Genomic DNA, 55,721 nt, shown 5'->3' on the forward strand with positions numbered 1-55,721 from the left:
GGTTACATTCCGAACCCGGAAGCTAAGCCTTACAGCGCCGATGGTACTGCAGGGGGGACCCTGTGGGAGAGTAGGACGCCGCCGAACAATTTTTGAGAAAACCCCCGTGCCATTGGCGCGGGGGTTTTCTGTTTTTCCGGGTCGTTTAGGGTCGGGGCATGCGTTATGACCTAGTCATCTTCGACAACGACGGTGTCCTCGTCGACAGCGAGCCCATCTCGAACCGGCTCCTGGCCGGCTATCTGACCGAGCTCGGGCACCCGACGTCGTACGAGGACTCCATTCGGGACTACATGGGCTCCGCGATGCATCGGATCCACGACCTTGTCCGGGAGCGTACGGGCAGGCGGCTTCCCGAGGACTTCGACGACGTCTTCCATGGGCGGGTGTTCGCGGCCTTTGAGCGGGAGCTGGAACCGGTGGCCGGGGCCGTGGGGGTGTTGGAGAAGCTGGCCGCGGACGGGGTGCCGTACTGTGTCGCCTCCTCCGGGAGCCATGAGCGGATTCGGGTGGGGCATCGGAAGACCGGGCTGGACCGGTGGTTCGAGGAGGGGCGGATCTTCAGTTCGCAGGATGTGGGGCGGGGGAAGCCGGCGCCGGACCTGTTCCTGTACGCGGCCGAGCGGATGGGGAGGGCGCCCGAGCGGTGTGTCGTCATCGAGGACAGTCCGCTGGGAGTGCGGGCGGCCGTGTCGGCCGAGATGGATGTGTACGGGTTCACTGCCATGACTCCTGCCGAGCGGCTGGTGGGTGCCACTCAACTCTTCTCGGACATGGGCGAGTTGGCTGACCTGCTGATCTGACCTTCGCCGTGCCGTGCGCCGCTCGTTCCAGAGGGCGTTTTGGTGTCGCCGACGCCCGGTGGCAAGTAAAGCTGAGGGAAACTCATCTTTGGCTGGATCTACCCACGAGTACGCCGGGGCCCTACGCTCGCCGCCATGACTGATGTGCTGCGGCGCGGTAGGGCCTCGCTGGCGTTCAGCTTCTTCGCGCAGGGTGTCGCCTTCGCCCTGCTCGTGACGCGGATCCCGGCCATCCAGGACCGATACGGGGTCTCCGACGCGTTGCTGCCCGCGTTTCTCGCGGCCGTGCCGATCCTGGCCGGGGTCGGGAGCGTGAGTACCGAGCAGTTGGTGAAGCGAATACCGCCCAGCCGCGTGCTCCGCTGGTCCCAACCCGTCGTGCTCCTGGCGCTGCTCGGGGTGGGGGTGGGGGAGTCGATGCTCCAGCTGGGCGTGTCGCTCGCCGCCTTCGGGCTCGCCGTGGGGGCGCTGGACGCGTCGATGAACATGCTCGGGGTGAGTCTGCAGCGGGCGTACCGGCGCAGCATCATGCTCAGTTTCCATGCCGTGTACAGCCTGGGCGGGATTCTGGGGGCCTCGCTCGCCTGGGCGGGGGCGCACTGGCATCTCGCGTTGTGGGTGTCGTATCTGCCGGTGGTGCTGGTGTTGTTGCCGGCCGCGCTGGTGGGGAGTCGCTGGTACGTCGACGGGGGTGGGGACGCCGATGTCGTGGAGGAGAAGGGCGAGGGTGGGGCCCTCGCCTTCAAGCTGCTCCTGCCGCTGTGTCTGGTGATGTGTTTCGCGTACATCGGGGATTCGACCGTCTCCAACTGGAGCGCGAAGTACCTGCAGGACGTGCTGGGAAGCAGTGAGCAGCTGGCGACCGTGCCGTACAACGTGTACATGGTGACCACGCTGGTCGGGCGGGCGCTCGGGGACCTCGGGGTACGGCGGTTCGGGGCGGTCGCGGTCGTGCGGGCGGGGGCGTTGCTGGCGGCGGTCGGGTTCGGGGTGGTGGCGGTGGCGCCCGGGCCGTGGGTCGGGATGCTCGGGTTCACGCTGCTGGGGCTCGGGTTGTGTGTGCTGGTGCCGCAGACCTTCGCGGCGGCGGGGCGGTTGTTCCCGGGGGCGTCCGATGCGGCTGTGGCTCGGCTCAATGTCTTCAACTACGTCGGGTTCCTGGTCGGGTCGCCGTTGGTCGGGGCGTTGGGGGACGCCTGGACCTATCGCGGGGCCATGCTCGTGCCGATGGTGTTGGTGCTGGTGACGCTCGTGTACGCCCGGTCGTTCGCCGCTCAACCGGACCGATACGGTGGCGGGCATGAGCGGCCGCGCACAGCTGATGTGGGACGAGGCAGTAACGGGCTATGACTTCGGTCCGGATCATCCGATGGATCCGGTCCGGCTGGACCTGACCTGGAGGCTTGTCCAGGCCTTCGGGCTTGATCGGGAGATGTCGGTCGTGGCCGCCAAGCCGGCCGGGGAGTCGACGCTGCGGCTGGTCCACCGGGAGGACTACATCGAGGCCGTCAAGGCGGCCTCGGTGGATCCAGGGGCGGCTGACGGGTCGTACGGGCTGGGGACCATGGACGATCCGGCGTTCGCCGGGATGCATGAGGTGTCCGCGCTGATCGCGGGGCAGTCGGTGGGTGCCGCGGAGGCCGTGTGGCGGGGTGACGCGCTGCACGCGGTGAACTTCGCGGGTGGGTTGCATCATGCGATGCCGGGGGCTGCGTCGGGGTTCTGCATCTACAACGACGCGTCGCTTGCCGTTGCCCGGTTGCTGGAGCTTGGTGCCGAGCGGGTCGCCTATGTGGATGTGGACGTGCACCACGGGGACGGGGTGCAGGCGGCGTTCTGGGAGGATCCGCGGGTTCTGACGATTTCGCTGCACGAGCATCCTCGTACGTTGTTTCCGCAGACCGGGTGGCCGGAGGAGACGGGGGCGGAGAGCGCGGAGGGGGCGGCGGTGAATGTCGCGCTGCCGGCGGGGACCGGGGACGCGGGGTGGTTGCGGGCGTTCCATGCGGTGGTGCCTGAGGTGATCGCCGACTTTCGGCCGCAGGTGCTGGTGACCCAGCATGGGGCCGATACGCATTTCGAGGATCCGTTGGCTCATCTGGCCGTGTCTCTTGATGCGCAGCGGGCTGTGCAGGTGGCATGTCATGACCTGGCGCACGAGTACGCCGACGGGCGATGGGTCGCGTTGGGTGGGGGCGGGTACGCGGTGGTGGATGTGGTGCCGCGGTCGTGGACCCATCTGGTGGCGATCGCGGCGGGGCGGGCGGTGGAGCCTACGGCGGTGATTCCTGAGGGGTGGCGGCAGGAGGTGTTCGCTCGGACGCGGCAGTTGGGGCCGGGGCGGATGACTGATGGGCGGTGGCCTGTGGGGTGGGCCTCGTGGGAGGCGGGGTACGACCCTGCGGATCGGTTGGATCAGGCGGTTCTGGCGGCTCGGCGGGCGGTGTTTCCCTTGCGGGGGTTGTTGGCATAGGGGGGTGGGGTTGGCGGGGGGTGTCTTCTCGCCCCCGCCGCCCCTACCCGTCCCATCCCCAGGGGCGCTGCCCCTTCGACCCCGCCAGGGGCTGGCTGCGCCCCTGGACCCGGGTGGGGTGGGCTGTCGGTGGGGCTGGGCCCTGGATCCCCGGCGGGGCTGCGAGGCCGACTCGGGTGCGGGTGGGGCTCGGCCCTCGGCGGGGTTGCCTTCCTGGCCTCCCCGCCGGCTCGGGCTTGTGCGCTTGGCGCTGGGCTCCTCTCACCCCTTGCAGGGCGCCGTCCTGCGCGTCGGCGGGGGCCGCGTTCTCTGCGTCCTCTCGGGCTTGGCCTCCGTGCCTGCGGAGGGGACCGCGCGCGTGGGCCCTTGGGCCCAAGGGTTCTGGCGTGGTCCCTCGTCATGTTTTTCCGCGGTCCTGCAAGAGGGCCGTTGGTCCAGGCCGGCATGACTGTCCCCCTGTCGGAGGATGACCTGGGGGTGGCGTCACCGGGCGCGAGAAGGGCCGTTGGAGACGCTGGGGAGAGCCCCCGCGAGGGTTCCCGCCTCCGTATCCCCCTGGCCCGGATCTGCCGCGTCAGGCTGCGCCCCGCCAGTCGCACCCCCTCCGCGGCCGCCCCAGGCCCGTACCCCCTGCGAGGTCCTGCCCCCGGCTGTGACCGTGCCCCGCTCACCCCCCTTCTCTCCCCCGAAGTCCCTCTGCCATTTGACCGAAGCGCCTACCTCGCCAACGGGTCGGGGTGGGTGGGGGTTAGGCCGACTGTGCGGTGTTTGGGGGTTCGTGTCGCAGGGGCAGGGGATTTCCGTCAGCATCGCAGCGTGTTGAGCGTCGGGGCGCTGCGTGCCCATCTGCTTGCTGCGGGGTTGGCCGGGACGGTGGCGACCTCGCGGGAGGAGAGTCTGCGGAGTTATCGGTTGTTCGCTGCTCGGGATCCTCGGGTGCTGATCGGGCTTGATCCTCAGTGGTCCTGGGGGCAGCGAGATTTGATCGGATTGATGGCGGACAAGTGTGGCGTTTCGGGCGACCCTCGGCATGTCGAAGGCCATGATGTGATCGATCCGGATCGAACGCTGGCCGCCCTGGACGCCTTCGCCGAGCGGATCGAGGCGGCCGCCCGGCGTGGCGCCACGGTCCTCCTCGGGACCGGGCACCCCCATCGACTGCTCGGTTTCTACGCCGCCTTGGCGGACGCGTTGTCGGCGGCGGGGTGTGCCGTCCTCACCCCGGCGCAGGGTCACTCTGTCGACATAACGACCCGGTTCGGTCTACGCACGTACAACCTTGACTACGTACGAGGAGTCGCGCTGGTGCGGGAACCGAGCGCGCCGAGCTCCGGTGGTGCGACCGGCGCACACACGCACTCGCCGCTCCCGGTTCGGGTCGCGCTGGCCGCGGCCGCGGACGCCGGCGGGCCTCTTCCCGAGCTCGTCATCGGAGACCACGGATGGGTCTGCGGAGCAGGTCAGCTGGGGTGTGAGGCCATTGGGCTGGCGGATACGAACGACCCCGCGCTCTTCGTGGGGGAGGCGGAGGGGGCCGTGTCCGTCGTCGTTCCACTTGATGACGCTGTGCGGTCTGATTACTACCGGCCGCTGACCCGCTACGTACTCAATCGAGCGTGTCTGTCACAGTAGGCCGCCGATGGGTGCACCTCTTCCCCACTTGCATCACCCGCCCCTACATTGGGGAGTGAGCACGCAGCGACGAAGAGTCACCGGAAGGGGAAGCCGGTGGCCGTCGAGTGCGGAAGGTTCAGGTGTGTCATGGCTGCTGAGCAGAGGCCTCTGAGCGAGGTTCAGTTCCTTACCGTGGCGGAAGTCGCCTCGGTGATGCGAGTGTCGAAGATGACCGTGTACCGCTTGGTGCACAGCGGTCATCTGCCCGCGATCAGGGTGGGGCGGTCCTTCCGTGTCCCCGAGAACGCGGTTCACGAATACCTCCGCGAGAGCTATGTGGGGGTGGAAACCGCCTGACGACGGTGGCCGGGGGGATCCTCAGGGCAAGGTCAGGGATCGCCCCGGCACCTCGATTACAACCTCAGCGCTCGGGCGGGTAGGCTAGCCCCTCGTAGGTCGTATGGGCCCATGGCGCCCAGCACCGAGTGATGAGAAGTGAGCGAGGGTAGTCGTGGGCTCTGTTATTAAGAAGCGGCGCAAGCGGATGGCCAAGAAGAAGCACCGCAAGCTGCTCAAGCGCACGCGCGTTCAGCGTCGCAACAAGAAGTAAGCGACACCGCGAGAGCGCGTTTGTGGCCCCCCACCCATGATGGTGGGGGGCCACACGCGTGTCCGGGTACACGCGTCCGGGGTTCGGGTCGTCACTCGGGGGCTTGATGTCGTCACTTCTTGCAGTGGGCAGTCATCACAGCGCAACATCAACCCGCTAGGTTGGCCGGACACGGGGAACGCGGCAGGCTACGAGTGCCGGATGGGCTGGAAGGAAGGCGCTGATCTTGGGCAAGGTCGTGCTCGTGACCGGAGTGGCCCGTCAACTGGGGGGCCGTTTCGTACGACGCATTCAGCGTGACCCGCAGGTGGACCGGGTGATCGCCGTGGACGCGGTTCCGCCCGAGCACCACCTGGGCGGCGCGGACTTCATCCAGGCCGACATCCGGCAGCCCGGGATAGCGCGTGTGCTCGCCGAGACGGCCGCCGACACGGTCGTCCACATGGACGTCACCGGCACCGCGCTCGGCAGCGGCAGCCGGACCTCCGTCAAGGAGACCAACGTCATCGGCACCATGCAGCTGCTGGGCGCGTGTCAGAAGTCGCCGACCGTGAAGCGGCTCGTGGTCAAGTCCAGTACGAACGTGTACGGATCCGCGCCGCGCGATCCCGCCGTCTTCACCGAGACCACCCCGCCGAAGTCGCTGCCCAGTGGCGGGTTCGCCAAGGACGCGGTGGAGGTCGAGGGGTATGTGCGCGGGTTCGCCCGGCGGCGGCCGGACGTCGCCGTGTGCGTGCTGCGCTTCGCCAACATCCTCGGCCCGACGGCGGAGACACCGCTCGCCGCGTACTTCTCGCTGCCGATCCTGCCGACCGTGCTGGGCTACGACCCCCGGCTGCAGTTCGTGCACGAGGACGACGTGATCGAGGTGCTGCGGATCGCCTCGCACGAACCGGCGCGGGGCACGCTCAACAGCGGGACCTTCAACATCGCCGGGGACGGCGTGCTGCTGCTGTCGCAGTGCTCGCGGCGACTGGGCCGGCCCACGGTGCCGCTGCTGCTTCCCGCGGTCACCTGGGCCGGATCCCTGGTGCGTACGCTGGGCATGACGGACTTCTCGCCCGAACAGATCCGGCTGCTCACCCACGGCCGGGTCGTGTCGACGACCCAGATGCGTGAGACGCTCGGATTCAAGCCGAAGTACACGACGGCGGAGACGTTCGCGGAGTTCGCGCGCAGTCGCGGACCGGGGCTTTTGCCGCCGGAGGCCCTTGCGGGGGCCGTCGACCGGATCGCCGCGCTGCCGCTGGCGGGCAGCGGCCACCCCCCGACGCAGAGCGCCAACTGAGGAGCGCATCAACGATGGCGGACGCCAAGGTCATTCCGTTCGACGACGACCGGTCCCGCGGGAGCGCCGTGCAGCGCCCGCCGCGGCGCCGGAGCGCGGGCAGCCGGCGCAAGGGCACGGAATCGGCGCAGGTCCGTGAGGTCCAGCCCCTGCCCAGCAGGGCGCCCGCGCAGGATGATGTTCTTGTGACCCGTGAGGAACAGCTGCCCCAGCAGCCGCCGGAGGAGAGTGCGCACGGCGGCCTCGAACGCCGTGTCGCGGGCGGCCTCGCCTTCCTGCGCCGCCGCCTCACCGGTGACTACGAGGTCGACGACTTCGGCTACGACGAGGACTTGACCGACCAGGTCCTGATGTCCCTGCTGCGCCCGGTGTACGAGAAGTACTTCCGGGTCGAGGTGAAGGGCGTCGAGAACATCCCGGCCGAGGGCGGGGCGCTGATCGTCGCCAACCACTCCGGGACGCTGCCGCTGGACGGCCTGATGATGCAGGTGGCCGTCCACGACCATCATCCCGCCAACCGTCATCTGCGGCTCCTGGCGGCGGACCTGGTGTTCATGCTGCCGGTGGTCAACGAGCTGGCCCGCAAGCTCGGCCACACGCTGGCCTGTGCGGAGGACGCCGAACGGCTGCTGGCCCAGGGCGAGGTGGTCGGAGTGATGCCGGAGGGCTTCAAGGGCATCGGCAAGCCCTTCAGCGAGCGTTACAAGCTCCAGCGGTTCGGCCGTGGCGGCTTCGTCTCGACGGCGCTGCGCCAGGGCACCCCGATCATCCCGTGCTCGATCGTCGGGGCCGAGGAGATCTACCCGATGATCGGCAACGCCAAGACCCTCGCCAGGGTCCTCGGCTTCCCGTACTTCCCGCTCACGCCGACCTTCCCGTGGCTCGGCCCGCTGGGCGGGATCCCGCTGCCGACCAAGTGGACCATCCAGTTCGGGGAGCCGATCCCGACGGACGGCTATCCGCCGGAGGCCGCCGAGGACCCGATGCTGATGTTCAACCTGACCGACCAGGTCCGCGAACAGATCCAGCACACGCTCTACAAGCTGCTGGTGCAGCGTCGGTCGGTCTTCTTCTGAGAGACCTGACGGAAGCCCGTGTACGACGACGAGGGCGCCCCTCCTGAGAGGGGCGCCCCGTCGTCGTACGGACTCTTACTCGTCCTCCGAGTCGATGCCCAGGCCGGGCAGCAGGCCGGGGAGGAGCGGCGGGACGGTGACGTCGGGCTGGGTGGTCGGCGTCGTGGTGGGCGGGGAGGTGCTGCCGGTGTCCTCGGGCGGGTCGAGGAGGCCGCCGGTGTTGCCGCCCAGGAGGCCGTCGTCCTCGGTGCCGGAGCCGGCCGACTTGCTGGGGCTGTTGCTGCCGGTCCCGCTGCCGTCGGAGGAGCCGCCGTCGCCGGTACTGGGCGCCGACGAACGGCCCGAACCGGTCGAGGTGTCGGAGGATGCCGGCCCGGAGTCCTGCCGCTGACCGCTGCCGCCGCCCGGAGCCGGGGGTTTCGGGAGGAGGGACTGGAGCGGGGCGACCTCTTCGTCTATGGCGTCGAAGACCGACGACACCTGCTGGCTGACGTCACCGAGCTGGACGGGCAGCCGGTCGCGGAGCGCGCCCCAGGCCTCCCGGTGCGAGCGCGAGAAGGTGTCCAGGGCCTGGATGGGGCCGAGGGAGTCCGGGTCGCGTTCGTACGCCGCCGTGAGTAGCCGGTGGCCCTCGGAGGCGTCGTGGGTCATGCCGGACAGGGCGCGGCGGACCTCGCCGAGGGACTCGTGGTCGAGCGGGCCGCCGCGGTCGCGTTCCATCAGCCGGCGGGCCTCGCTGAGGCGGGTGGAGGCCTGGTCGAGGTAGGCCACGCCGCGCTCGTCGTCCCCGTCGGACATGTAGGTGAGTTTGAAGTCCTCGATGCCTCGCTTGAGGCCGTAGAGGGAGTCGCCGGGCAGGGCGTCCGAGCTCGCCGCGGCGACTCCGCCGAACGCGCCGGCGGCGACACCGACGCTGAGTCCGCCCGCGGCGAGGCCCTTGGTGAGCCGGGAACGCGGTCGGAGCTTGCCCAGGGGGCTCGCCCGGTGGGCGCCCCGGGACCGGGAGCGCTGCTCCGGCACCGAACGGTCTGTCTCGCCTCCCGCGGTGCCCTCCAGCAGCATGGCCTCCATCGCGGCCACGAGCTGGGCCCGCTGGACGACCTTGACCGCGGGGTCCAGCTGCGGCTTGGGCAGCTCGCCGAGACCGGTGGCGAGGGCCGTGAGGCGGCCCTGCTCGGTCTGTTCCGCAGCAGTCGGGGACGGCGGTGGTCCGTCGGACTGCTCGGCCGCCGTGCCCTGGCCGGACTGCTCCTCCAGGGCCTGGGCGAAGGCGTTCGCCCGCCGGTGCGCCGATACGTTCGCGATCACTGGCGGCACCTCCTCTCGTCAAGACGGTCGACTCCCCAGGGGGTCCTGAGGGTTGCACGCCCTGACCACAAGCACTCGATCGAGTGATCGAAGTCGGCCAGGGAGTGACCACAGGGAGCCTGCATCCCGCACAACGAGCGGCGCGGCACTTGGGTTACGGACGACGGACGAGCGGATCGGGAAGTCAACGGACTTTCACTGACTGCGAGTTGGGTATTACCGAGTGTGTTCTGTCAGCGGGCGTCTTCCGGGAGGAGCCGGGCCAGCGTGCGTACGGCGCGGTACTGGAGGGTCTTGATGGCACCCTCGTTCTTGCCCATCACGCGGGCGGTCTCGGCGACGGAGAGCCCCTGGAGGAAGCGGAGTGTCACGCACTCCTGCTGCTGGGGGTTGAGCCGTTTTACGGCATCGAGGAGGGCGGCGTTCGAAAGCGACTCCAGGACGGAGTCCTCGGGGGAGCGCTCGACCTCGTTGGCGTCGAGCATCTCGCCGGTGGTGACTTCCAGCCGGAAACGGCTCGACTTGAAGTGGTCGGCCACCAGGTTGCGGGCGATCGTGACGAGCCACGCGCCGAAGTCGCGGCCCTGCCAGGTGAACGTGCCGATCCGGCGCAGTGCGCGCAGGAACGTCTCGCTGGTGAGATCCTCAGCGGTGGCCTTGCCTCCCACTCGGTAGTAGATGTACCGGTACACGGTGTCGCTGTACTGGTCGTAGAGACGGCCGAAGGCATCGGCCTCGCCGGCCTGAGCGCGCTCCACAAGATCCATCATGCGGGCGCTGTCGCTGTCCGCGGCGGGACGGCGGCTGGTTGTGGCACCGGTCGAACGCCCTCGTCTTCCGACGGCGGCGCTGCCGTCGGCGAGCGCGTAGCACGGGCCGACGGGGGTGGTGGCAACGGCGAGGGCAGGGACGGCGTACGCGGTGGGGACGAAGCCGCGCAACAGGTCTTGGACCGTTGCGCGCAGCGTAGCCAGGCCCGAGGCGTCAACCCCGACGTGTGGGTACACGGGACTCCCAGAGGCAGAGCTTCCATCACGTGCAGTGCGGGACCATTCACCCGTCGTAGCGACGGAAGGGGTACCGGATTGCGTTTGAGGAGAATAACGCTTAGTGCAGGCGCTGCTACACGCAGTTGCTCAAATCACCGATTACGTCGCTTCTGTAACCGAATGACGCCCGATCAAGTACCGGTCAGTGATCGGTTGTTGATCGAAAAGGGTTGTGTTCCGTCTGGGTCCGGGGCGTGTTGTGGCCGTGTGCAGCCAACGGGACTGGACAGCGGGGTAACGGGGTACGACCCCGGGATTGGCCGGGCGCGCCGGGCGTGACCTGTTGTGACGCCCGGTGTCAGCGACGCCGCTTGTGCAGGGCGATCGCCGCCGCCGTGCCGCCGGCCACCGCGCCCACGCCCGCGGCCGCCGGGATGCCGACCTTCGCCGCCTTGCGCCCGGTGCGGTAGTCGCGCAGACGCCACTCGAGCCGGCGGGCGTGCTTGCGCAGCTTGCTGTCCGGGTTGATGGCGTAGGGGTGGCCGACCAGCGAGAGCATCGGGATGTCGTTGTGCGAGTCGCTGTAGGCGGCGCAGCGGGTCAGGTCCAGGGCCTCCGCCGCGGCCAGCGCGCGGACCGCCTCCGCCTTCGCCGGGCCGTGCAGGGGTTCGCCGACCAGCTTGCCCGTGTAGACGCCGTCGACGGACTCGGCGACCGTGCCGAGCGCGCCGGTCAGGCCGAGGCGGCGGGCGATGACCTGGGCGATCTCCACCGGGGCGGCTGTGACCAGCCACACCTTCTGGCCCGCGTCCAGGTGCGCCTGGGCCAGGGCCCGGGTGCCGGGCCAGATGCGCTCGGCCATGTACTCGTCGTAGATCTCCTCGCCGATCGACATCAGCTCGGAGACGCGGTGGCCCTGGACGATCGACAGCGCCGAGTCGCGGGCCTCCTGCATGTGTTCCGGGTCCTCGACGCCGGCCAGCCGGAACCACGCCTGCTGCCAGGCGAACTTGGCGAGGTCGCGGGTCTCGAAGAACTTCCGCTTGTACAGCCCCCGCCCGAAGTGGAACAGGGCGGCGCCCTGCATGACGGTGTTGTCCAGGTCGAAGAAGGCGGCGGCATGCGCGTCGCCGTGCACCGGGAACGCCGGTTCCTCACCGGCGGTCTCCTGCGTGGACTTGCGCGCGGCCTCCGCCGAGGCCTCGCCTGCCAACACGCTCCGCGCCGTGGCGGAGCGCCTACGGGGAGTGAGCCATCCGAGAGCGGCCATGGCGTGAGCATAGCCAGTCTGTTCGGTGGTTCCGGAGTCGCGAGGTTCGGAGGGTGTGAACTCTCGGCGACCGAGTCGTTAAAGAGTCGGCCCGACGGCGTGAGAATGGCCGACATGACTCCCCTCTTTCGGCGCAACGCCCCGAGGCCCCCACAGGACCGGCTCGTCACTCTCGTCCGCAAACCAGGGTGTCATCTGTGTGATGACGCACAGATCGTGGTCGAGAAGGTGTGTGCCGATCTCGGCGTCCCCTGGGAGCGGAAGGACATCACCCAGGATCCCCAACTCCACGACCAGTACTGGGAACAGATCCCCGTCGTGCTCGTCGACGGAGCGCAGCACACCTTCTGGCGGGTGGACGAGGGCCGCCTCCGCAAGGCACTGACCGAGTAGTCCAACTGGTCCGGAACGTCGCTTAGGATCGAAGGCGACGTGGTCTCGGGGGCGGGAATCGTAGAGGAGCGTGTGCGGTTTTGCCCCCAAGAGAAGAGGAACGGTGGTGGGCGTGCGCCGGTTCCGTACAGGTGCGCCGGGGGCGCGTGACCCCGGTCACGTTGGCCGGGCAAATCGGACACCATCTTTGTGCACGCGTTCACAAAGACATAGCCTGCTTTCGACGGGGCGGTCTGGGAACGTGTGACCGCCTGCAGCCCCGCTCTACCCGCAGGAGCACCGTGGCAACTGGCCGATCTCACCGACCGGCGACCCGTAGCCGAGGGATTCCCGAGGCCACCGTCGCCCGCCTTCCGCTGTACCTCCGCGCCCTGACCGCACTGTCGGAGCGCTCGGTGCCCACGGTCTCCTCCGAGGAGCTCGCGGCCGCCGCGGGGGTCAACTCCGCGAAGCTGCGCAAGGACTTCTCTTACCTGGGCTCGTACGGAACGCGTGGTGTGGGCTACGACGTCGAGTACCTCGTCTACCAGATCTCCCGTGAGCTGGGCCTGACCCAGGACTGGCCGGTAGTGATCGTCGGTATCGGTAACCTCGGCGCCGCCCTCGCCAACTACGGCGGCTTCGCCTCGCGTGGATTCCGGGTCGCCGCGCTCATAGACGCCGACCCCGCGATGGCCGGAAAGCCGGTGGCCGGGATCCCCGTCCAGCACACCGACGAGCTGGAACGGATCATCGACGACAGCGGCGTGTCCATCGGGGTCATCGCCACGCCCGCCGGTGCCGCCCAGCAGGTCTGCGACCGGCTCGTGGCCGCCGGGGTGACCTCCATCCTGAACTTCGCGCCGACCGTGCTGTCCGTGCCGGAGGGCGTCGACGTGCGCAAGGTCGACCTCTCCATCGAGCTGCAGATCCTCGCCTTCCACGAGCAGCGCAAGGCCGGCGAGGAGGCCGCCGCCCTTGCCGACGGCGCGGTGCCGCACGCCGTCGCCCGCAAGCAGTCCGCCGACAAGGGCCCAGACGGGGACGTCCCCGCCGTGATGCCGGCATGAGTCTTCTTGTTGTCGGGCTGAGCCACCGCAGCGCCCCCGTCAGCGTGCTCGAGCGGGCCGCGCTGAACGCGGACGCGCAGTTCAAGCTGCTCCAGGACACCGTCGCGGCGGAGCCCGCCACCGAGGCCGCGGTGCTCGCGACGTGCAACCGCATCGAGCTGTACGCCGACGTGGACAAGTTCCACGCCGGTGTCGCCGAGCTGTCCACGCTGCTCGCCCAGCACAGCGGAGTGGGGCTGGAGGAGCTCACCCCGTACCTGTACGTGCACTACGAGGACCGGGCCGTCCACCATCTCTTCTCGGTGGCCTGCGGGCTGGACTCGATGGTCGTCGGCGAGGGGCAGGTCCTCGGCCAGATAAAGGACTCCCTCGCCAAGGCGCAGGACGTCCACTCCGCCGGGCGGCTGCTGAACGACCTCTTCCAGCAGGCCCTGCGCGTCGGCAAGCGCGCCCACTCCGAGACCGGCATCGACCGGGCCGGGCAGTCCCTGGTCACCTTCGGCCTGGAGCAACTGTCCGCCGGCAGCGCCGTCGAGCAGTGGGCCCGCGGCAAGAAGGCCCTGGTCATCGGCGCCGGCTCGATGTCCTCGCTGGCCGCGGCCACGCTCGCGCGTGCCGGTGTCGCCGAGATCGTCGTCGCCAACCGCACCCCCGACCGCGCCGAGCGGCTGGTCCAGATCCTGACCGAGGGCGACGACACGGACGTGCTGGCCCGCGCGGTACCGATGGAATCGGTGCCGGTCGAGCTGACACGTGCCGATCTTGCCGTCTCCTGCACGGGGGCGACGGGCCTGGTGCTGACGGCCGAGGCGGTCGCGGCGGCGGTCGAGGGCCGTTCGGGAGCGACCGCCGCGGAGAGCGGGACCGTTTCCCCCGCACTGTCCGACGCCGGTCGTACGGCCGTGGCGGAGGCCGGGCCCGGCGAGCTGCCGCCCACCAGCCTGGGCGCCGAGGACGGCTGTCCGCTCGACCTGCCGGCCGCGCAGGCGGCCACCGCCGGGTTCTCCGTACTCGGAGAGGCCGCCGTGGCCGGGATGGCCGCCGCCGACCTGGAACAGCACGCCGCCTGGGTGGACAACGGAACCCAGCGCCAGCAGACCTCCGCCCCCGCGGGTGCCGTCACCGTGCTCGACCCGGCCGAGGAGGCGGACACCATCGCCGCGCTGGCCGTCGCCGCGGCCACCGTCGGCCGGGTGCCCGAGCGGCGCAGGCCCGAGCCCGTCGCCGGGATCCCGCGGCCCGAGCCGACCCTGTTCCTCCTCGACCTGGCCATGCCCCGCGACATCGACGCGGCCGTGCACCGGCTGGTCGGGGTGCGGCTCGTGGACATAGAGTCGCTGGCCGACGCCTCGGCCGACGCTCCGATGGCGGCCGACGTCGACCAGGTCCGCCGTATCGTCGCCGACGAGGTCGCGGCCTTCGGGGCGGCGCTGCGGGCCGCGCACATCACGCCCACCGTGGTCGCGCTGCGGACGATGGCCGCCGACGTGGTCGCCGGCGAGATCGCCCGGCTCGACGGGCGGCTGCCCGGACTCGACGACAAGCACCGCGCCGAGATCACCCAGACCGTGAAGCGCGTCGTCGACAAGCTGTTGCACGCGCCGACCGTACGGGTCAAGCAGCTCGCGGCCGAGCCCGGCGGCGCCGGGTACGCGGACGCGCTGCGGACCCTGTTCGACCTCGATCCCGAGACGGTGGCCGCCGTCTCCCGGGCCGACGGCGCCGACGACGAACCTGAGAACAGCAAGAACCGAGGGCCGGCATGAGTAGCAAGGCATTGAGGCTCGGGACCAGGCGGAGCAAACTCGCCATGGCCCAGTCCGGGCAGGTCGCGGACGCCGTGAGCCAGGTGACCGGACGGCCCGTCGAGCTCGTCGAGATCACCACCTACGGCGACACCTCCCGCGAGCAGCTCGCACAGATCGGCGGCACGGGCGTCTTCGTGACCGCGCTGCGGGAAGCGCTGCTGAAGGGGGAGGTCGACTTCGCGGTTCATTCGCTGAAGGACCTGCCCACCGGGCAGCCCGACCAGCTGGCGCTGGCCGCCGTACCGCAGCGCGAGGACCCGCGGGACGTGATCGTCGCCCGGGACGCGCTCAAGTTCACCGACCTGCCGCGCGGCGCGCGCATCGGTACGGGTTCGCCCCGGCGGATGGCCCAGCTGAACGCGTACGCACGCGGCCACGGGCTGGACATCGAGACGGTTCCGATCCGGGGCAACGTCGATACCCGCATCGGGTTCGTGCGCGACGGCGAGCTCGATGCGGTGGTGCTGGCCGCGGCCGGCCTCAATCGCATCGGCCGCGGTGACGAAGTGACCGACTTCCTGTCGGTCGACACGGTTTTGCCCGCCCCCGGCCAGGGGGCACTCGCGATCGAGTGTGCCGCAGACAACGCGGACCTGATCGCCGCGCTCGGTGAGCTCGACGACCCGTTCACGCGGGTCGCCGTGACTGCCGAACGGTCCCTGCTCGCCGCCCTGGAAGCCGGTTGCAGTGCCCCTGTGGGCGCGCTGGCCGACTTGCTGGCCGACGGGCAGATTGTCAAGGAAATGCGCCTGCGCGCAGTCGTCGGTACCACCGACGGCACGCGGATGGTGCAGCTGTCCACCACCGGTCCCGTGCCCGAGACGTATGACCGGGCAATGGCGCTCGGTCGCGAGCTCGCTGCCGAGATGCTTGCCCAGGGCGCGGCCGGTCTGATGGGGGAGCGAGCACAGTGAGCCCCACCACCCTTCCCGCCGCCGGTCTGGAACACGGGCACGTCACCTTCCTTGGTGCCGGACCCGGGGATCCGGGACTGCTGACTCTTCGAGCCGTCGAGGCGCTGGCGCACGCGGACGTTCTCGTCGCCGGGCACGAAGTGCTCGACGTCGTACGTACGCACGCCAGGTCCGACGTGGCCGTCGTCGACACGGATTCGGACCCCTCCGGGGATCCGTCCTCCGGCCCGACTCCGGGTACAGGCGCGCCTCAGCTAAAGGTTGTTGACGGTGCGTCGACAACCGTGAGTGTCCCCGTCGTGCGGGATGCCGCACATCTTGTCATGGAGGCCGCGCGGGGCGGCAGGCGGGTCGTACGTGCGGTGTCCGGGGATCCCGGGCTCGACGCGTACGCCGCCGAGGAGATGCTGGCGTGCGCCGCCGCGGGGGTGCCTTTCGAGGTCGTCCCCGGGGTCGCCGCAGCCGTCGGCGTGCCCGCCTACGCCGGGGTACCGCTGCGGGACGCCGAAGGCGCGGACGTCCGGTTCGTCGACGCGCGGACCGCTTCCGACCGGTGCTGGACGGAGGTGGGGGCGTCGGACGGGACGGTCGTGGTGTCGACGACCCTCGACTCCGTGGCCGCCGCGGCCGGTGAGCTGGTTTCCGCGGGGCGCAAGCCCGATACGCCGCTGACCGTCACCGTCGCCGGTACCACTACTCGGCAGCGGACCTGGTGCGCGACTCTGGGCACCATCGCCCAGACGCTGAAGCAGGCCAAGGTGCTGCCGTCCCCGGACGGTGCGCGGCCGGTCATAGCCGTGGTCGGTGAGCGATCCGCCGCGGCTCAGCGTGAGCAGCTCTCGTGGTTCGAGTCCAAGCCGCTGTTCGGCTGGAGGGTGCTCGTACCGCGGACCAAGGAGCAGTCGGCTTCGCTCTCCGACCAGCTGCGGTCCTACGGGGCCGTACCGCACGAGGTGCCGACGATCGCCGTCGAGCCGCCGCGGACGCCGCAGCAGATGGAGCGGGCGGTCAAGGGGCTGGTGACCGGGCGGTACGAGTGGATCGCCTTCACGAGCGTGAACGCCGTGAAGGCCGTTCGGGAGAAGTTCGAGGAGTACGGGCTCGACGCACGCGCCTTCGCCGGCATCAAGGTCGCCGCGGTGGGGGAGCAGACCGCCAAGGCGCTCATCGCCTTCGGTGTGAAGCCCGATCTTGTGCCGAGCGGGGAGCAGTCCGCGGCCGGGTTGCTGGAGGACTGGCCTCCTTACGACCCGGTTTTCGACCCGATCGACCGGGTGTTCCTGCCGCGTGCCGACATCGCCACCGAGACGCTGGTGGCGGGGCTGATCGAGCTCGGGTGGGAGGTCGACGACGTCACCGCCTACCGGACCGTGCGGGCGTCGCCGCCGCCGGCCGAGACCCGGGAGGCGATCAAGGGCGGGGGCTTCGACGCGGTGCTGTTCACCTCGTCGAGCACGGTGCGCAACCTTGTGGGCATCGCCGGCAAGCCGCACAACGTGACCGTCATCGCCTGTATCGGGCCCGCCACGGCCAAGACCGCCGAGGAGCACGGGCTTCGGGTGGACGTCATGGCTCCCGAGCCGTCCGTGCACAAGCTGGCCGAGGCTCTCGCCGACTTCGGGTTGCGGCGGAGGGCTGCCGCGCTGGAGGCCGGGGACGCGGTCACTCGGCCGAGTGAGCGGCGGCCGGGGGCTCGGCGGAGGCGTACTACTACCTGATCCTGGGCTGGCTGGCTGGCTGGCTGGCTGGCTGGGCTGGTCTGGGCTGGTCTGGGCTCGGGTGCGCTGGTTTTGTCAGGCCGGGGTCACCGCGTGGCCGTAGCGCAGGAGGTTGTCCGGGTCGTAGGTCGACTTGGCCTGCTGCAGGTGGGCGTAGACCTCCGGGGTCCAGGCCCGGGCCCGGTCCGCTTCGTCGCCCGGGGTGCCGTGGATGTTGACCATCGTGCGGCCCGTGCCGTACGGGGCCATCGCGGTCTGCAGGGCTGTCGTGGCCTGCTCCACGGCCTCGGCGGCCGGCGGGGCGGCCAGGACCGCCACCGTTTCCAGGAAGTACTCCGCGTCGCGGGCGCAGATCGCGTCCTCGACCGCCGGCGGGTCGGACAGGGCTCCGCCCATGTGGCGGATCTCCACCAGGAGGAGCGGGCAGTCGGGGTTGTCCGGGCCCACCTGGTCCAGGAACGTGCGGATGGCGTCCGGGGTCAGGTCGCGGAGCAGGGCGCAGGATTCGCGGGCGGGGAGCGGGTCCTGCGGCTCCATGTAGATGCGGTCCACCGCCGCGTGGTCCATCTCCTCCACCATGTCGACCGCCACGGGGGCGGCCTCGCGGATCGGGGCCAGGAGGCGTTCGCCCTCCGCCGGGTCGCCCGTCCACGCGATCGCCACCCTTGCCCAGAAGCCGCCGCGCAGTGGTTCGGGGATCTGGGGGATCGGGGGGAGACGCAGGAGGCTGAACGCGCTGCACATCTCGTTCGGCACGGTGCGTGTCCAGTCCGCCCATGCCCGGAGGAGGGGCTCGGTGTGCTCGCCGGGGCAGTAGATGCCGCCGCCGAGGATGCGGGCGAGGGGGAGCAGGCCGAAGGTCAGCTGCGTGACGATGCCTACGTTGCCCTTGCCGCCGCGCAGGGCCCAGAAGAGCTCGGGTTCGGTGCTCCGGTTCACCTCGCGGAGGGCGCCGTCGGGGGTCACGACCTGGAACGAGTGGACCAGGTCGGCCGCGTAGCCGTAGGTGCGGCCGAGGACGGGGAGGCCGCCGCCGAGGGTGTAGCCGACGACGCCCGCGTCCGTGGAGGTGCCGGTCAGGGGGGCGAGACCGTGGGGGGCCGCGGCGTCGACGACGTGGCGCCACTTCGCACCGGCGGCGGCCGTCGCGGTGCGGGTGGCCGGGTCGATCTGTACGTCCGTCATGCGGGTGGTCGTGATCAGCAGGCCGTGCGCTATGGGGAAGTTGGCGCCGTGGCCGGTGGCCTGGACGGCCACCGGGGTGCTGGTGGCGGTGGCCCAGCGCATCGCCGCGACTATGTCGTCGGCGCCGGTTGCTCCTATGACCACGTCGGGGGTGTGCAGGGCGGCCAGGTTGAAGCCGGTGACCTCGTCGGCGTAGCCGTCGTCGCCGGGGCGCAGGACCGGGCCCTTGACGTCGGAGAGGGCGAAGAGGTCGGGGGTGGGGTGGGGGTGGTGCGTGGACGTCATCTCGTCCTCCGGGGGTGGGAGGCTTGTCCTTTCAGCTTGGACCTGTGGGGTTCGGGGCGCATGTGGGGGGTTTGGTCGGCGCGCAGTGTGCTTTGCGCCTTGTGGTCGGGGGGGCGGGGCCGTGTCGGGGGGTGTCCGTCCTCGGAACGGCGCGGAATCGGTTGGCCATCGAGGTGCCGGTGTTGACGCGCCAACCGCTGCGGGCGGACACCCCCCCGACACGGCCCCTTGCCGCCGTACGCGGGTGCGGGTGCGTGCGCCCGGCCGCGCGGGCCGCGTCGTGCCGCTGGGTGGTGCAGGGGCGCGCTGCGCGCCTTCTCCGGTGGGAGGGACAGCCGACTAGGCGTCGGCAAAGGGGGTGCTGGGGCGGGCGTAGCGTGGGTGCATGACGACGTACGGATCCTTTCCCGGCACGCGGCCTCGGCGGCTGCGGACCACCCCCGTCATGCGGAGGATGGTCGCCGAGACCCGGCTGCATCCCGCAGATTTCATCCTTCCGGCCTTTGTGCGCGAGGGCGTTGCCGAGCCGGTGCCGATCGCGGCGATGCCCGGTGTCGTGCAGCACACCCGGGACACGTTGAAGAAGGCCGCGGCGGAGGCGGTCGCGGCGGGGATCTCCGGGATCATGCTGTTCGGCGTGCCGGAGGAGTCGAAGAAGGACGCGCTGGGTACGCCGGGGACCGACCCGGACGGGATTCTGCAGGTCGCGATCCGTGATGTGCGGGCCGAGGTGGGCGACGAACTGCTCGTCATGTCCGACCTGTGTCTCGACGAGACCACCGACCACGGGCATTGCGGGGTGCTGGACGCCGAGGGGCGGGTCGACAACGACGCCACCCTTGAGCGGTACGCCGAGATGGCGCAGGTCCAGGCCGACGCCGGGGCCCATGTGGTGGGACCCAGCGGCATGATGGACGGGCAGATCGGGGTCGTCCGGGACGCTCTGGACCAGATCGGGCGGGAGGACGTCGCCGTCCTCGCGTACACGGCGAAGTACGCGTCCGCCTTTTACGGGCCCTTCCGGGAGGCCGTCGGCTCGTCGTTGAAGGGCGACCGGAAGACGTATCAGCAGGATCCGGCGAATGCGCGGGAGTCCCTGCGGGAGTTGGCGCTCGACCTCGAAGAGGGCGCCGACCTGGTCATGGTGAAGCCGGCCGGGCCCTACCTGGACATCCTGGCGCGGGTGGCGGACGTCGTGGACGTTCCTGTGGTCGCGTACCAGATCTCCGGGGAGTACTCGATGATCGAGGCCGCCGCCGAGAAGGGCTGGATCGAGCGGGACCGGGCCATCCTGGAGTCGCTGACCGGGATCAAGCGAGCCGGTGCGCAGAACATCCTCACGTACTGGGCGACCGAGGTCGCGCAGCGGTTGTTGTGAGGCCCTGGGGCGCCCCCGGGACGCAACGGTTCGAAGTCGGTCCGGCTACGGCTGGAACTCGTTCCGGGGAACGTCCGGGGGGTGGCCTGTGGTGGTCTGGTGGTTTTCCGGGGTTCTTGGGGTGATCTTCGGCGGGTCTGTCCGGAAAACGACGGTCGGGGGTGGGGTGGTTCGGTGGGTTCGGGGCCAGGAGCTGGGGCGATGTAACGAATTGACGAGTCCCCGTCAGGGTCCTTATCTTCTGCGCCTGGCCTGATCCGTTCGGAGGGGTCTCACGTCGATCCCTGGGGGGAACGCAATGAGCTGGTTCATCGAGGCGCTGAAGAAGTACGCGGTGTTCAGTGGGCGCGCGCGCCGCAAGGAATACTGGATGTACACGCTGTTCGTCGCGATCATCTACATCGTGCTGGCGATCCTCGCCGCCGTCACCAAGCAGCCGCTGATCGCGGTCGTCTTCTACCTGGCGATCCTTCTGCCGAGCCTGGCGGTCACGGTTCGCCGTCTGCACGACACCGGCCGCACCGGCTGGTGGGTCCTCATCGGGCTCGTCCCGCTCGTCGGCGCCATCGTGATGCTGGTCTTCCTGTGCAGCGAGGGCGAGTCGGGCGCGAACAAGTTCGGCGCGAACCCGAAGGAAGCGCCGGCTCTCGTCTGACGTCGAGATACCTGCTGTGCTTCGAGGCCGTCCGGTTGTCCGGGCGGCCTCTCGGTTTGTTCAGGGGGTCGTCGAGGACGCGGTGGACGGGCCCTCGTCGCGTACGCCTGTTCCGTCCTCGCAGCCCGTCAGCACGAGCGCGAGGAGCGTGAGGGCGGTGGTGGCGAGGAGGCAGCGGATTCGGGCGGGCATGGAGACAGCGTGCGGGGTGGACGGCCGCGGGTGCCAGGATTCGCGGGGGATTCGGGACGCCGGGGCGATGGGACGCGGGCTGACCTGCGGGGATGTCGCGGTCGTGGGATGCCGTGCGGGACGCCGTAGGGCGGGGACCGGGGAAATGCGGTGGCGGGCACCATCAAGTACCGCCGGGAGTTAGGTTGTTGACTCTCTTCCGCCGACTCTTCGAGGAGACGCCCATGTCCGGTGACGCCCTCAGCCTGGATCCCGCCGAGCTGAGAAGGAGGATCGACACCACCAGGGCGCACCCGGCCCGTGTCTACGACGTCTTCCTCGGCGGCAAGGACAACTACCCCGTCGACCGTGAGGCGGCCGCCGCGGCGCTCGCCGCCAACCCGCGCGGGTACCTCGACGTGCGCCACAACCGCGACTTCCTGCGCCGGGCCGTGAACACGCTCGCCGGGGAGGACGGCATCCGGCAGTTCCTCGACATCGGCACCGGCCTGCCCACCGCGGAGAACGTCCATCAGATCGCCCAGCGCACCGCGCCGGACTCCCGGGTCGTGTACGTCGACAACGATCCGGTCGTGCTCGCGCACGCGCGTGCCTTGCTGACGAGCGGACCCGACGGGCGTACGGACTACATCGACGCCGACTTCAAGAACCCGGCGCAGATCCTCGAACAGGCCGCGAAGACGCTGGACTTCGACCAGCCGATCGCGCTGTGCCTGGTGGCGATCCTGCACTTCGTCGAGGACGAGGAGGCGTACCCGATCGTGCGCGGACTCGTCGACGCGCTGCCCTCCGGGAGCCGGCTGGTCCTCAGCCATCTCACCGAGGACCTCAACGCGGAGAACATCCGGGCGGTGCAACGGACGTACACCGGGCGCGGGTTCACCTTCGTGCTGCGGACGAAGAGTGAGGTCGAGCGGTTCTTCGCCGAGAGTTCACTGGAACTGGCCGAGCCGGGTGTCGTACCGGCCCACCGGTGGCGGGCGGACGGCTCGGCGCCGGTGCCGGTGCCGGAGCAGCCGGAGGCGTCGTACCTGGCGGGACTCGACGACATCGAGAAGGTGCGGTACGCCGACATCAACGACGTGACGGACGCGGACATCAACGTCTACGCGGCGGTGGGGACGAAGGCCTGACCGGGGCTGTGGGTGGCTGATTCCGTCCGTATCGCGGAAACCTGCTTGTAGATGGCACCTATGTCTCTAGGGTGCCGTGGCATGCGTTGCCGTTCGTCCGCTGGAGTCGAAGGAGTCGCCGCCATGACCGTCACCGAGGTGGAAACCACGCCCGTGCCGCCGCTCGCCGCTCGGACGCGGGCGGTCGGCGGCTCGGCCGTGCGGGACATCCTCGCCGTCACCGCCCGCCCCGAGGTGATCAACTTCGCGGGCGGGCTGCCGGCGCCGGAGCTGTTCGACGCGGAAGGCATCGCGGAGGCGTACCGGGCCGTCCTCGCGGAGGCGCCCGGGCGGGCGTTGCAGTACTCCACCACCGAGGGCGAGCCGGGGCTGCGGGGCGCGCTGGCGGCGCGGATGTCGGTGCGGGGGCTGCCTACCGAGGCGGACGACGTCCTGGTCACCACCGGGTCGCAGCAGGCCCTGTCCCTGCTCGCTACCGCGCTGGTGGAGCCCGGGGACACGGTTCTCGTCGAAAGTCCCTGCTACCTGGCGGCACTTCAGGCCTTCGGCTTCGCCGGGGCGCGGGTGCTGGCCGTGCCGGGGGACGGGGACGGGCTGGACCCGGCCGCGCTGGAGGAGCTGGTGGTGCGGGAGCGGCCCAAGCTGCTCTACACCGTGCCGACGTTCCAGAACCCGACGGGCCGTACGCTGCCGGCCGCGCGCCGGGCAGCGGTCGCCGCCGTGGCCGCTCGGCGGGGGCTGTGGATCGTCGAGGACGACCCGTACGGGGAGCTGCGGTTCGAGGGCGAACGGGTGCCGTGGATCGCCACGTACCCGGGGGCGGAGGACCGTACGGTCCTGCTCGGCTCCTTCTCCAAGGTGATGGCGCCGGGGCTGCGGCTGGGGTGGCTGCGGGCCCCCGGTGAGCTGCGGCGGGCGTGCGTGGTCGCCAAGCAGGCCGCCGATCTGCACACGCCGACGGTCAACCAGCTCGTCGCGGCACGGTACATGGCCGACCGGGACCTGGACGCCCATGTCCGGCGGGTCGCCGGGGTGTACCGGGAACGCCGGGACGCCATGCTCGCGGGGCTCGGGGACGCGCTGCCGGAAGGGTCGGCCTGGAGCCGGCCGGAGGGCGGGATGTTCCTCTGGGCCCGGCTGCCGGCTTCGTACGACACGACCGCGCTGCTGGCGCGGGTGGTGCGGTACGACGTCGCCTATGTGCCGGGGGCGCCCTTCTATGCCGGTGAGCCGGACCGGTCGACGCTGCGGCTGTGCTTCGTGACGCAGACGCCGGAGGAGATCGGGGAGGGGCTGCGGCGGCTGGGAGCCGGGCTGCGCGAGGCGGGGCCGGAAATTCTTTGAGGTCCGTGCCGGTGGTCTGCTTGTGGTGCCGTCATGTCGGATGTCGTGGAGAAGTACTTCGAGAGGATCGGCTGGGAGGGGGAGCGGCGGGCCGATGTGGCGACGCTGAAGGGCGTGCATCTCGCGCACATGCGGGCCATTCCCTTCGAGAACCTGGATGCCCTCAGCCGCCGGGCTCCCTCCCTGGACCCCGTCGGCCTCGTGGCCAAGCTGGTCGACAGCCGGCGCGGCGGCTACTGCTACGAGCACAACTCGCTGTTCTCGCTGGTCCTGGAGGCGCTGGGCTTCGCCGTGACCCGGCTGACCGCCCGCGTCGTCGTGGGCACGGACCGCATCGAGAGCCGGCCGCGCACGCACATGGCCCTGCTCGTCGAGGTGCCGGGCGAACCCGGGCCGTATCTGGCCGACGTCGGCTTCGGGGCCCTGGGGTCGTTGCTGGAGCCGGTGCCGCTGGTGGCCGACACCGAGTTCCGGGACGCGGAGCGGCGCCACCGGCTGGTGCACGCGCCGGAGCACCGGGGGCCGTCGGAGATGTGGGTGCTCGAGGCGTACGCGCCGGAGAAGGGGGGCGGCCAGTGGGAGGCGCAGTACGCGTTCACCCTGGAGCCGTTCGAGAAGCCCGACTTCGAGGTCATCAACTGGCACATCGCGACGAACCCGCGCTCACCCTTCACCCAGCGCCTCTTCGTGCAGCGGATCGCCCCCGGACGGCACCTCCTCCTCGCCGGCCGCCTGTTCACCGAGACGAAGGCCGACGGCACGGTCAGGCAGCGGGAGTTGACGGACGAGGCGGAGGCGCGTCGGGTTCTGGAGGGCGAGTTCGGGATAGTGGCTCCGCAGGGGACGACCCTGCTGCCGTGAGAGGCGGGCCGGGTCAGTCCCACCAGAAGGACCAGGCGGGTTCGCCGATCAGCTCCTTCGCGTAGGTGCGCAGGTCGTCGAGGTCGCCCCGTATGAGGGTGTCCGGGCAGAAGGCGACGTGCTCGGCCGCGACCGCCTCGGCCTCGGCGGGAGTGCCGGGCGGGGCGGCGACGGAGACGACCAGCGTGTCGGAGGTCAGCGCCACGACCCGTATGCCGAAGCGGTCCTCCCAGGAACGCAGGACCGCGCAGAGCCGCGCCACGTCGTTCTCGTGGTTGAGCGGGCCGGTCCAGCCGATCGCCGCCGGGATGTCGGCGGAGCGGCGGGCCGGGACCAGGGCGAGCCGCGGGTGGTGGAACGCGGAGCCCCGGCCGCCGCGCACCGCGTCGGCGACCTCGGCCGCCCGCACGTCCGGGTCGGCTTCCTCCCGGCCGGCGGGGGCGAGGCCGGGCCAGGCAGGGCCGAAGGGGGCGAGCGGGCCGTCGTAGGAGGCCGGGGCTTGCTCGGTGGCTTCGGTGGCTTCGGTCGCTTCGGTGGCGGGCGGGAGTTGATCGTCCGCCGTGTGTTCCTCCCAGAACTCCGTCAGGACCTCCTCGGCGTCGTGGTCCCCGGGGTACGACATCAACTCGGGGCTCAGTGCCCAGCCCTCCGGGCCGTCGCCGTCGTGGGTGTCCACGAGCACGGGAAGCAGCCCCTGCCGGGCGGCGGGCGGTGCCAGGGCCGCCCAGTCGCCGGCGGACGGGGGCTGCTCGGCGTACCACAGCAGCGGTTCGTGCCAGGGGCCGTCGGGCGTCTCGTCGACCAGCCTGCCGGGCGGGAGCCGGAGGCCGAGCGCCGCAAGTCGCGGCAGGGGGTTGGGAAGCGTCGCCATGCCGGTGACTGTAGGGGCAGCCACTGACAGTGGCTGCCCCCGCCTGTCCGCCGGTGACGGGAAGGTCAGAGGCGCTCGGGCGTCCTGATGCCCAGGAGGGCCATGCCCTGGTGGAGGGTGCGGGCCGTGAGGTCCACCAGGAGCAGACGGTTCTCGACGACCTCCGGGGCGTTGTCGGCCGACAGCACCTGGCACTGGTCGTAGAACGTCGTCAGCAGCGACGCCAGCTGGTACAGGTACGAGGCCAGCTTGTGCGGCTCGTACGCCGCCGCCACGTCCAGGACCGTCTCGCCGAACTGGTCCAGGTGCAGCCCCAGTGCGCGCTCCGCCGGGGCCAGTGCGAGCTCCGGGTGCGCGGCGGGGCGGGCCTCGCCGGCCTTGCGGAGGATCGACTGGATACGGGCGTACGCGTACTGGAGGTACACGGACGTGTCGCCGTTCAGCGACACCATCTGGTCCAGGTCGAACTTGTAGTCCCGTACGGCGGAGGTGGACAGGTCCGCGTACTTCACGGCGCCGATGCCGACGTACCTGCCGTTCTCGACGATCTCCTGCTCGCTCAGGCCCACCTTCTCGGCCTTCTCGCGGACGACGGCCGTCGCCCGCTCGACCGCCTCGTCGAGGAGGTCGACCAGCTTCACCGTCTCGCCCTCACGCGTCTTGAACGGCTTGCCGTCCTTGCCGAGGACCGTGCCGAAGGCGAGCTGGACCGCCTTGACGTCCTCGCCCAGCCAGCCGGCCCTCCGGGCGGTCTCGAAGACCATCTTGAAGTGCAGGGACTGGCGGGCGTCGACGACGTAGACGAGCGTGTCCGCCTTCAGGTTGAAGACGCGGTCGCGGATCGCCGAGAGGTCGGTCGCCGCGTAGCCGTAACCGCCGTCCGACTTCTTGACGATCAGCGGGACCTTGTTGCCGTCCGGGCCCAGGACGTCGTCGAAGAAGACGCAGAGGGCGCCCTCGGAGCGGACCGCCACACCCGACTCCTCCAGGAGGCGGCAGGTCTCCGCGAGCATGTCGTTGTAGCCGGACTCGCCGACGATGTCCGCGTCCCGGACCTCCATGTCCAGCTTCTCGAAGACGGAGAAGAAGTAGATCTTCGACTCGTCCACGAACTTCTGCCAGGTGGCGAGCGTGTGCGGGTCGCCGGCCTGGAGGTCGACCACCCTGCGGCGGGCCCGCGTCTTGAACTCCTCGTCGGAGTCGAAGTGCTTGCGAGCCGCCTTGTAGAGGCGGTCGAGGTTCGACATCGCCTCTTCGCCCGACACCTGGGTGTCCTTGTGGTCCAGCTCGTGCGGGTGCTCGTCCAGGTACTGGATGAGCATGCCGAACTGGGTGCCCCAGTCGCCGATGTGGTGCCTGCGGACCACCGTCTCGCCGGCGAACTCCAGGAGGTTGACCGCCGCGTCGCCGATCACCGCGGAACGCAGGTGACCGACGTGCATCTCCTTCGCCACGTTCGGCTGGGCGTAGTCGATGACCGTCGTGCCCGGGTTCTCGGCGAAGGGGACCCCGAGGCGGTCGGTATCCGCGTGCCGCGCGGCCAGGTTCTCGGTGATCGCGCCGTCCGTGAGCGTGATGTTCAGGAAGCCGGGGCCGGAGACCTCGATGTCCTTGATCAGGTCACCGGTGACCACCTGGGAGACGACCTGCGTCGCCAGCTCCCGCGGGTTCGCCTTCGCCTTCTTCGCGAGGGCCAGGATCCCGTTGGCCTGGAAGTCCGCCCGGTCGCTTCGGCGCAGCAGCGGGTCGGCGGAGCCGGCCTCCGGCAGAGCAGCCGAGAGGGCGGACGCGAGGCGCTGGTTGACGGAAGCGGTGAGGGACGTGACCGGGGCCATAGGAGTGGGTGCCGTTCTCCTCGTGGGAATTGGTGGGCCCGCCCAGTATCCCACGGGGCGTAAAGCGGTTTTCCTGGGCGCGAGGTGGTCTGGGAGAATGGGTCGTCAGCCGTGCGGCCGTACCGGCTGCTCGTGTGAAACCTTCAGGAACCATCAAAAAGAGGACGTGCCGATCGTGGCTCAGAGCACCGAGACCACCGACTGGGTCTCCCGTTTCGCGGATGAGGTCATCGAGGAGTCGGAGCGTCGGGTCCCGGGCAAACCGGTCGTCGTCGCGTCCGGGCTCTCGCCTTCCGGACCCATCCACCTGGGGAACCTCCGCGAGGTGATGACCCCGCACCTCGTCGCCGACGAGATCCGGCGGCGGGGCCGTCAGGTGCGCCACCTGATCTCCTGGGACGACTACGACCGGTACCGCAAGGTGCCCGCCGGAGTCCCCGGCGTCGACGAGTCCTGGGCCGAGCACATCGGCAAGCCCCTGACCTCCGTGCCCGCGCCGAAGGGGTCGTCCCACCCGAACTGGGCCGAGCACTTCAAGGCCGCGATGGTCGAGTCGCTCGCCGAGCTGGGCGTCGATTTCGACGGGATCAGCCAGACCGCGCAGTACACCTCCGGCGTCTACCGCGAGCAGATCCTGCACGCCATCAGGCACCGCGGGGACATCGACGCGATCCTCGACCAGTACCGGACCAAGAAGGCCCCCGGCAAGAAGCCGTCGCAGAAGCCCCTCGACGAGGCCGAGCTGGAGGCCGCCGAAGGCTCGGGGGCGGCAGGCGAGGACGACGGCAGCTCCGGGTCGGCCGGGTACTTCCCCTACAAGCCCTACTGCGGCAACTGCGAGAAGGACCTCACCACCGTCACCGCCTACGACGACGACAGCACCGAGCTGACGTACGCCTGCACCGCCTGCGGCTTCTCCGAGACCGTCCGGCTGAACGAGTTCAACCGCGGCAAGCTGGTCTGGAAGGTCGACTGGCCGATGCGGTGGGCGTACGAGGGCGTGATCTTCGAGCCGAGCGGCGTCGACCACTCGTCCCCCGGATCGTCCTTCCAGGTCGGCGGGCAGATCGTCGGGATCTTCGGCGGGAAGCAGCCGATCGGGCCGATGTACGCCTTCGTCGGCATCAGCGGGATGGCGAAGATGTCCTCGTCGAAGGGCGGCGTGCCCACCCCCGGCGACGCCCTGAAGATCATGGAGCCGCAGCTCCTGCGGTGGCTGTACGCGCGGCGCCGGCCCAACCAGTCCTTCAAGATCGCCTTCGACCAGGAGATCCAGCGGCTCTACGACGAGTGGGACAAGCTCGACGCGAAGGTCGCGGACCGGTCCGCCCTGCCCGGTGACGTGGCCGCGCACGCGCGTGCCGTGGGAACCGCGGGCGGTGAGCTGCCGAGGACGCCCCGGCCGCTGCCGTACCGGACGCTGGCCTCCGTCGCCGACATCACCGCCGGGCACGAGGACCAGGCCCTGCGGATCCTGTCCGAGCTCGACCCGTCGAACCCGCTCGGCTCCCTCGACGAGGCCCGCCCGCGGTACGACAAGGCCGAGGCGTGGATCAACACGCAGGTGCCCGCCGACCAGCGGACCATCGTGCGCGACGAACCCGACGCCGAGCTGCTGAAGTCCCTCGACGAGCAGGCGCAGGGGTCACTTCGGCTGCTTCTCGACGGGCTGGCCTCGCACTGGTCCCTGGACGGGCTGACCCACCTCGTGTACGGCGTGCCCAAGGTGCAGGCCGGGTTCGCGGCGGACGCGACGCCCAAGGAGCTGCCCGCGGAGATCAAGACCGCCCAGCGGACCTTCTTCGCCCTGCTGTACCACCTGCTCGTCGGGCGCGACACCGGTCCGCGGCTGCCCACGCTGCTGCTGGCGGTCGGGCAGGAGCGGGTGCGGGCCCTGCTCGGGGAGTAGGCCCGGGTTCCACGACGGAGGGGGCGCCCGGTGCCGGCACCGGGCGCCCCCTCCGTCGTACCCGGGTGGGTCAGGCGATGTGGTCCTCCTCCAGCTCCGCCGCGTGACGGTTCTGGAAGCGCATGACCATGCGCTTGGCCTCGGAGTCCGGGATGGGGGAGCCGTAGGTCGCTTCCACGTCGTAGCTGAACTGGCTGGGCGTCGGGTAACCGCTGCCGCTCATCGAGGACTGCTTGAATATCTGGTAGTACGACTCTTCGTCCGGCTCGGTGGCCGGGGTGCCGCCGCCCTCGCCCAGCTCGCGGGTGCGGCCGGGGCTCACCGGGATGGGGAAGCTGCCGGTCTCCTCCCCGGAGGGCTCACGCAGAGGCTCCTGGTACTGGGCCTCCTGGGCCTCCTGGGCCTCCTGGGCCCCCTGGGCCTCCTGGTACGAGGGCTCCAGGTACTGCTCGGCGTGCTGCTGCTCCTCGTACCACTGCTCGTACTGCTCCGGCGGGTCGTAGGCGGGGTCGTAGCCGCCCTGGTAGTCGACCTGTTGCGGAGGCCTGAACCAGGGGCTCTCCTCCTCCGCGGGCGCGTCCGGCGCGGTCGGCCCGTTCGGGGTGGTGTCGAGCTCCAGGCGCTGCTCGGCTGGAGGTGTCACCGCGGCGGGCGGTGGGACGGCCTTGGCGGCCGGCGCCGGGTCCGCCTCCTCCTGGCGCGGGGCCGGGGGCAGGAGCGCCGGCTCGATGCCCGCGGCCGCCAGGCCCGCCGGGGCGGTGCGGGCCAGCGGGACGCCGTACCTCGCCAGCCTCAGCGGCATCAGGGACTCCACCGGGGCCTTGCGGCGCCAGGCGCGGCCGAAGCGGGAGCGCAGGCGGGCCTGGTAGACGAGGCGTTCCTGTTCGAGCTTGATGACCTGTTCGTAGGAGCGCAGCTCCCACAGCTTCATGCGCCGCCACAGGAGGAACGTGGGGAGGGGGGACAGGATCCAGCGGGTGAGGCGGACTCCCTCCATGTGCTTGTCGGCCGTGATGTCGGCCATGCGGCCGATCGCGTGCCGGGCCGCCTCCACGCAGACCACGAACAGGATGGGGATCACCCCGTGCATGCCCACGGCCAGCGGGTCGGGCCAGGCCGCCGCGCCGTTGAAGGCGATCGTCGCCGCCGTCAGCAGCCACGCCGTCTGGCGCAGCAGGGGGAACGGGATCCGGACCCAGGTCAGGAGCAGGTCGAGGGAGAGCAGGACGCAGATGCCTGCGTCGATGCCGATCGGGAACACGTAACTGAAGTTCCCGAAGCCCTTCTGGAGAGCGAGTTCACGGACGGCGGCGTACGAGCCGGCGAAGCCGATTCCGGCGATGACGACCGCACCGGCGACGACCACGCCGATCAGAATCCGGTGCATCCGTGTCAGCTGCAGTGGCGCGGCCACCCGTACTCCCCTCCTGATGCGTGTTGTTGCGCGCAACAGGGTGGCACAGATGTGCTTCGCACGCGTGGCCGGTAGGAATCGGCCGCTCTCCTTCGGGTCTAGGATGCATACATGTCGAAGGTACTGAATAAACTTCCAATCGGAGAGCGGATCGGAATCGCGTTCTCCGGCGGTTTGGACACCTCCGTTGCCGTGGCGTGGATGCGTGAGCGTGGCGCCATCCCTTATGCCTATACAGCCGACATCGGGCAGTACGACGAACCGGATCTGGCCGATGTGCCCGAGCGCGGGCGCACCTACGGAGCCGAACAGGCCCGGCTCGTCGACTGCCGTGAGCCCCTCGTCGAGGAAGGCCTGGCCGCCCTCGCCTGCGGTGCCTTCCACATTCGGTCGGCCGGGCAGACGTACTTCAACACGACCCCCCTCGGCCGCGCGGTCACCGGCACCCTGCTGGTCCGTGCGATGCGCGAGGACGACGTCTCCATCTGGGGCGACGGCTCCACCTACAAGGGCAACGACATCGAGCGGTTCTACCGCTACGGCCTGCTCGCCAACCCCAGCCTGCGGATCTACAAGCCCTGGCTCGACCAGGCCTTCGTGGCCGAACTCGGCGGCCGGCACGAGATGTCCGCCTGGCTGACCCAGCGCGACCTGCCCTACCGGGACTCCGCCGAGAAGGCGTACTCCACCGACGCCAACATCTGGGGCGCCACCCACGAGGCCAAGCGCCTGGAGCACCTCGACACCTCGCTCGAGATCGTGTCCCCGATCATGGGTGTCCCCTTCTGGGACCCCGAGGTCGACATCCCGGCCGAGGACGTCACCGTCGAGTTCGAGCAGGGCCGCCCCGTGCGGATCAACGGGCGCGCCTTCCCCACCGCCGTCGAACTGGTGCAGGAGGCCAACCTCATCGGCGGCCGGCACGGCCTGGGCATGTCGGACCAGATCGAGAACCGCATCATCGAGGCCAAGAGCCGCGGCATCTACGAGGCCCCCGGCATGGCGCTGCTGCACCTGGCCTACGAGCGGCTGCTCAACGCCATCCACAACGAGGACACCGTCGCCATGTACCACGGCGAGGGCCGCCGGCTCGGGCGGCTGCTCTACGAGGGCCGCTGGTTCGACCCGCAGGCGCTGATGCTCCGCGAGGGCCTGCAGCGCTGGGTCGGCAACCCCGTCACCGGCAGCGTCACCGTGCGGCTGCGCCGCGGCCAGGACTACTCGCTCCTCGACACCCAGGGCCCCTACCTCAGCTACCACCCCGAGAAGCTGTCCATGGAGCGCAGCCACGACCCGGCGTTCGCCCCGGACGACCGCATCGGCCAGCTGACCATGCGCAACCTCGACATCGCCGACTCGCGCAGCAAGCTCGAGCAGTACGCCGCGCAGGGCCAGCTCGCGGCCTGGGGCGGGCTCATCGGCGAGCTGCCTCCGGGCGGCGCGGACGCCATCGCGGCGGGCAGCTACGAAGGTGTCGCGCCGGTGGACTCCGACGCGCTCGACCAGGCGGCGATCGAGTCGGGTACGGACTGACCCGCGGTCCGTGCCCGACCCGGGCGCGGCACACCGGCTACGGCGGGGGCACCGAGCCGGTGAGGTCCGTCAGTCCTTCTTCGCGGCCGACGCGGACGCGGAGGCCGGCTTCGACGCGGACTCGGACGCCGACGGGGACGCGGGCTTCGACGCGGACTTCGACGCCGACGTGGACGGCGAGGGGCTCGTCGAACCCGAGCCCCCCGATCCGGACCCGGACCCCGACCCGGATCCCTCGCCGTTCGCCGACGACACCGCCGCCACCGCCTCCTTGGCGGCCTTCTGGGCGAGCTTCGTCAGGGAGGCCGCGCTCGGGGTCTTCTCCCCGGCCAGACCCGCGCCGTTGTAGTCGAGGGTGATGACGACGTTCTCGACCCGCGTGACGACCGTCTGCTGCCTGAAGGAGCCCTCCTTCTTCTTCAGGTCGTACGTCACCGTCGTCGCCGCGTCGCCCGTGCCGCTCACCGGCTGCGACTTGACGCTCTTCGCGCCCTCCACCGCCTGCGCGTCCTGGAGCTGCTTCTCGTAGTACGTCTGCGCCTGATCGGCACCCGCACCGCGCGAGACGTCCGACTCGAAGCGGAGCAGGGAGACGTTCAGCCAGCGGAACTGGGAGCCCTTCACGCCGTTGTTGTCGAGGCTGCTCCAGGAGCAGCTGGCACGCGCCGACGTGTCGTCCGAGGTGCCCTGCTTGCCCGACTTCGGCGCCTTCGGCACCAGTTCGCCCAAGGTCTTCTTCCCGAACACCGCGCACGGCTCCGGAAGCGACTTGTACGCCGCCGCCTGCACCGTCGGTGAGGGGCTCGCGGAAGCCGACGCGGCGGTGTCCGCGCTCTTGCCGCCGGTGTCGTCGGAGCCGGAGTCCGAGGAGCAGCCGGCGGCGATCAGCATCACGGGGACTGCGGCCGCGCAGACAAGTACGCGGTTGAGGCGCTTCGCCCGCTGGTCTCGCTCGTCACGCTGCTCTGCCTGTGCTGGTCGCTGCATGGTTCCTTCACTCATGACGCTTGTGGTTCCTGCCGTCGGATCTGGTCCGAGGGGCCACGGTACGCGGTGAGGGAGATGTGCGGTCTCGCTTCGGCCGCTTTGTGCGCGAGCGTGAGAGGGCTGTGAAGGGCCGTCAGCCGGCCAGTGAGTCCGCCAGCTGAACGGCCAGTTTCCTGGCCTTGTCCTGCATTTCCTTGCTGTCCGGGGCCACGCCGATCGTCGCCGGCTGCTCCACGTACTCGATCGTCACGATGACGTTCGACGTGCGGAACGCCACAGTCACCGTGCGCTGCTGGGCCGTTGAACCGGAACTGCCCAACGCGTCGTCCAGGAACGCCTCGTCGCCGAGTTCGTCGAGGAGACGGGGCTGGAGGTCGGTCGGCGTGGCGGAGACCGTGGAGGAGGGCGAGCCCGAGCCGGAAGGGGCCGAGGAGGAAGGGGCCGAAGAGGAAGGGGAGGGGGGCGCCGAGGCGGAGTCGGTCGGCGCGGCGGTGCTGGTGTCGCCCGTGCCGCCCGTGTCGACGTCGGACGCGACGCTGGGGCTCGCCGCCTCGGGGAGGTCGGCCGCCTCCTCCTTCGTCGCGAAGAGCTGCTGGGCCTGGGTGTCGTCGCTCACCGAGGTGTCGTACGAGACGACCCGCTCGAAGTCGACGAGCAGGTGGTCGGTGGCGTCCGCGGACTCCACCTTCCAACGGCAGCCGACCTTGCGGTCGGTGTCGTAGGTGGGCGTGGCCTCGCCCGCGTAGGCGATCTCCTGCTGCGCCTCGTCGGCGAGCTGTCGGATGCCGGGCAGCAGCGAGTCGAGGGTTCCCTGGCTGACCGCGCCGCAGGGTTCCGGGAGCACGCGGTACCTGCCGGGCTCGGCCACGGCGGATGCCGTGCCGGCCTCGCCGGGGTTCGCGTCGTCCGTCGTACCGGTGTCTCCCGAGCTGCCGGTGCAGCCGGCCAGCAGGGCCGCGAGGAGCGCGGCGACGCCGGGTACGTACGCCTTCCGCTGCACGGTCAGGCTCCTCTCGAGGGGGCTTGGTGCCGGGTTCTTCAGTGTCCCCGCTGGTTAATCGCTTGCCGCACGGGGGCGTGCCCTGCAGACAATGTGTATCGCACGCATGGCCGTGGACGCCGGTCCGTTGTCCTTTACGTCGACCTAGGCGCCGCTTTTGCGTTGTGAGACTTCTGTTGTGACTTCGGGGGAATGAGGACGATATGTCGTACGTGGAAATGCCCGGCGCGAAGGTGCCCATCCGTATGTGGGCCGACCCGGCGGCGGTCGACGACGGCGCGATGCAGCAGCTGCGGAACGTGGCGACGCTGCCGTGGATCAAGGGCCTGGCGGTCATGCCCGATGTGCATTACGGCAAGGGTGCGACGGTCGGGTCGGTCATCGCGATGCGCGGGGCCGTGTGTCCGGCGGCGGTGGGAGTGGACATCGGGTGCGGGATGTCTGCCGTCAAGACGTCCCTCACGGAGAACGATCTGCCGGGGGATCTCTCACGTCTGCGGTCGAAGATCGAGCAGGCGATTCCGGTGGGGCGGGGCATGCATGACAGTCCCGTCGATCCGGGTCGGCTGCACGGGTTCGCGACCGGCGGGTTGGACGACTTCTGGGGACGGTTTGACGGAGTGGCTGAAGCGGTCAAATTCCGGCACGATCGTGCTGGAAAGCAAATGGGAACGCTCGGATCCGGCAATCATTTCGTCGAAATATGCACGGATATGACCGGTTCTATCTGGCTCATGCTCCACTCCGGATCCCGCAACATCGGCAAGGAACTGGCCGAGCACCACATCGGCATCGCCCAGAAGCTCCCGCACAACCAGGGCCTGGTCGACCGCGACCTCGCCGTGTTCATCGCGGACACCCCGCAGATGGCGGCGTACCGCAACGACCTGTTCTGGGCGCAGGAGTACGCCAGGTACAACCGGACGATCATGATGGCGCTCCTCAAGGACGTGATCCGTAAGGAGTTCAAGAAGGCCAAGCCGCTCTTCGAGCCGGAGATCAGCGCACACCACAACTATGTCGCCGAGGAGCGCTACGAGGGGATGGACCTGCTCGTCACCCGCAAGGGCGCGATCCGCGCGGGTTCCGGCGAGTACGGGATCATTCCCGGTTCCATGGGCACCGGTTCGTACATCGTGAAGGGTCTCGGAAACGAGAAGTCCTTCAACTCGGCCTCGCACGGCGCCGGTCGGCGCATGAGCCGGACCGCGGCGAAGCGTCGCTTCTCGACGAAGGACCTGGAGGAGCAGACGCGGGGCGTGGAGTGCCGTAAGGACTCCGGCGTCGTGGACGAGATCCCGGGAGCCTACAAGCCGATCGAGCAGGTCATCGACCAGCAGCGGGACCTTGTCGAAGTCGTGGCGAAGCTGAAGCAGGTCGTGTGTGTGAAGGGCTGACGGTCAGGCGGGAGGGCCCGAGGAGACTCGGGCCCTCGACGCGTCACCGCAGCCGCTTCTCCAGCAGTGTCACCGCGTACGGGGTGCCTGGTCCGTCCTTCTTTCGCGTTGCTCTCCTACGGCCGTGTAGCCGGCCGACTCGTAGTGCGCGCGGAGGCGGGGGTTGGAACTGCTCACCAAGGAGTGCACACAAGGCCGAATTAGCTCGATCGTATGATCGTCCGCTTGCGGGCTTGCGGTGCTCTGGACTGATCGGGCTAACGTGATCGTGCGACCTGGAACACCGGGTACGGCGTCAGCGTGCGGGGCCCCTACTCCACCAGAGGATGGTTCAGGGTCTCCCCGTCGCCTCTGGCCGTACCCAATTGGCCAGGTCGTGAGGGAACTGGCCTCCCGGGCCCGGACCACGCACAGGATGCGTGTCGCCGCCCCGGGGTCGAGAACGCCGGGGACCAGCTCGCCCAAGACCGTTCGGGGCGCGCGGCTGAACGGACTCACTCCCGCTCAGTCCACAGGAACGGTTGGAGGTGAGGCAGTCGAGGTAGGGGCGGCCTGTTGCCGTGATGCGGGATTCCGCCTCCGCCAGCATGCGGCGGCCCGTGCCGGGCGGGGACGTGTGCGGGGTGGTCATCAGGCGGTGGACGTAGCCCGCGTCGGGTGGGCGGGGGCCCCAGGCGGCCTCGTCGGTCCACCGGAGTTCCCAGGCGCCGGCCAGGCTTCCTGCCGCGTGGGCCAGCCAGACCTCGTCCGTCTCCATGCACGTGCGGAAGTGGGTCTCGTCCTTCTCGCCCGGCTGCCGTTGGGGGATCCCGCGGGCCAGTTGCCACAGGGCCGACGTGTCGCGCAGGCGGACCAGGAGCCGCGCGTCGGCCGGGGTGGCCCTGCGGTAGGTCAGGGTGGGGTGGGTGGTGGGGAGCGGTTCGAGGAGGGCCGTGCGGAGGGTGTCCGAGAGGGCTCGCGCGTCCATGCCCAGGGCCTGGGTGACGTACCCCTCGACCGAGCCGTAGCGGGACCTCATCGCGGCGAGGAACAGGCGCATCACCGCCTCGGGAGCCCGGCCGTAGCCCGGCCAGGCCGGGGTGCGGCCGTCGTGGCGTGCCTTCCAGTCGGCGAGCAGGGCCGGGGTCGCCAGTTCCGTGAGGCTGAAGTCCTCCATGACGGTCGTGTCCGGGACGCCCAGCAGGGCCAGGACCAGGGCCGCCAGCTGGCCCGTGCGGTCCTTGCCCGAGGCGCAGTGGAAGACCACGGGGGCGTCCGCTTCGGCTATCAGTTCCAGCGCCCTGCGGAGCTCCTTCGTGCCGTCCTCCGCCACCTCCAGGTAGCGCTGCACCAGGTACGGGCCGGGGTCCACGTCCGGGGTCTGGACCGCCTGGTCGTAGGGGCGGTGCTCGATGCTGAGGTTGTGGTACGTGAAGGAGGGGTGGGACGGGACGCGGCCACTGGCGTCGGCCTCCCAGGAGTGGCGGAGGTCGATGACCGTGCGGATGCCGAGGGACAGGAAGCGGTCCCAGTCGGGGGTGCCGGTGTTCAGCTTGCCGAGGGAGTCGGCGCGGTAGAGGCGGCCCGGACGGACGCGGAGTCCGTCCGGGGTCGGATAGCCGCCCAGGTCGCGGAAGTTGTGCAGCCGGGAGAACGGCAGGTGTCTGTCCACGGACCGGGACCCTATGTCCCGCCGGCGCCGGGTGCTTCCTATTTCGGCGCGTGCGTCATCGCGTAGATCATCACGAAGGCGACGATGTGGATGCCGAAGAGGAAGTAGGCGAGCCACCACCACATCTGGCGTTCGTTGTGGTGCTCCTTGTCCGCCATCACGACTCCCGGTGGACTTTGGTGTTCGACGCCTGGGCGCGGGGGCGGACGACCAGGAGGTCGATGTTGACGTGGCTGGGGCGGGTGACCGTCCAGGCGATGGTGTCGGCCACGTCGTCGGCGGTGAGGGGCTCCGCCACGCCTTGGTAGACCTGCTCCGCCTTCTCCTGGTCGCCGGCGAAGCGGGTGAGGGCGAACTCGTCCGTCTTGACCATGCCGGGTGCGATCTCGATGACGCGGATCGGGCGGCCGACGATCTCCAGGCGGAGGGTCTCGGCGAGGACGTGGGTGCCGTGCTTGGCGGCGACGTAGCCCGCGCCGCCCTCGTAGGTGCCGTGGCCGGCGGTCGAGGAGACGACGACGACGGTGCCGTCACCGCTCGCGTCGAGCTTGGGGAGCAGGGCCTGGGTGAGGTTGAGGGTGCCGATGACGTTCGTCTCGTACATCGAGCGCCAGTCGGCCGGGTCGCCGGTTGCCACGGGGTCGGCGCCGAGGGCCCCGCCCGCGTTGTTGACCAGGACGCCGATCGCGGGGAACGCGGTGGCGAACTCGTCCACCGCGGCGCGGTCGGTGACGTCGAGGGCGTACGCGGTCGCCTGGTGGCCGGCCGCGTTGATCTCCTCCGCCAGTGCCTCGATGCGGTCCTTGCGGCGGGCGGTCAGGACGACGCGGTAGCCGGCCTCGGCGAGCCGGCGTGCCGTGGCGGCGCCGATTCCGCTGCTCGCACCGGTGACGACGGCGATGCGGGAGGCGGCGGACGGTGCGGCGGTGGCCATGGGCTGCTCCTCGGGCGGGGTCAGAAACCTGTTCGGCCAGGATAGGCAGGCCCGGTGGCCGGGCGGTCGGGCGTCTCGTCCTCCGGTCTGCCCGGTCGGGGGCGCGGTGGGAGAATGAGGTGGGTGATCCTTTGGTTTCACCGGAGGTGGATCAATGGGACAGGCACGTGAGGTCATGGACCGGCTCACGGACGCGCTGACCGCGCACCAGGACATCAAGGTCATAGGTGAGCTGTATGCCGACGACGCGGTCGCCTTCACTCCCGACGAGGGGGAGATCCGCGGGCGCGACAACATCGTCGAGTACTGGCGGCAGATGACGGAGGCGGTCCCCGAGGCCACCTTCGAGACGCTGCACTCGTACGAGGTCGGTGACACGGCCATCGACGAGGGATTCTTCACCGGGAGGAACACCGGGCCGCTGCAGCTGCCCAACGGGGAGACGCTTCCGCCGACGCAGAAGGAGATCAGGCTCCGCGGGGTGGACATCGCCACCGTGGCGGACGGCCGGATCGTCGACTACCGGCTCTACTTCGACGAGATGGACTTCCTGGGGCAGCTGGGTCTGCTGTCCGACGAGCCGGCCTGAGCCGTCGCGCCTCGCATTCCCTCAGTTGCCGCGCGGGGCGTACATGATCACCGCCATGCCGGCGAGGCAGATCAGTGCGCCCGTGACGTCCCAGCGGTCCGGGCGGTAGCCGTCCGCGGCCATGCCCCAGGCCAGGGAACCGGCGACGAAGACTCCGCCGTACGCGGCGAGGATGCGGCCGAAGTCGGCGTCCGGCTGGAGCGTGGCGACGAAGCCGTAGGCGCCGAGGGCCAGGACGCCCGCGCCGATCCACAGCCACCCGCGGTGTTCGCGCACGCCCTGCCAGACCAGCCAGGCGCCGCCGATCTCGAAGAGCGCGGCGACGACGAAGAGGGCGGCGGAGCGGAGGACGAGCATGCGGGCCAGCCTGCCATGCGCGTGCGGGCGGCCGGGTGTCACCTGTTGGGCTGCGCCTGTGGGGCGCCGCGCGTGGGATACATCCCGTACGACCACGGCTGACTGCGGACTGAGGAGTGGTGGCATGCGGGAACGGGTTCTGCGCGGGCTTGCGGTGTGGGGTGCCGTGGTGGTGGCGGTGGGCGGGGTGGCTCCGGTCGCCTCGGCCGCGGAGGGGCCCGAGGCCGATCTCGCCTATCACGGGTCCGCGGTGATGGCCTTCGGCCGGGTCGACGTGGGGTTCACGCCGCGCAATCACGGGCCGTCCGCGGTGCCGGACGCGACGGTGCGGCTGCGCTGGTCCCATCCGTTGGCGTTCCGGCAGACGCTGCCGGACGGGTGTGCGCGGTCGGGGCTGCGAGTGGTGCTGTGCCGCGTGGGGGCGCTGGCCGCGGACGGGCTGGGCGAGCGGATCGAGGTGGGGGTCCGGCTGCGGGGGGCGCCGTCGGAGGTGCTGCTGGAGATCGACACGGTGTGGAGCGGCGGGGCGGTGGACCGTAACCGCGACAACGACCGGCGGCGGGTGCTGGTCCTGGACACGGGGGACGCGTACCACTTCTGACAGTTCTGGCGGAGGGCGGGGTGCGGGGACGGCCGGTGCTCATCCCCTGAGCGGCGGCCGGGCGGGTCAGGCCGGCGCGCCCAGCGTCATCGCGGCGACCACCGGGGCGGCGTACACCAGCGGGAACGGGATGTGGGAGTACCAGCGCGCCCGCGCCACGGTGACGACCGCCCCGGTGAAGTACAGCACCAGGCCGATCCCGGCCGCGATCCCGATGACCGGCACGAACAGGCCGGCCAGCAGACCCACGGCCCCGGCGGTCTTCGCCGCCCCGAGCCAGGGCCACCACGAGGTCGGCACCCGGTAGTCGGTCAGCGCCTTGGTGATCCACTCGGCCCGGGTGAGGACGACGATCCCGGAGTAGCCCGCCATGGCGGCGGCGAGCAGGGTGACGACGGTGTGGGCGACGGACATGGGGTGCTCCTCGTATCGGTGGGCTGCGGTGCGTTCACCGGGTTGACGGGGAGCGGGGCGGAAGTGTGACAGGGCGGCCGGGGCTTTTTCCGGCGGCGGTCGCGCCCGGGGCCGGGCAGGCCTCAGTGGTGGTGTTCCGCCGGTGCCGTGCGCGGCTGCGACCGGCCGGCGGCCGTGGGGGCGAATGAGGCGGCAGTCGGCGATGGGCGCGATGACGATTCCGACCGACACGGGATCAGAGGGTCAGACCGAGTGCGGTGCCGTGGAGGAGGCCGGCCGTCGAGGCGGAGTCGACGATGCCGGGGACCAGGCCCGAGGTGAAGCGGCGGTCGCGCAGGACCGGGTCAGTGCACGGCCTGCGCGTACGCCGTCGGTGGTACGCCCACCGTGGCCGCGAAGTCGCGCACCAGGTGGGCCTGGTCGGCGTAGCCGAGGTCGGCGGCGAGGGCTGCCCAGTCCACCGCCTTGTCGGTCTCCGCCCGTTCCAGCGCCTCGTGGATGCGGTAGCGCAGGATGACCCACTTGGGGCCGACGCCGACGTACGCGGCGAACAGGCGCTGCAGCAGTCGTACGGACATGCCCTCGGCGCGGGCGAAGTCGGCGACGCGGCGGATCGTGCGGTCGGTGTGGATGCGGTCGACCAGGGCCGTGGCGAGGTCGGCCTGGGGGTCGGGCCGCGGGTCCAGGCCGAGGAGGAAGGCGTCGAGGGCCGCGATCCGGGCCTGTTCCTCGTCCGGGGTGAGGATCGCCGTGGGGTCCGCGTCCGGGAGGACCTCGGGGGAGCGGATCCGGTGGCCCGTCCAGTGGGTGACGGGGTACTCGGGGGCGAAGGGGCGGAAGCCGCCCGGCCGGAACTTGATGCCGCAGACCCGGCCCCGGCCTTCCAGCTTCTGTGCGAAGAGGCCGGGCTGGATGCCCGCGACCTCGACGAAGGGCTCCTGGTCCGTGAACCGCTGGAAGACGATGTTGACCGCCGGATGCGGGACCACGTGCGAGACGTACGGCTCGGAGAGGTTCCAGTCGATCAGCCAGTACTGCTCGACGTACCGGCGCAGCGGCTCGGCGGGCTCGACGCGGCGGAAGTCCACGTGCGTGAAGAGCTCCGCGGCGTCGACGATGCCTCGGGTGTCACGGCGTACGGGGGCCATGGACCGATCGTAGGACCGGGCACTGACAGTCGCGGGCGGGCGGAATACGGCGGCGAGGGTGACCGTTTTCCGATATAGTTCAACGGTCAACAACTTTGGAGGTTGAGCGACCATGCAGTTCGGGATCTTCAGCGTCGGCGACGTCACGCCGGACCCCACCACGGGCCGTGCGCCGACCGAGCGTGAGCGCATCAAGGCCATGGTCGCCATCGCGCTGAAGGCCGAGGAGGTCGGGCTCGACGTCTTCGCGACCGGCGAGCACCACAACCCGCCCTTCGTGCCGTCGTCGCCGACGACCATGCTCGGCTACGTGGCGGCGCGCACGGAGAAGCTCATCCTCTCCACCTCCACCACGCTCATCACCACCAACGACCCGGTGAAGATCGCCGAGGACTTCGCGATGCTCCAGCACCTCGCCGACGGCCGGGTGGACCTGATGATGGGGCGCGGCAACACCGGCCCGGTGTATCCCTGGTTCGGCCAGGACATCCGGGAGGGCATCAACCTCGCCGTCGAGAACTACGCCCTGCTGTACCGGCTGTGGCGCGAGGACGTCGTGAACTGGGACGGCAAGTTCCGCACCCCCCTCCAGGGGTTCACGTCCACGCCCCGCCCGCTGGACGGCGTACCGCCCTTCGTCTGGCACGGCTCGATCCGCTCGCCCGAGATCGCCGAGCAGGCCGCCTACTACGGCGACGGGTTCTTCCACAACAACATCTTCTGGCCGGCCGACCACACCAAGCGGATGGTCGAGCTCTACCGGAGCCGGTACGCCCACTACGGGCACGGCACCCCGGAGCAGGCGATCGTCGGCCTGGGCGGCCACGTCTTCATGCGGCCCAACTCGCAGGACGCGGTGCGCGAGTTCCGGCCCTACTTCGACGTCGCCCCGGTCTACGGACACGGGCCCTCGCTGGAGGACTTCACCGACCAGACCCCGCTGACCGTCGGCTCCCCGCAGCAGGTCATCGAGAAGACCCTGTCCTTCCGCGAGTACGCGGGCGACTACCAGCGCCAGCTGTTCCTGGTCGACCACGCCGGGCTGCCGCTGAAGACCGTGCTCGAACAGCTCGACATGCTCGGCGAGGAGGTCGTGCCGGTGCTGCGCAAGGAGTTCGCCGCGAGGCGTCCGGCCGGGGTGCCTGAGGCGCCGACCCACCAGTCCCTGCTCGCGGCCGCATCGAAGGGAGTGGACGTCGCATGAGGCTCGTCGTCGTCTCGGCCGGACTGAGCGTCCCCTCCTCCACCCGGCTGCTGGGAGACCGGCTGGCCGCGGCCGTGGGCCGGGACCTGCCGGCCGAGGTCCAGGTCGTCGAGCTGCGCGAGCTCGCCGTGGAGATCGCGCACCACTTCACCTGATTCTGGCGAGGATGCCCCGGCGTTCACGCCGGGGAGGAATCGCCTCCCGTGATCGCGATGCGGTGCATCGCCGCAACTGTTCCACGCCGGGCGCGGAGCGCTCGCACGGCTGCCCGGCGGAGCCGGGAAAAGCGAACAACCGCTCGATGTGTCACTGGTGGTGGTGATCTGGCGACGGTAGGCGTTCGTGTGTGTGGTGGTCGTACTACGGTCCGATGTCATGAAGCTGGTGGTGCAGGTCAAGCTGTTGCCGTCGCCGGAGCAGGCGGCGGCGCTGGAGGCGACCCTGCGTGCCTGCAACCGGGCCGCCGACCACGTTTCGCGGGTTGCGTTCGAGTCGGGAGTGAGGGATCGCAACGGCCTGCAGAAGCTGGTCTACGCGGATATCAAGGCCACGTTCGGGCTGTCGGCGCAGCCCGCGGTGCGGGTGGTGAAGAAGGTCGTCGACGCCTACCACGCGCTCGCGGCCGGCCTGAAGGCAGGGCGGCTGGGCGGTCCGGGGTCCAAGCAGTACCGGAAGGCGGTCGGTTCGCCGGTCGGTTTTCGGCCGGAGGCGGCGCAGCCGTTCGATGACCGGTGCCTGTCCTGGCAGACGGACGCGCGTACGGTGTCGATCTGGACGGTGGACGGGCGGATGCGGGGCATCCGCTATACCGGCTCCGCCGGCCAGCTCAAGACCCTGGCCGAGTACCGCAGGGGCGAGAGCGACCTGGTCCGGCGGGGCGGGAAGTGGTTTCTGATCGCGACCTGCGACCTTCCCGATCCGGCAGTGTACGAGCCGGCCGACTGGATCGGTGTGGACCGTGGCATCGTCAACCTCGCCACCACCAGCGACGGCACCAACTACCAGGGCCGCCGCCTGAACCGTTACCGGCGCTGGCATGCCCGCAAACGTGCCGAACTCCAGGCCAAGCGCACCCGTTCGGCCACCCGCCGTCTGGCCCGCCGCTCGCGGAAGGAACAGCGCCATGCCACGCATGTGAACCACCGAATCAGCAAGGAGATCGTGTCCGTCGCGCAACGCACCGGTTGCGGGATCGCCGTCGAGCAACTCGACGGGATCCGCGAGCGGGTACGGCTTCGCCGCGACCAGCGGGCCACGCTCTCCTCCTGGCCGTTCCACCAGCTCGGACAGCACCTCGCCTACAAGGCCCGCCGGGCCGGGATGCCGTTCTTGGAAGTGGATCCGGCCCACACCTCGCAGCGCTGCCCGCGCTGCGGGCACACCGAGCGGGCCAACCGGCCCACCCGGGACCGTTTCTGTTGTCGTCGGTGCGGCCTCGCTGGGCCCGCCGATGTCGTCGCCGGGGTCAACGTGCGCGACCGCGCACGCTCGGCGTGGGTGTTCGTCACCACACCCGTCCCCGCACCGGCCTGAACAGGCCGGACCGTGGGGAGATGCGACCCGTGACCGTCCCGTCGTAGGGGGCAGTCGGGAGCGCGACAAGGTGTGAACGACCGAGTGCACAAGCTCGGCCGTTCACGGCCGAGAAGGTGACCAACGGGTTCCCGGGGCGGAAACTGGCCGCCGCCATCGACGCGGTGACCGGGGCTGACGGGCTGATCGTCGTCACGCCGGTGTTCTCGGCGTCGTACAGCGGGCTGTTCAAGTCCTTCTTCGACGTGATCGACAAGGACGCGCTGGCGGGGACGCCGGTGCTGATCGCGGCCACCGGCGGCACCGCCCGGCACTCGCTCGTCCTGGAGCACGCGCTGCGGCCGCTCTTCGCCCACCTGCGGGCCGTCGTCGTCCCCACCGGGGTGTACGCGGCCTCGGAGGACTGGGGCGCCGAAGGTCTGGACGGGCGGATCGAGCGCGCGGCGGGGGAGCTGGCGGCCCTGATGACCGGGCTGTCGGCGGCCAAGCCCGTCAAGGACGACTTCGCGGTCGTGCCGTTCGAGGAGCGGCTGGCGGCGCTGCGGACCGCAGGGTGAGAGGCCGGTAGGGCGCGCCCCGGGTTGCGCCCCCACCGGTGAGAGGGCAGTAAGAAGGGAACCCGGTGAGCCGTTCATCACGCCGTACGCCTGTGCCGGCTTGGCACACTGAGGACGTGCCCCGAACTGTGCTGCTCGCCGAAGACGACCGCGCCATCCGTCATGCGCTGGAGCGCGCCCTGACCCTGGAGGGGTACCGGGTGACCGCGGTCGCCGACGGTGTCGAGGCGTTGGCCCAGGCTCACAGGAGTCCGCCGGACGTCCTCGTGCTGGACGTGATGATGCCCGGGATCGACGGGCTGCAGGTCTGCCGGGTGCTGCGCGCCGAAGGGGACCGGACGCCGATCCTGATGCTGACGGCGCTCGTGGAGACCCAGGACCGGATCGCCGGACTGGACGCGGGCGCCGACGACTACGTGGTGAAGCCCTTCGACGTCGAGGAGGTCTTCGCGCGGCTGCGGGCGCTGCTGCGCCGGACCAGTCCGGTCGGCGCGCTGAGCGGTGCGCCGAGACCGCCGCGGGAGCCCGAGGTTCCCGACGGCCGGGTCGAGGCGGCCGGGCTGCGGATGGACGTCCAGGCGCGGCGGGCCTGGCGCGGCGGGCGGGAGCTGGAGCTGACCCGCACCGAGTTCGAGCTGCTGGAGCTGCTGGTCCGCAACGCGGGCATCGTCCTCGACCACTCCACCATCTACGACCGGATCTGGGGCTACGACTTCGGTCCGGGCTCCAAGAACCTCGCCGTGTACGTCGGCTACCTGCGCCGCAAGCTCGACCAGCCGGGGGCGCCGCTGCTGATCCACACGGTCCGCGGTGTGGGTTACGTGCTGCGGGAGGACTGAGGAGTGGGCCGCCTCGGGCGACTGCCGACGAGACGGCGGCTCCGGCTCCTGTCGCTGCGGACCACGTTCGCCGTGTCCTTCGCCGCCGTGACCGCCGCCGTCACCCTGCTGGTCGGCGTGCTGTCCTACAACGCGGCCGCCCGGCTGGTCCGGGTCGACCAGGAGTCCGTGTTCGACGAGGTCGTGCAGGACCTGCGGGGCGAGGTGCGCACGCACCGGATGACGCCCGACGACTTCTCCTCCTCCGCGCCGGGCCACGACCTCGTACGGCCCGCCCGCACCGACGTACAGGTGCTCGGGCCGGACGGCAGGGTCGTCGACCCCGGCCGGCCGGGGCTGCCGGTCGTCGCCGGTGACCGGCGGATCGCGGCCGGCCCGGTGGCCGGGACGATGGTCGAGCACAAGGACGTCGACGTCGGCAACGACGTCTACCGCGTCGCGACCGTCGCGCTCGGCGGCGGGCGGGGCGCGGTGCAGGTCGCGCAGGAGTTCAGCGACACCGAGGACCTGCTGCGGGCCCTGCAGCAGCGGACGCTGGCCCTGATGGCCGCGGTCGTCGTCGCGGCCGGGCTGTTCGGCTGGTGGCTGGCCCGGCGCATCACCCGACGGCTGGTGATCCTCACCTCCGCCGCCGAGGACGTCGCCCGCACCCGCCGGCTCGGCATCCAGGTGCCCGTCGCCGGCTACGACGAGGTCGGCCGCCTCGGCCGCGCCTTCGACCGCATGCTCGGCCGGCTCGCCCAGTCCGAGGAGGACCAGCGCCGGCTCGTGCAGGACGCCGGACACGAGCTGCGTACGCCGCTGACCTCCCTGCGGACGAACATCTCCCTCCTGCGCAGGATCGACGAGCTGCCCCCCGGCACCCGGGACGAACTGGTGGCGGACCTCGGTCAGGAAGCCCGCGAACTCACCGACCTGGTCAACGAGCTGGTCGACCTCGCGGCCGGGCAGTCCGACACCGAGCCGCCGCAGCGGGTCGACCTCGCCGACATCGCCGAGGACGTCGCCGGGCTCGCCCGCCGCCGTACCGGCAGGCAGGTCGTCGTCCGCGCGAGCGGTGACACGACGACCGACGGCCGCCCGGGGATGCTCCAGCGGGCGCTGTCCAACCTCGTCGAGAACGCGGCCAAGTTCGACCGTGACGGCACCGCGCCCATCGAGATCAAGGTCAGCGGTCCGGCCGGGCCCGGCCCGGTCCGCGTCGAGATCCTCGACCGGGGGCCCGGCATCGCCGACGCCGACCTGGTCCGCGTCTTCGACCGCTTCTACCGCGCCGCCGACGCGCGTTCCCTGCCGGGATCCGGCCTCGGCCTGTCCATCGTGCGGGAGGTGGCACTCGCGCACGGGGGAGCACCCTTCGCCGTCCGGCGGGAGGGGGGCGGCACGGTGATCGGGTTCACGGTGGGCGGGGGCTGAGGCGGGGACGGGCATCCGGTGCGGGACGCGCGGGACGCGCGGACGGCGTCGCGGAGGGTCGGCCCGGGCCGGTGTCCGCGTCGTCGGACACGAGGCGGCGGTCGCTGTCGCCGGCCCTCCGGCACTCCGGACGTGACCTGGTCCTCGTACGGGACGTACGGGACGTACGGGACGTGCTGCGGGAGGCCGGGCGGCGGCCGTTCGCGAGGTGGAGGGCCGGTGGCCGGCGGGACCGGCGGGCCGGTCTTCGGCCGGGCGGCCCCTACGGTCGCCCCGTTCGGTCCGCCCCGTCGCCGCTTCCTTCGCCGGTCCGGTCGGTCGGCCGGGGAGTACGCTGAGATGACCGAGGATATTCCGCGCACCGGCCGCCACGCCTGTGTCGTTTTCGGTGATCGAAGATGCCGGGTCGGTCGCGATCGGCCTGGAGCAGGGCTGTGTCATGGCTGCGACCATCACCCGCTCGTCGGCCCCCGAGGACCGGCCCTCGGCACCCCTTCTTCGCCTGGCCCTGGCTCTCGTCGGCTCCGCGCCGGCCCCCTTGGACGGCGCCTGGTGGCCCCGCACGCGGAACCTCGCGGTCCCGCTCCCCTTCCTGACGGCCGTACTCGATCCGCGGTGGGGCCGGGTCATCCACGCGATGGTGCCTCCCTTCCGCCGGTCGGCGGTCCCGCGCGAGGCGCCCGTCGCCGGCCGCGTGAACCCGTGGCGTCCGGCGCCGCCTCCGACCCGGCTTCAGCCGACGGCAGGGAGGTGAGCGCCATGGAGGCCATCGTGACCGTGGTGGTGATCCTGGCGATGACCGCCGTGGGCGTGCTCCTCATCCGACGGCTCAACGCGCAGCACGACGAGCGCATCGCCGCCTTCCACTACGGCTCGCCCCGCCCCGCTCTGCGGATACCGGTTCCGGCCCGCCCGTGGAAGACGCGCCGCGCCCGCGAGGGACAGCGGGAGGCCGACGCGCCCGACCAGTCGTAGGCCCGACGAGGACGCCCCGGAGAGGAGCCATGACCCATCCCGGACCGAACGTGCAGCGGCATGACCGAACCGTCCCTGTCGGCCGCGAAAGCCGTGCCCTGCTCACCCTGGACGGTGGTGCGCTGTGACGGTCGCGAACACGCCGTCACCCGCGCACGGGGTACGCCTGCGGCGGCTGAGCCGCGGGCAGGCCGAGACCCTGCGGGAGGATCTGGCCGACCTGTACGTGGAGGCCTCGCGGGCGCGGGCCGGCAGGGAACACGAGGGCCGGGAGGGGTTCCTGCGGCGGCTGACCGGTGACATGCGCCGGCCCGGGTTCGCCCTGCTGGTCGGAGAGGACACGGCCTTCGTCGGGTGCGCCTACGGATTCCCCGTACGGCGCGAGGGGGCGTGGTGGCGGGGATTCGTCGGAGCCCTTCCCCGGAGCGTGGAACAACTCACCGCGTCCGGACACGTCTTCGCGATCGCCGAGACCCTGGTCCACCCCCACACGATGGACCGGAACCTCGCACGCCGACTCCAGGAACGCCTGCTCGCCGACCATCACGCCTCCCTCGGGGCGACGCTGGTCGACCGGGCCGACACCAAGGCCTTCGACGCCTTCCTGTCGTGGGGATGGCAGGACATCGGTCATGTCCGCCGCCCGTCGGACCCGGCGAGCCCGCGCCCGTCGGCCCCGGAGGTACTCCGCGCCCTGGTCCTTCCCCTCGGCCCGCACACGGCCACCGGCGGCCGGGACGGCCACACCCACGCCCACGAGAACCGCACCTCACGGCCGGACTGACCGTCCGCGGGGAGAGCGGTGGAGCTCCCCGACGGGGAGCCGTACGGACTTTCCCGGCGCCGCTCAGCCGGCGACCCTCAGCATCTGTGCCATCGCGGCGACCACCGACGGCTCGACCCGGTAGTAGACCCAGGTGCCGCGTCGCTCGGAGGTGAGGAGGCCGGCCTCCTTGAGCTTCTTGAGGTGGTGGGAGACGGTCGGCTGGGAGACGCCGACGTCGGAGATGTCGCACACGCACGCCTCGCCGCCCTCGTGCGAGGCCACGAGCGAGAACAGCCGGAGCCGGACCGGGTCGCCGAGCGCCTTGAACATCCGCGCCGTCCGCTCGGCCTCGTCGGCGGTGAGGGGCCGTTCGGTCAGCGGCGGGCAGCACGGTGCGGCGGCCTCCGGGGCCGCCGCCGGCTCCAGCAGAGGCAACACCTTCAGGTTTGACATGCATCTATGTTGACATACGTCGAACCACTTAGGGCAGCGCCGGCGCGTGGAACTCCCCGAGACCGGCGGCCAGGTCCCGGTCCAGCCAGTAGCGGCGCGGTTCGGCGAGCATGACGTCGACGCTGACGGTGAGGATGCCGGGGATCCTGGCGAGTTCGTCGTCGATGAAGAGCGCCAGGGCGGAGCGGTCGGTGACCAGGCCGGTGGCGAGGACGGACATGTCGCTGGCCACGTGTGCGACGAGCCGGGTCTGGGGGAGCCGGTCGATGCGGCGCATGACGTCGGGGGTCTCGCCGGGCGCGACCCGCAGCCGGAGCATGAAGGGGGTCTGGAAACCCAGCCATTCCGACACGATCTCCAGGCGCGGCTGGACCCACCGTTCGTCCAGGACGCGGCGTACGACGCGGTGGGCGGTGGAAGTGGCGAGGTCGCAGGCCCGGGCGATGCTCGCGGCGGAGGCCCGGCCGTCCTGGATCAGCTGGGTGACGACCGTGCGCTCGGCCTCGCTGAGGGGTTTGGCGGGGGGCGTCGCCGTCGCGGTACCTTCCGGCCGCGCGCCGGCCTGCTTCAGCAGTTCGGCCCGCTCGGCGTCGGTCAGGAACTGGGGGTCCCAGGTGATGCCCCGGCGCAGGGTGCTCAGCGCGGGCAGGGCGTTGACGCGACGGACGCCGGGGACGGAGAACATCCGGTCGATCGCCTCGCTGGTGGCCGCCTCCGAGGGGGCGTGGACGACGGCGTAGAGGGGATAGTCGCCCGAGATCTGCGCCAGGAGCTGCAGGTGGGGCAGGTCGCGGAGCCGGTCGAGGACGGCCAGCGGGGTGTCGCCGGTGATGTCCAGGAAGACGTGGACCGGCATCGCCGTGGAGTGCACGCCCCAGTCGGCCTGCCCGATCACGCGGACCATCCGGGCCTCGTGCAGCCGGTCGTAACGGCGCTTCAGCGTGCCGGCGTCGGCGGACAGGATCGCGCCGATGTCGTCCCAGGTGGCCCGGGGTGCCAGGTGCAGTGCCCCGATGAGGCGCCGGTCGAGCTCGTCGAGGAGAGGGCGGGTCATGGTGTCCCACCTTAGACTGCGAAAGCTTGCCGATTAATCCCACTGTTACAGACGGAGACTAGAGAATCTCTCATTCTACTGTCATGGTTTGCGAGAACATCCCCTTCCGTTCTCCATGGCTCCACGAAGAGGTCCCATGAGCGCCACCGCGACCCCACCCCGGCCGACCGAACCCCCCTCGAGAGTCCTGCGCGCCGCGTTCCGCGCGTTCGCGGCGATCGAGAAGGCCGGCAACAAACTGCCCAACCCGTTCTGGCTGTTCTGGATCCTCGCGGGAGTCGTCGCCGTCCTCAGTGCCGTGCTGGCGACGGTCGGCGTCAGCGCCGCGCACCCCGGCACGCACGAGAGCATCGAGGTCCAGAACCTGCTCAGCAGAGCCGGCCTCACCATGGCCGTCGAAGGAGCCGTCGACAACTTCGCCGCCTTCCCGCCGCTGGCCACCATCCTCACCGTGATGTTCGGCATCGCCGTCGCCGAGAGGAGCGGACTGTTCTCCGCCCTGCTGCGCAGGATGGTCGCGCGGGTGCCGGGCAGGTATCTAACCTTCGCGCTGTCGATGACGGCCATGGTCAGCCATGTCGCCGGCGACGCCGCCTACGTCACCCTCATCCCGCTCGGCGCACTCGTCTTCCGCGCGGCGGGCCGCAGCCCGGTGCTCGGCTGCATCGTCGCCTACGTCTCCATCTCCGCCGGCTACGACGCCTCGCCGTCCCTCACCACGACCGACGTCCTGCTGTCGTCGATCTCCACCGCCGCCGCCCACACCATCGAGCCCGGATACGTCGTCACCCCGGTCGCGAACTACTTCTTCGGCCTGGGCTCGTCCGTCCTCGTGGCCCTGGTGATCACGCTCGTCGTCGACAAGGTCCTCGCCCGCCGCTCGGATCTGGAGCCCGACGAACCGGTCGCCGCGCTGAACGCCGACGAACTGGAGGCGATCGAGGTCACCGGGCAGCAGCGCCGCGCCCTGCGCGCGACCGGGCTGGTCGCCCTCGGTTTCCTCACGTTCCTGGTGGTCGCCATGATCCCGGCGTCCTCACCGCTGCGCGGCGAGAGCGGCGGCATCGTCGACTCCCCGCTGATCGGCGGGATGGCGCTCGTCCTGGGCGTGTTCTTCGCCGTCCTCGGTACCGTCTACGGCCCGGATGACCGGCGCTTTCTCCGCTGCCCGCGACATCGTCGCCGCGATGGTCGACGGCACCCGGTCGATGGCGCCGATCCTTGTCCTCTTCTTCGCGATCTCCCAGTTCCTCGCCTACTTCAAGTGGACGAACATCGGCAACATCCTCGCCGTCAAGGGCGCGGAGACCCTGCGCGGTCTGGACATGCACGGCTGGACGGTGCTGGTCGGCATCGCCGTACTGATCACGTTCATGAACCTCGTCATCACCAGCGGCTCCGCGCTGTGGGCGCTGGCCGCGCCCGTCCTCGTGCCCATGCTGATGCTCATCGGCATCGAGCCCGAGACCACCCAGGCCGTCTACCGCGTCGCCGACTCCGTCACCAACTGCGTCACCCCGATGAGTCCGTACTTCGTGATGGCGCTGGGCTTCGTCCAGCAGTACCGCAAGTCCGCCGGTATCGGCACCCTGGCCTCCTTCACGATCCCCATCGCCGCCGTCGTCTGGGTCGTCTGGATCGCGTTCTTCGTGGCCTGGTACCTGCTGGGCATCCCGTTCGGCATCAGCTGACCCCGCCCTGCCGCCGGCAAACGCCACCCCCCACTCCCGTACGAGAAAGCAGATCATGACCGCATCGCCCGCTGTCGCTCTCACCGCCCGCGCCCAGGACGTCTCGTCGGAGACCGTCACCGACATCCTGACGCTCGTCCGCCACGAGACCAGCAGCTACGACCTGTCCGGGCTCGCGGCAGGCCTGGACCTCCTGCGCGAGCTGGCCGTCCACCGGCTCGGGCGGCCCGACCGCGAACACCGGCACCCGGGCGGCGCGTACGGAGACACCCTCACGCTGACGTACACCGGCACCGGCGCCGGGCACGTCGCGCTCGTCGGCCACTACGACACCGTGTGGCCGACCGGCACGCTCGCCGGCTGGCAGCAGCCGGCCACGGACGGCAGGGCCAAGCTCAGCGGACCGGGCATCTTCGACATGAAGACCGGCCTGGCCCAGGGCATCTGGGCCCTGAAGCTGGCCCGGGAGAGCGGCGCACCCGTGCCCACCGTCACCTTCCTCTTCAACGGCGACGAGGAGATCGGCTCGTTGTCCTCACGCCCGGTGATCGAGAAGGTCGCGCAGAAGGCCGACGTCACGCTGGTCCTGGAGCCGACCGCTCACGGCGCGGTCAAGACCGCCCGCAAGGGCTCCGGCATCTTCCGGGTCACCGCCACCGGCGTCGAGGCGCACGCCGGGCTCGCCCCCCAGGACGGCGCGAGCGCGATCACCGCGCTGTCCGAGTTCGTGGTCGCCGCCACGGCCGTCGCCGACCCCGGCAAGGGCACCACGGTCAACACCGGGCTCATCAAGGGCGGCTCCGCCACCAACGTCGTCGCCGGACAGGCCACCGCGAGCGTCGACATCCGGGTCGGCAGCGAGGCCGAACAGGACCGGGTCGACGCCGCACTGGACGCCATCGAGGTCAGCGACCCCCGCGTCCGCCTCGACATCGAACACGCCTGGAACCGGCCGCCGATGACCCTCAACGCCGCCTCCGCCCCTCTCCTCGCCCTGGCCCGCGAGGTCGCCCGCGAGCAGGGCCGGGGCGAACTGCCCGACGCCGCCGTCGGCGGTGCCAGCGACGCCAACTTCGTCGCCGCGCTCGGGTTGCCGGTGCTGTGCGGCATGGGCGCGGTCGGCGACGGCGCCCACGCCCAGGGCGAGTTCATCTACCCCGACACGGTGCCCGCGCAGACGGCACTGGTCGCCGGGCTGCTCGGACGACTCACGCGGCCGCTGCGCGGCTGAATACGGCGACGACAACCGCCGGGCCCTTCCGGACATGACGAGGGCGGGGCCCGAAAACCCCGCCCGGCACTCGGGAAACCTCAGCTCACGGCCACACCAGGCAATAAGGCTGATGCCCCGCCTCATGCAGCCGGTGGCTGAAGTCCTGCCACTCGTGCAGCAGTTGGTACACGTTGAACGCGTCCCGGGGCCCGCCCCGGTCCGGCACCGTCGACCAGATGAACGCCGCCGCGCCCACCGCCTCCTCGCCTATGCCACGGAGCGGGTCGACCACGGTCATCGGGAGCTTCACGACCGCGTAGTCGGGGTGCAGGACGACCAGCTCCAGCGGCGGGACCTTGTGGAGGGGGACGCCCTCGATGCCGGTGAGGACCATCGCGGCCATGGTCTCCGGCTTGATCTTGGTGAACATGCCGTTCATGCCGAGCTCGTCGCCGCCGAGTTCCTCGGGGCGCATCGAGATCGGGACGCGGGCTGCGGTCGCGCCGTCCGGCGCGCCGAAATACTTGTACGTCACCCCCACCCGACCACCATTCCTGCTCCCCGCCCTCAGCCGGTCGACCCGTCGGTCGGCCCGCTCCGGCTCCTCACCCGGTCCACCGGGTACACCTGGTACAACGTGTCCCTGCCGGGCTTCGTTCGATTCCTCCGCGTCGCGTCGGTGCTTTCCCCGCCGGGCACGTCGAGGACCCAGGCCGTCAGTCCCCTCGCCCAGTCCGCCACCGCGATGCATATCTCCACCCGACTGCTTTTCTAGGACGCGTGGCCCCCGCCGCGCAACCCGATCATCGTGTCAGTGACCTCCCCCACGGCCGCCCGCCGAAACGTGCGTTGAAACACCTGACCGCAGGATCTTCGCAGCCCCTGAACAGGGCTCACCACAACTTCGTCCCTGTGAGCTGTGTGTATCAGGTCCCAGTCTCGCAGATCACGGAGGGCGGGGACTGGTTGCCGGGTCAGTAGCCGTCTCAGCAGAGCATTCGCCCCCGCCTCGGCAGCGCATCCGCCCCCCGCCTCGGCAGCGGTCCCGCTGCCGTCGGTGCCCCCTGGCCTACCCTGAGGAGGTCACTGGCAAAACCGGAGTCCGAGCAGTCGGAGAAGGTCGGAGAAGTCGCAGAACATGAGCGAACTGCCCTATTCATACGATGCGCCTGTCTCGCAGGCCCTGTTCGACCGCGCGGCCACCGTCACGCCCGGCGGCGTGAACTCCCCGGTGCGCGCCTTCCGTGCCGTGGGCGGAACGCCCCGGTTCATGGTGTCCGGCAGCGGCCCGTACCTCACGGACGCCGACGGGCGCGAGTACGTCGACCTGGTCTGTTCCTGGGGGCCCATGATCCTCGGGCACTCCCACCCCGAGGTCATCGCCGCCGTGCGGGACGCGGTCTCGCGCGGCACCTCCTTCGGCACACCCGGTGAGGGCGAGGTCACGCTCGCCGAGGAGATGGTCGGCCGGATCGAGCCGCTGGAGCAGGTGCGGCTGGTGTCCAGCGGGACCGAGGCCACCATGTCGGCCATCCGGCTCGCCCGCGGGTTCACCCGGCGCACCAAGGTGATCAAGTTCGCCGGGTGTTACCACGGTCACGTCGACTCGCTGCTCGCCGCCGCCGGGTCCGGGGTCGCGACCTTCGCCCTCCCCGACACCCCCGGCGTCACCGGCGCCCAGGCCGGCGACACCATCGTCCTGCCCTACAACGACCTCGACGCCGTGCGCGCCGCCTTCCAGGCCCACCCCGGCGAGATCGCCTGCGTGATCACCGAGGCCTCGCCGGGCAACATGGGCGTCGTACCGCCGATGCCCGGCTTCAACCAGGGGCTGAAGGACGTGTGCGCGGCGAACGGCGCGCTGTACATCTCCGACGAGGTCATGACGGGCTTCCGGACCAGCAAGGCGGGCTGGTACGGCATCGACGGCGTCCGGCCCGACCTGATGACCTTCGGCAAGGTGATGGGGGGCGGGTTCCCGGCCGCCGCCTTCGGTGGCCGCGCCGACGTCATGGGGCACCTCGCGCCCGCCGGGCCCGTCTACCAGGCCGGCACCCTCTCCGGTAACCCCGTGGCGACCGCCGCCGGTCTGGCCCAGCTGCGGCTGCTCGACGACGCGGCCTACGCCAAGGTCAACGACGTGTCGGCGCAGATCCAGGCGCTGGTCTCCGGGGCCCTCACCAAGGAGGGCGTCGCGCACACCGTGCAGAACGCCTCCAACATGTTCTCCGTCTTCTTCACGGACCGCCCGGTCCGTGACTACGAGGACGCCAAGGCGCAGGAGTCGTACCGCTTCACGGCCTTCTTCCACTCCATGCTGGCGGGCGGCGTCTACCTGCCGCCGTCGTCCTTCGAGTCCTGGTTCGTGTCCACGGCCCACGACGAGCGGGCCGTCCAGCGGATCGCCGACGCCCTTCCGGCGGCGGCCCGAGCATCTGCGGAGGCCACGCAAGCATGAGCGGCAACGGCAACGGCAACGACATCAAGGACATCACCGTCGTCCACCTCATGCGGCACGGCGAGGTCGCCAACCCGGACGGCGTCCTCTACGGCCGTCTCGGCGGCTACCACCTCTCCGAGCTCGGCCGGCAGATGGCCGACCGGGTCGCCGAGCACCTCGCCGGCCGTGACGTGACGCACGTCGTGGCCTCCCCGCTGGAGCGGGCGCAGGAGACGGCGACGCCGATCGCCAAGGCGCACGGGCTGGACATCGCCACCGACGAGCGGCTCATCGAGGCCGAGAACGTCTTCCAGGGCAAGACCTTCGGGGTCGGGGACGGGGCGCTGCGGCGGATCGAGAACTGGAAGCACCTGGTCAACCCGTTCAAGCCGTCCTGGGGTGAGCCGTACGTCGACCAGGTCATCCGCATGATGGGCGCGCTCGACGCGGCGAAGGACCGGGCGCGTGGCCACGAGGCCGTGCTCGTCAGCCACCAGCTGCCGATCTGGATCGTGCGGTCGTACGTCGAGAAGCGGCGGCTGTGGCACGACCCGCGCAAGCGGCAGTGCACGCTCGCGTCCCTGACGACCTTCA

General features: G+C 70.7%; 51 protein-coding genes, 1 rRNA gene and 3 pseudogenes (1 of these 55 running past the window's edge). 37 read left to right on the forward strand and 18 right to left on the reverse strand.

Annotated features, from left to right (window positions below):
- The 9 genes from rrf to ACZ5XS_RS34300 all read left to right on the forward strand — a co-directional run.
- Positions 1 to 87 (forward strand): 5S ribosomal RNA (rrf, locus tag ACZ5XS_RS34260); the annotation flags it as partial.
- A 71-nt stretch (positions 88 to 158) separates the two neighbouring features.
- Positions 159 to 803, forward strand: coding sequence for an HAD family hydrolase (locus ACZ5XS_RS34265; protein WP_468657970.1), 645 nt, complete (start codon positions 159 to 161; stop codon positions 801 to 803).
- A gap of 135 nt (positions 804 to 938) precedes the next feature.
- Positions 939 to 2,153, forward strand: coding sequence for an MFS transporter (locus ACZ5XS_RS34270; protein ID WP_468657972.1), 1,215 nt, complete (start codon positions 939 to 941; stop codon positions 2,151 to 2,153).
- Positions 2,104 to 3,276 (forward strand): acetoin utilization protein AcuC, encoded by a 1,173-nt coding sequence (locus ACZ5XS_RS34275; protein ID WP_468657974.1) that lies wholly within the window; start codon positions 2,104 to 2,106, stop codon positions 3,274 to 3,276. Before ACZ5XS_RS34270 ends, ACZ5XS_RS34275 begins: the two co-directional genes overlap by 50 nt.
- An 816-nt stretch (positions 3,277 to 4,092) precedes the next feature.
- A complete protein-coding gene (locus tag ACZ5XS_RS34280) occupies positions 4,093 to 4,908 on the forward strand; it encodes a phosphatase (RefSeq protein WP_468657976.1) in 816 nt (271 codons plus the stop codon).
- A 129-nt stretch (positions 4,909 to 5,037) separates the two neighbouring features.
- Positions 5,038 to 5,247 (forward strand): helix-turn-helix domain-containing protein, encoded by a 210-nt coding sequence (locus tag ACZ5XS_RS34285; protein WP_016437488.1) that lies wholly within the window; start codon positions 5,038 to 5,040, stop codon positions 5,245 to 5,247.
- Positions 5,248 to 5,401: 154 nt separating this feature from the next.
- Positions 5,402 to 5,500, forward strand: a complete 99-nt coding sequence (locus ACZ5XS_RS34290) for a 30S ribosomal protein bS22 (protein WP_003948845.1) — start codon at positions 5,402 to 5,404, stop codon at positions 5,498 to 5,500.
- Between the two features lie 226 nt (positions 5,501 to 5,726).
- Positions 5,727 to 6,788 carry an NAD-dependent epimerase/dehydratase family protein gene (locus ACZ5XS_RS34295; protein ID WP_217235362.1) on the forward strand — a complete coding sequence of 354 codons (1,062 nt, stop codon included), beginning with the start codon at positions 5,727 to 5,729 and terminating at the stop codon, positions 6,786 to 6,788.
- A gap of 14 nt (positions 6,789 to 6,802) precedes the next feature.
- Positions 6,803 to 7,864: a lysophospholipid acyltransferase family protein gene (locus ACZ5XS_RS34300; RefSeq protein ID WP_468657978.1), complete on the forward strand. Its 1,062-nt coding sequence runs from the start codon at positions 6,803 to 6,805 to the stop codon at positions 7,862 to 7,864.
- Positions 7,865 to 7,939: 75 nt separating this feature from the next.
- Here ACZ5XS_RS34300 and ACZ5XS_RS34305 read toward each other — a convergent pair whose 3' ends face one another.
- The 3 genes from ACZ5XS_RS34305 to ACZ5XS_RS34315 form a co-directional block, all read right to left on the reverse strand.
- Positions 7,940 to 9,172 (reverse strand): DUF5667 domain-containing protein, encoded by a 1,233-nt coding sequence (locus ACZ5XS_RS34305; protein ID WP_468657980.1) that lies wholly within the window; start codon positions 9,170 to 9,172, stop codon positions 7,940 to 7,942.
- Between the two features lie 233 nt (positions 9,173 to 9,405).
- Positions 9,406 to 10,179: an ECF subfamily RNA polymerase sigma factor, BldN family gene (locus ACZ5XS_RS34310; RefSeq protein WP_468657982.1), complete on the reverse strand. Its 774-nt coding sequence runs from the start codon at positions 10,177 to 10,179 to the stop codon at positions 9,406 to 9,408.
- 340 nt (positions 10,180 to 10,519) lie between these two features.
- Positions 10,520 to 11,431 (reverse strand): HAD family hydrolase, encoded by a 912-nt coding sequence (locus tag ACZ5XS_RS34315; protein WP_468657984.1) that lies wholly within the window; start codon positions 11,429 to 11,431, stop codon positions 10,520 to 10,522.
- Positions 11,432 to 11,536: 105 nt separating this feature from the next.
- On the opposite strand from ACZ5XS_RS34315, the gene ACZ5XS_RS34320 reads away from it, so the two are divergent.
- The 5 genes from ACZ5XS_RS34320 to ACZ5XS_RS34340 all read left to right on the forward strand — a co-directional run bounded on the left by ACZ5XS_RS34320 (position 11,537) and on the right by ACZ5XS_RS34340 (position 17,313).
- Positions 11,537 to 11,824, forward strand: a complete 288-nt coding sequence (locus ACZ5XS_RS34320; protein ID WP_217235370.1) for a glutaredoxin family protein — start codon at positions 11,537 to 11,539, stop codon at positions 11,822 to 11,824.
- 281 nt (positions 11,825 to 12,105) lie between these two features.
- On the forward strand, positions 12,106 to 12,873 hold the full coding sequence (locus ACZ5XS_RS34325; RefSeq protein ID WP_468657986.1) for a redox-sensing transcriptional repressor Rex: 768 nt from the start codon (positions 12,106 to 12,108) through the stop codon (positions 12,871 to 12,873).
- The gene (locus ACZ5XS_RS34330; protein ID WP_468657988.1) at positions 12,870 to 14,639 is read left to right on the forward strand and encodes a glutamyl-tRNA reductase; all 1,770 of its coding nucleotides are present in this window, start codon (positions 12,870 to 12,872) and stop codon (positions 14,637 to 14,639) included. Before ACZ5XS_RS34325 ends, ACZ5XS_RS34330 begins: the two co-directional genes overlap by 4 nt.
- The gene (gene hemC, locus ACZ5XS_RS34335) at positions 14,636 to 15,595 is read left to right on the forward strand and encodes a hydroxymethylbilane synthase (RefSeq protein WP_468657990.1); all 960 of its coding nucleotides are present in this window, start codon (positions 14,636 to 14,638) and stop codon (positions 15,593 to 15,595) included. The genes ACZ5XS_RS34330 and hemC overlap by 4 nt, the downstream gene beginning before the upstream one ends.
- On the forward strand, positions 15,592 to 17,313 hold the full coding sequence (locus tag ACZ5XS_RS34340; protein ID WP_468657992.1) for a bifunctional uroporphyrinogen-III C-methyltransferase/uroporphyrinogen-III synthase: 1,722 nt from the start codon (positions 15,592 to 15,594) through the stop codon (positions 17,311 to 17,313). Before hemC ends, ACZ5XS_RS34340 begins: the two co-directional genes overlap by 4 nt.
- A gap of 75 nt (positions 17,314 to 17,388) precedes the next feature.
- Here ACZ5XS_RS34340 and ACZ5XS_RS34345 read toward each other — a convergent pair whose 3' ends face one another.
- Entirely contained in the window at positions 17,389 to 18,783 is a 1,395-nt protein-coding gene (locus ACZ5XS_RS34345; RefSeq protein ID WP_468657994.1) for an FAD-binding oxidoreductase, read from the reverse strand.
- Positions 18,784 to 19,168: 385 nt separating this feature from the next.
- Between ACZ5XS_RS34345 and hemB the strand changes: the two genes are divergently transcribed.
- Positions 19,169 to 20,161: a porphobilinogen synthase gene (hemB, locus tag ACZ5XS_RS34350; protein ID WP_468657996.1), complete on the forward strand. Its 993-nt coding sequence runs from the start codon at positions 19,169 to 19,171 to the stop codon at positions 20,159 to 20,161.
- A gap of 298 nt (positions 20,162 to 20,459) precedes the next feature.
- Positions 20,460 to 20,816, forward strand: coding sequence for a DUF805 domain-containing protein (locus ACZ5XS_RS34355; protein ID WP_217235351.1), 357 nt, complete (start codon positions 20,460 to 20,462; stop codon positions 20,814 to 20,816).
- Between the two features lie 60 nt (positions 20,817 to 20,876).
- On the opposite strand, the gene ACZ5XS_RS34360 is transcribed toward ACZ5XS_RS34355, so the two are convergent.
- Positions 20,877 to 21,008 carry a hypothetical protein gene (locus tag ACZ5XS_RS34360; RefSeq protein ID WP_302185393.1) on the reverse strand — a complete coding sequence of 44 codons (132 nt, stop codon included), beginning with the start codon at positions 21,006 to 21,008 and terminating at the stop codon, positions 20,877 to 20,879.
- Between the two features lie 224 nt (positions 21,009 to 21,232).
- Between ACZ5XS_RS34360 and ACZ5XS_RS34365 the strand changes: the two genes are divergently transcribed.
- The 3 genes from ACZ5XS_RS34365 (at position 21,233) to ACZ5XS_RS34375 (ending at position 24,346) form a co-directional block, all read left to right on the forward strand.
- Positions 21,233 to 22,141, forward strand: coding sequence for an SAM-dependent methyltransferase (locus ACZ5XS_RS34365; protein WP_468657998.1), 909 nt, complete (start codon positions 21,233 to 21,235; stop codon positions 22,139 to 22,141).
- A 123-nt stretch (positions 22,142 to 22,264) separates the two neighbouring features.
- Positions 22,265 to 23,485 carry an aminotransferase-like domain-containing protein gene (locus tag ACZ5XS_RS34370; RefSeq protein ID WP_468658000.1) on the forward strand — a complete coding sequence of 407 codons (1,221 nt, stop codon included), beginning with the start codon at positions 22,265 to 22,267 and terminating at the stop codon, positions 23,483 to 23,485.
- 33 nt (positions 23,486 to 23,518) lie between these two features.
- Entirely contained in the window at positions 23,519 to 24,346 is an 828-nt protein-coding gene (locus ACZ5XS_RS34375) for an arylamine N-acetyltransferase family protein (protein ID WP_468658002.1), read from the forward strand.
- A 13-nt stretch (positions 24,347 to 24,359) separates the two neighbouring features.
- On the opposite strand, the gene ACZ5XS_RS34380 is transcribed toward ACZ5XS_RS34375, so the two are convergent.
- Both ACZ5XS_RS34380 and argS read right to left on the reverse strand, forming a co-directional pair.
- Positions 24,360 to 25,217 carry a DUF4253 domain-containing protein gene (locus ACZ5XS_RS34380; RefSeq protein WP_468658004.1) on the reverse strand — a complete coding sequence of 286 codons (858 nt, stop codon included), beginning with the start codon at positions 25,215 to 25,217 and terminating at the stop codon, positions 24,360 to 24,362.
- A 65-nt stretch (positions 25,218 to 25,282) separates the two neighbouring features.
- Positions 25,283 to 27,052 carry an arginine--tRNA ligase gene (argS, locus tag ACZ5XS_RS34385; protein WP_468658006.1) on the reverse strand — a complete coding sequence of 590 codons (1,770 nt, stop codon included), beginning with the start codon at positions 27,050 to 27,052 and terminating at the stop codon, positions 25,283 to 25,285.
- A 166-nt stretch (positions 27,053 to 27,218) separates the two neighbouring features.
- Here argS and lysS point away from each other — a divergent pair, with 166 nt between their 5' ends.
- A complete protein-coding gene (lysS, locus tag ACZ5XS_RS34390; RefSeq protein ID WP_468658008.1) occupies positions 27,219 to 28,961 on the forward strand; it encodes a lysine--tRNA ligase in 1,743 nt (580 codons plus the stop codon).
- A 70-nt stretch (positions 28,962 to 29,031) separates the two neighbouring features.
- Here lysS and ACZ5XS_RS34395 read toward each other — a convergent pair whose 3' ends face one another.
- Positions 29,032 to 30,375, reverse strand: a complete 1,344-nt coding sequence (locus tag ACZ5XS_RS34395; protein ID WP_468658010.1) for a DUF2637 domain-containing protein — start codon at positions 30,373 to 30,375, stop codon at positions 29,032 to 29,034.
- 111 nt (positions 30,376 to 30,486) lie between these two features.
- On the opposite strand from ACZ5XS_RS34395, the gene argG reads away from it, so the two are divergent.
- Positions 30,487 to 31,908 (forward strand): argininosuccinate synthase, encoded by a 1,422-nt coding sequence (argG, locus tag ACZ5XS_RS34400; RefSeq protein ID WP_468658012.1) that lies wholly within the window; start codon positions 30,487 to 30,489, stop codon positions 31,906 to 31,908.
- A 69-nt stretch (positions 31,909 to 31,977) separates the two neighbouring features.
- On the opposite strand, the gene ACZ5XS_RS34405 is transcribed toward argG, so the two are convergent.
- A complete protein-coding gene (locus ACZ5XS_RS34405; protein WP_468658014.1) occupies positions 31,978 to 32,895 on the reverse strand; it encodes a DUF3558 family protein in 918 nt (305 codons plus the stop codon).
- Between the two features lie 133 nt (positions 32,896 to 33,028).
- The gene (locus ACZ5XS_RS34410) at positions 33,029 to 33,895 is read right to left on the reverse strand and encodes a DUF3558 domain-containing protein (RefSeq protein ID WP_468658016.1); all 867 of its coding nucleotides are present in this window, start codon (positions 33,893 to 33,895) and stop codon (positions 33,029 to 33,031) included.
- Between the two features lie 203 nt (positions 33,896 to 34,098).
- On the opposite strand from ACZ5XS_RS34410, the gene ACZ5XS_RS34415 reads away from it, so the two are divergent.
- On the forward strand, positions 34,099 to 35,292 hold the full coding sequence (locus tag ACZ5XS_RS34415; protein ID WP_468658018.1) for an RtcB family protein: 1,194 nt from the start codon (positions 34,099 to 34,101) through the stop codon (positions 35,290 to 35,292).
- 331 nt (positions 35,293 to 35,623) lie between these two features.
- Here ACZ5XS_RS34415 and ACZ5XS_RS34420 read toward each other — a convergent pair whose 3' ends face one another.
- On the reverse strand, positions 35,624 to 36,943 hold the full coding sequence (locus tag ACZ5XS_RS34420) for a tyrosine-protein phosphatase (RefSeq protein ID WP_468658020.1): 1,320 nt from the start codon (positions 36,941 to 36,943) through the stop codon (positions 35,624 to 35,626).
- Positions 36,944 to 37,100: 157 nt separating this feature from the next.
- Positions 37,101 to 37,877 carry an SDR family NAD(P)-dependent oxidoreductase gene (locus ACZ5XS_RS34425; RefSeq protein WP_468658021.1) on the reverse strand — a complete coding sequence of 259 codons (777 nt, stop codon included), beginning with the start codon at positions 37,875 to 37,877 and terminating at the stop codon, positions 37,101 to 37,103.
- A gap of 154 nt (positions 37,878 to 38,031) precedes the next feature.
- Here ACZ5XS_RS34425 and ACZ5XS_RS34430 point away from each other — a divergent pair, with 154 nt between their 5' ends.
- Complete coding sequence (locus tag ACZ5XS_RS34430) at positions 38,032 to 38,466, forward strand: ester cyclase (RefSeq protein WP_468658023.1); 435 nt, start codon at positions 38,032 to 38,034, stop codon at positions 38,464 to 38,466.
- Positions 38,467 to 38,487: 21 nt separating this feature from the next.
- Here the strand turns inward: ACZ5XS_RS34430 and ACZ5XS_RS34435 are convergent, their stop codons facing one another.
- A complete protein-coding gene (locus ACZ5XS_RS34435) occupies positions 38,488 to 38,823 on the reverse strand; it encodes a YnfA family protein (protein ID WP_217235336.1) in 336 nt (111 codons plus the stop codon).
- A gap of 124 nt (positions 38,824 to 38,947) precedes the next feature.
- Here ACZ5XS_RS34435 and ACZ5XS_RS34440 point away from each other — a divergent pair, with 124 nt between their 5' ends.
- Complete coding sequence (locus tag ACZ5XS_RS34440) at positions 38,948 to 39,424, forward strand: hypothetical protein (RefSeq protein ID WP_468658025.1); 477 nt, start codon at positions 38,948 to 38,950, stop codon at positions 39,422 to 39,424.
- Between the two features lie 66 nt (positions 39,425 to 39,490).
- Here the strand turns inward: ACZ5XS_RS34440 and ACZ5XS_RS34445 are convergent, their stop codons facing one another.
- Positions 39,491 to 39,838: a DoxX family protein gene (locus ACZ5XS_RS34445; protein WP_217235332.1), complete on the reverse strand. Its 348-nt coding sequence runs from the start codon at positions 39,836 to 39,838 to the stop codon at positions 39,491 to 39,493.
- A 344-nt stretch (positions 39,839 to 40,182) separates the two neighbouring features.
- Entirely contained in the window at positions 40,183 to 40,986 is an 804-nt protein-coding gene (locus tag ACZ5XS_RS34450) for a DUF6597 domain-containing transcriptional factor (RefSeq protein WP_468658027.1), read from the reverse strand.
- A gap of 112 nt (positions 40,987 to 41,098) precedes the next feature.
- Between ACZ5XS_RS34450 and ACZ5XS_RS34455 the strand changes: the two genes are divergently transcribed.
- From ACZ5XS_RS34455 to ACZ5XS_RS34495, 9 genes and pseudogenes are all read left to right on the forward strand, one after another.
- A complete protein-coding gene (locus ACZ5XS_RS34455) occupies positions 41,099 to 42,190 on the forward strand; it encodes an LLM class flavin-dependent oxidoreductase (RefSeq protein WP_468658029.1) in 1,092 nt (363 codons plus the stop codon).
- Positions 42,187 to 42,342: pseudogene (locus tag ACZ5XS_RS34460) on the forward strand (oxidoreductase); the annotation flags it as partial. The gene ACZ5XS_RS34455 and the pseudogene ACZ5XS_RS34460, both read left to right, overlap by 4 nt.
- Before the next feature lie 223 nt (positions 42,343 to 42,565).
- Entirely contained in the window at positions 42,566 to 43,723 is a 1,158-nt protein-coding gene (locus tag ACZ5XS_RS34465; protein ID WP_468658031.1) for an RNA-guided endonuclease InsQ/TnpB family protein, read from the forward strand.
- Positions 43,724 to 43,830: 107 nt separating this feature from the next.
- Positions 43,831 to 44,280, forward strand: a pseudogene (locus ACZ5XS_RS34470) (CE1759 family FMN reductase); the annotation flags it as partial.
- A 128-nt stretch (positions 44,281 to 44,408) separates the two neighbouring features.
- Positions 44,409 to 45,119, forward strand: coding sequence for a response regulator transcription factor (locus ACZ5XS_RS34475; RefSeq protein ID WP_468658127.1), 711 nt, complete (start codon positions 44,409 to 44,411; stop codon positions 45,117 to 45,119).
- A gap of 3 nt (positions 45,120 to 45,122) precedes the next feature.
- Positions 45,123 to 46,535, forward strand: coding sequence for a HAMP domain-containing sensor histidine kinase (locus ACZ5XS_RS34480; RefSeq protein ID WP_468658033.1), 1,413 nt, complete (start codon positions 45,123 to 45,125; stop codon positions 46,533 to 46,535).
- Between the two features lie 439 nt (positions 46,536 to 46,974).
- Positions 46,975 to 47,289 carry a DUF5994 family protein gene (locus ACZ5XS_RS34485; protein ID WP_468658035.1) on the forward strand — a complete coding sequence of 105 codons (315 nt, stop codon included), beginning with the start codon at positions 46,975 to 46,977 and terminating at the stop codon, positions 47,287 to 47,289.
- A gap of 5 nt (positions 47,290 to 47,294) precedes the next feature.
- Positions 47,295 to 47,510 (forward strand): hypothetical protein, encoded by a 216-nt coding sequence (locus ACZ5XS_RS34490; protein WP_468658037.1) that lies wholly within the window; start codon positions 47,295 to 47,297, stop codon positions 47,508 to 47,510.
- A 124-nt stretch (positions 47,511 to 47,634) separates the two neighbouring features.
- Positions 47,635 to 48,294, forward strand: a complete 660-nt coding sequence (locus ACZ5XS_RS34495) for a hypothetical protein (RefSeq protein ID WP_468658039.1) — start codon at positions 47,635 to 47,637, stop codon at positions 48,292 to 48,294.
- A gap of 63 nt (positions 48,295 to 48,357) precedes the next feature.
- On the opposite strand, the gene ACZ5XS_RS34500 is transcribed toward ACZ5XS_RS34495, so the two are convergent.
- Together ACZ5XS_RS34500 and ACZ5XS_RS34505 are read right to left on the reverse strand one after the other, a co-directional pair.
- On the reverse strand, positions 48,358 to 48,729 hold the full coding sequence (locus ACZ5XS_RS34500) for an ArsR/SmtB family transcription factor (protein ID WP_468658040.1): 372 nt from the start codon (positions 48,727 to 48,729) through the stop codon (positions 48,358 to 48,360).
- A gap of 28 nt (positions 48,730 to 48,757) precedes the next feature.
- On the reverse strand, positions 48,758 to 49,783 hold the full coding sequence (locus ACZ5XS_RS34505; protein WP_468658042.1) for an AsnC family transcriptional regulator: 1,026 nt from the start codon (positions 49,781 to 49,783) through the stop codon (positions 48,758 to 48,760).
- A 136-nt stretch (positions 49,784 to 49,919) separates the two neighbouring features.
- Here ACZ5XS_RS34505 and ACZ5XS_RS34510 point away from each other — a divergent pair.
- Together ACZ5XS_RS34510 and ACZ5XS_RS34515 are read left to right on the forward strand one after the other, a co-directional pair.
- Positions 49,920 to 51,474, forward strand: a pseudogene (locus ACZ5XS_RS34510) (AbgT family transporter).
- 55 nt (positions 51,475 to 51,529) lie between these two features.
- Positions 51,530 to 52,705 carry a M20 family metallopeptidase gene (locus ACZ5XS_RS34515; RefSeq protein WP_468658044.1) on the forward strand — a complete coding sequence of 392 codons (1,176 nt, stop codon included), beginning with the start codon at positions 51,530 to 51,532 and terminating at the stop codon, positions 52,703 to 52,705.
- Positions 52,706 to 52,790: 85 nt separating this feature from the next.
- Here ACZ5XS_RS34515 and ACZ5XS_RS34520 read toward each other — a convergent pair whose 3' ends face one another.
- Positions 52,791 to 53,228, reverse strand: coding sequence for a hypothetical protein (locus ACZ5XS_RS34520; protein WP_003974483.1), 438 nt, complete (start codon positions 53,226 to 53,228; stop codon positions 52,791 to 52,793).
- Positions 53,229 to 53,825: 597 nt separating this feature from the next.
- Between ACZ5XS_RS34520 and hemL the strand changes: the two genes are divergently transcribed.
- Complete coding sequence (gene hemL, locus ACZ5XS_RS34525) at positions 53,826 to 55,145, forward strand: glutamate-1-semialdehyde 2,1-aminomutase (protein ID WP_468658046.1); 1,320 nt, start codon at positions 53,826 to 53,828, stop codon at positions 55,143 to 55,145.
- Positions 55,142 to 55,721, forward strand: the 5' portion of a protein-coding gene (locus tag ACZ5XS_RS34530) for a histidine phosphatase family protein (RefSeq protein WP_468658048.1). The gene runs 122 nt beyond the window's last position; 580 of the gene's 702 nt are visible here — the first part of the coding sequence; the start codon lies at positions 55,142 to 55,144; its stop codon lies beyond the right edge, outside the window. The genes hemL and ACZ5XS_RS34530 overlap by 4 nt, the downstream gene beginning before the upstream one ends.

This window comes from Streptomyces sp. NPDC033131, from assembly GCF_055578365.1.

Bases quoted from the DNA above. Each gene is read 5' to 3' on its own strand.
- ACZ5XS_RS34425 (WP_468658021.1), bottom strand. From the start codon at position 37,877: ATGGCCACCGCCGCACCGTCCGCCGCCTCCCGCATCGCCGTCGTCACC.
- ACZ5XS_RS34515 (WP_468658044.1), top strand. From the start codon at position 51,530: ATGACCGCATCGCCCGCTGTCGCTCTCACCGCCCGCGCCCAGGACGTC.
- argG (WP_468658012.1), top strand. From the start codon at position 30,487: ATGTCGAAGGTACTGAATAAACTTCCAATCGGAGAGCGGATCGGAATC.
- ACZ5XS_RS34345 (WP_468657994.1), bottom strand. From the start codon at position 18,783: ATGACGTCCACGCACCACCCCCACCCCACCCCCGACCTCTTCGCCCTC.
- ACZ5XS_RS34455 (WP_468658029.1), top strand. From the start codon at position 41,099: ATGCAGTTCGGGATCTTCAGCGTCGGCGACGTCACGCCGGACCCCACC.
- hemL (WP_468658046.1), top strand. From the start codon at position 53,826: ATGAGCGAACTGCCCTATTCATACGATGCGCCTGTCTCGCAGGCCCTG.
- ACZ5XS_RS34445 (WP_217235332.1), bottom strand. From the start codon at position 39,838: ATGTCCGTCGCCCACACCGTCGTCACCCTGCTCGCCGCCGCCATGGCG.
- ACZ5XS_RS34285 (WP_016437488.1), top strand. From the start codon at position 5,038: ATGGCTGCTGAGCAGAGGCCTCTGAGCGAGGTTCAGTTCCTTACCGTG.
- argS (WP_468658006.1), bottom strand. From the start codon at position 27,052: ATGGCCCCGGTCACGTCCCTCACCGCTTCCGTCAACCAGCGCCTCGCG.
- ACZ5XS_RS34365 (WP_468657998.1), top strand. From the start codon at position 21,233: ATGTCCGGTGACGCCCTCAGCCTGGATCCCGCCGAGCTGAGAAGGAGG.
- ACZ5XS_RS34270 (WP_468657972.1), top strand. From the start codon at position 939: ATGACTGATGTGCTGCGGCGCGGTAGGGCCTCGCTGGCGTTCAGCTTC.
- ACZ5XS_RS34265 (WP_468657970.1), top strand. From the start codon at position 159: ATGCGTTATGACCTAGTCATCTTCGACAACGACGGTGTCCTCGTCGAC.
- ACZ5XS_RS34355 (WP_217235351.1), top strand. From the start codon at position 20,460: ATGAGCTGGTTCATCGAGGCGCTGAAGAAGTACGCGGTGTTCAGTGGG.
- hemC (WP_468657990.1), top strand. From the start codon at position 14,636: ATGAGTAGCAAGGCATTGAGGCTCGGGACCAGGCGGAGCAAACTCGCC.
- hemB (WP_468657996.1), top strand. From the start codon at position 19,169: ATGACGACGTACGGATCCTTTCCCGGCACGCGGCCTCGGCGGCTGCGG.
- ACZ5XS_RS34315 (WP_468657984.1), bottom strand. From the start codon at position 11,431: ATGGCCGCTCTCGGATGGCTCACTCCCCGTAGGCGCTCCGCCACGGCG.
- ACZ5XS_RS34275 (WP_468657974.1), top strand. From the start codon at position 2,104: ATGAGCGGCCGCGCACAGCTGATGTGGGACGAGGCAGTAACGGGCTAT.
- ACZ5XS_RS34375 (WP_468658002.1), top strand. From the start codon at position 23,519: ATGTCGGATGTCGTGGAGAAGTACTTCGAGAGGATCGGCTGGGAGGGG.
- ACZ5XS_RS34465 (WP_468658031.1), top strand. From the start codon at position 42,566: ATGAAGCTGGTGGTGCAGGTCAAGCTGTTGCCGTCGCCGGAGCAGGCG.
- ACZ5XS_RS34330 (WP_468657988.1), top strand. From the start codon at position 12,870: ATGAGTCTTCTTGTTGTCGGGCTGAGCCACCGCAGCGCCCCCGTCAGC.
- ACZ5XS_RS34405 (WP_468658014.1), bottom strand. From the start codon at position 32,895: ATGCAGCGACCAGCACAGGCAGAGCAGCGTGACGAGCGAGACCAGCGG.
- ACZ5XS_RS34370 (WP_468658000.1), top strand. From the start codon at position 22,265: ATGACCGTCACCGAGGTGGAAACCACGCCCGTGCCGCCGCTCGCCGCT.
- ACZ5XS_RS34430 (WP_468658023.1), top strand. From the start codon at position 38,032: ATGGGACAGGCACGTGAGGTCATGGACCGGCTCACGGACGCGCTGACC.
- ACZ5XS_RS34320 (WP_217235370.1), top strand. From the start codon at position 11,537: ATGGCCGACATGACTCCCCTCTTTCGGCGCAACGCCCCGAGGCCCCCA.
- ACZ5XS_RS34435 (WP_217235336.1), bottom strand. From the start codon at position 38,823: ATGCTCGTCCTCCGCTCCGCCGCCCTCTTCGTCGTCGCCGCGCTCTTC.
- ACZ5XS_RS34380 (WP_468658004.1), bottom strand. From the start codon at position 25,217: ATGGCGACGCTTCCCAACCCCCTGCCGCGACTTGCGGCGCTCGGCCTC.
- ACZ5XS_RS34505 (WP_468658042.1), bottom strand. From the start codon at position 49,783: ATGACCCGCCCTCTCCTCGACGAGCTCGACCGGCGCCTCATCGGGGCA.
- ACZ5XS_RS34415 (WP_468658018.1), top strand. From the start codon at position 34,099: ATGTCGTACGTGGAAATGCCCGGCGCGAAGGTGCCCATCCGTATGTGG.
- ACZ5XS_RS34485 (WP_468658035.1), top strand. From the start codon at position 46,975: ATGGCTGCGACCATCACCCGCTCGTCGGCCCCCGAGGACCGGCCCTCG.
- ACZ5XS_RS34300 (WP_468657978.1), top strand. From the start codon at position 6,803: ATGGCGGACGCCAAGGTCATTCCGTTCGACGACGACCGGTCCCGCGGG.
- ACZ5XS_RS34490 (WP_468658037.1), top strand. From the start codon at position 47,295: ATGGAGGCCATCGTGACCGTGGTGGTGATCCTGGCGATGACCGCCGTG.
- ACZ5XS_RS34440 (WP_468658025.1), top strand. From the start codon at position 38,948: ATGCGGGAACGGGTTCTGCGCGGGCTTGCGGTGTGGGGTGCCGTGGTG.
- ACZ5XS_RS34360 (WP_302185393.1), bottom strand. From the start codon at position 21,008: ATGCCCGCCCGAATCCGCTGCCTCCTCGCCACCACCGCCCTCACGCTC.
- ACZ5XS_RS34500 (WP_468658040.1), bottom strand. From the start codon at position 48,729: ATGTCAAACCTGAAGGTGTTGCCTCTGCTGGAGCCGGCGGCGGCCCCG.
- ACZ5XS_RS34450 (WP_468658027.1), bottom strand. From the start codon at position 40,986: ATGGCCCCCGTACGCCGTGACACCCGAGGCATCGTCGACGCCGCGGAG.